We start from the raw sequence: 56,735 nt of genomic DNA on the forward strand, positions 1-56,735 counted from the left end.
GCATGAGAGCCTTGCTCTCGAACAGATCGGCGCGCTGGCTTCATTGCTGAAACGCCGGAAGATCACCCACCTTGTGCTGGCCGGTGAGATCAGACGCCGGCCGAAACTGACCGACATGCGGTTGAGCTTCGGCCTGCTTTCGCTGATACCCACACTGATGGTGGCGCTCGCCCGCGGCGACGACGGCTTGCTGAAGCTCCTGACACGCGGTCTCGAGGCTCGCGGTATCAAGGTCGTCGGCGCCCATCAGGTCGTGCCGGATCTTGTCGCTGTCGAGGGTGTGCTGACCAAGGCTGCGCCTCTGAAATCGGATCGACGTGACATCGAAGCCGCTTATGCGGCGGCGAAAGCCATCGGCGCGCTCGATATTGGTCAGGCAGCGATCGCTATTGGTGGTCGCGCCATCGCTCTGGAGGGCATCGAGGGGACTGATGGGCTGCTCCAGCGAACAAAGGAACTGCGCAGCCATGGCAGGCTTGCCGGCAGGACGCGTGGCGTCCTTGTCAAATGCGCGAAGCCTGGGCAGGAATTGCGAGCCGATCTGCCTTCGATAGGTCCGCAAACGGTCGAGGCAGCGCATTCTGCCGGACTGGTCGGCATTGCCGTCGAAGCCGGCCGCTCACTTGTTCTGGAAGGTCCTGTCGTCATTGCGCGCGCCGATGCGCTTGGCCTGTTCGTGATCGGTCTGCCTGCCATGGAGCGTGCGCATGGCCGGTGAAACCCCACTGAAGATCGCCATCGTCGCCGGAGAGGAATCCGGCGACCTGCTCGGCGCCGACGTTATCGGGGCGTTGAAGCGTGCAACCGGTCGCGATATCAGGCTTGTCGGCATTGGCGGGCGTCATTTGCAGGCGCTTGGACTGGTCCCGCTATTCGACGGAGCTGATATCGCGCTGATGGGGTTCAGCGCCATCCTGCGTGATCTGCCGCGTCTGATGCGGCGGATCAGCCAGACGGCAAGTGCTGTCGCGGCTGAAAAACCCGACTGTCTCATCACCATCGACAGCCCGGATTTTTCGCTACGTGTGGCCAGGAAGGTCCGCGCCACGGATCCGGCGATACCGATCATCCACTATGTCTGCCCAAGTGTCTGGGCGTGGCGACCGGGCAGGGCGGTGGCAATGAAGCCCTATGTTGATCATGTTCTCTGCATACTGCCTTTCGAAGTGAAGGAACTGAGCCGCCTGGGCGGCCCGCCCGGCACTTATGTGGGACATCGCCTTGCGCATGATCCAGGCGTGCTGGGTGCTGCCAAGGCGCAAAGCCTGCCGCGCGACCTGTCGGGGGATCGCGTCAAGACACTGCTTGTCCTGCCCGGCTCGCGGCGCAGCGAGGTGAGCAGGCTTATCGGTCCGTTCGGCGAGACAGTGTCGATCCTGCGTGCGCGCGGACACCGCTTGCGCCTGCTTCTGCCGACGGTGCCGCATGTCGCCGACGTGGTCAGGATCTCGGTCGCGCGCTGGGATGAAAAACCAGAGATCATCCTTGACCCCGAGCGCAAATGGCAGACCTTCGGCAAGGCGGATGCGGCGCTGATAGCATCGGGAACGGTGTCGCTGGAGTTGGCCCTGTCGGGCGTGCCGATGATCTCTTGCTACAGGCTTGATCCAGTCATGCGGATGGTCCAGGGGCTGGTCACGGTGTGGAGTGCTGCGTTGCCCAACCTGATTGCGGACCAGCCGCTCGTGCCGGAGCACTACAACCAATATGTGCGGCCGCGCTATCTGGCGCGACAGCTCGAGGCGCTGTTTTCAGACACCGCCTATCGCGCCTGGCAGAAGCAAGGCTTTGCCGAAATCACGCAGCGTATGGCGACCGACAAGCCTTCCGGTGAGACAGCGGCAGGCGTTGTGCTTCGTCACATAAAAAAAGCGCCCTGAGGGCGCCTTTTTCAGTCCAGACAGTCTCGATCACCGCTTGGCGATCGGCACGTAATCACGTTCCGGCGCACCGGTATAGAGCTGGCGCGGGCGGCCGATCTTCTGGCGCGGATCCTCGATCATCTCTTTCCACTGGGCGATCCAGCCGACGGTGCGGGCGACCGCGAACAGCACGGTGAACATGGTGGTGGGGAAGCCCAGCGCCTTCAGCGTAATGCCGGAATAGAAGTCGACGTTCGGGTAGAGCTTCTTCTCGATGAAATAGGAATCGGTCAGCGCGATCTTTTCCAGCTCCATGGCGATGTCGAGCAGCGGATCGTCCTTGATGCCGAGCTCGCCCAGAACCTCATGTGCCGTCTTCTGCATGATCTTGGCGCGCGGATCGTAGTTCTTGTAGACGCGATGGCCGAAGCCCATCAAGCGGAACGGGTCGTCCTTGTCCTTGGCGCGGGCGATGAATTCGGGGATGTGATCGACATGGCCGATCTCGCCAAGCATGTTGAGCGCCGCTTCATTGGCGCCGCCATGCGCGGGTCCCCACAGGCAGGCTATGCCGGCGGCGATGCACGCAAACGGGTTGGCGCCCGACGAGCCAGCGAGACGAACGGTCGAGGTCGAAGCATTCTGCTCGTGGTCGGCATGCAGGATGAAGATGCGCTCCATGGCGCGCGCCAGCACCGGGTTGATCTTGTATTCTTCGCACGGCACGGCAAAGCACATGTGCAGGAAGTTGGCGGCAAAGTTCAGCTCGTTCTTCGGGTAAATGAAGGGCTGGCCGATGTGGTATTTGTAGGCCATCGCCGCGATCGTCGGCATCTTGGCGATCAGCCGCATGGAGGCAACCATGCGCTGGTAGGGGTCGGAGATGTCGGTGGAGTCGTGGTAGAAGGCCGACAGCGCGCCGACCACGCCGCACATCACCGCCATCGGGTGCGCGTCGCGGCGGAAGCCGGTGAAAAAGCGCGACATCTGCTCATGCACCATGGTGTGGCGCGTCACGCGGTAATCGAAATCATCCTTCTGCGCCTTGGTCGGCAATTCACCATAGAGCAGGAGATAGCAGACCTCGAGGAAGTCGCCGTGTTCGGCCAACTGGTCGATCGGATAGCCGCGGTGCAACAGGATCCCGGCGTCTCCATCGATGAAGGTGATTTCGGATTCGCAGCTTGCCGTCGAGGTGAAGCCGGGATCGTAGGTGAAGGCGCCGGTGGTGGAGTAGAGCGAGGCGATGTCGATGACATCAGGTCCGACCGAACCGCTTCGCACCTTGAATTCATGGGTCTTGCCGGCGAATTCAAGCGTTGCCGTGGCCTCCTGGGTCTTGCCGCCCAAATCCAGTTTTTTCGCAGCTTCGGTCATTGCAAACTCCTTCTTGTTTCCTCATGCCGGCAAAGGCAAAATTCTGCAGAGCGACACGTCGAAAATCACCGCAATGCGCGTATTCGCCACCGCATTTCAGGAGGTGCGTGCCAGATTGGGCCAAGGCCTAATGTTGCACTGCGAAACCCGCCTTTCAATGCCAATCTTCTTGGGCCAGTTTGCTCCTAATCGATTTGATCTGAGATGCGCGCCAGGCTTTCGTCGCGGCCGAGCACAGCGAGCACATCGAACACGCCGGGCGAGGTGCTTTTGCCGGTCAAAGCGGCGCGCAAAGGCTGGGCCACCGCGCCGAGCTTATGGCTGCCGGCTGCTGCCACCTCGCGGATCGCCGACTCCGCCGATGCGGCGGTCCAGTCACTCGCAAGCCCGTTCAAAGCTTCGTGAGCACTGCGCAGGATCTTGCGGGCATCGTCGGTCAGCAGAAGGGCCGCCTTGTCGTCGATCGGCAGCGGTCGCGTGGCGAACAGGAAGGCTGCGCCATCGACGAGCTCGACCAGCGTCTTGGCGCGCTCCTTCAGGCCCGGAAGCGCTGCCAGCAACTGCGCCTTGGTGCTGTCGTTCAGGCGCGCTGCGATCGCCGGGCCACCTTCGAGATAGGGCAGGGTGGCGATGAAGATGTCGAACAGTTCGGCATCGCTCATGCGGCGCATATGCGCGCCGTTGATCGCCTCCAGCTTGGCGAAGTCGAAGCGCGCCGCGCCCTTGTTGACGTCGCCTATATCGAACCAGGAAATCATGTCCTTGATCGACATGATCTCGTCGTCGCCATGGCTCCAGCCAAGGCGCGCCAGATAGTTGAGCAGCGCCTCCGGAAGGTAGCCCATGGCGCGATAGGCCTCGACGCCAAGCGCGCCGTGCCGCTTCGACAGCTTGGCGCCATCGGCACCGTGGATCAGCGGGATATGCGACATGGACGGCACGTTCCAGCCCATGGCGTTGTAGATGACGGTCTGGCGGGCGGCATTGGTCAGATGATCATCGCCGCGAATGATGTGGGTGACGGCCATGTCATGATCGTCGACGACGACGGCATGCATGTAGGTCGGGTTACCGTCCGAACGCAGGATGATGAAGTCGTCGAGATCCTTGTTGGGAAAGCGCACCTCGCCCTGGACACGGTCATGGACGATGGTCTCGCCTTCGGTCGGCGCCTTGATACGGATGGCGCCCTTGGCGCCTGCGGGCGCCTCAGAGGGGTCGCGGTCACGCCAGCGGCCGTCGTAGCGGGGCGGCAACCCCTTGGCTCTGGCGGCCTCGCGCATGGCCTCCAGTTCGGCTGGCGTGGCATAGCAATAATAGGCCTTGCCCATGCGTACGAGTTCCTCGGCCACCTCGCGGTGGCGCGGCGCACGCTCGAACTGCGAGACCGGCTCGCCGTCCCAGCTCAGACCAAGCCAGGAAAGCCCGTCGAGGATGGCAGCCGTCGCGGCTTCATTGGAGCGTTCGCGGTCGGTGTCCTCGATGCGCAGCAGCATCGTGCCGCCGGTGTGCTTTGCATACAGCCAGTTGAACAGCGCCGTGCGCGCGCCGCCTATGTGCAAATAGCCGGTGGGCGAAGGGGCAAAACGGGTGACGACCTTGTCGGACATGGAACTCTCGGAAACCATCTGAAGCGGGGTGCGGTCGCGCGGACTTTCGCGCTTTGCGCGTTCATGTAGCATAGGGTGTCGAGGGCGCAAGGGGCAGACCCGATGGCTGGACGAGGCTGGGGCTCGGATCGGGGCGAGGACGCTGCCATTGGCGTCAGCGAACGGTCCCTGTTTGTGCCTCTGCCAGCCTCATTGCCGCCGCCGTCACCCCTGGTGCCGGATCCCGGCAAGGCGCCCTTGCAAACGGATGTCGCTGCCTCTGTTCCTGTTGCCGAAACCGGCAGGATCGTGCGCGTGCGCCGGCAGATCGGCCTGACATCACTGCCTCGCCTGCGCCACAGCGTGAACATGGCGGCGAGCTTGGAACTCGACCGGGGTGTAGCCTTCCTGCTGGTGCCGGTCTGCCTGGCGATCGGAGCGATTGGCTATTTTTCGCTGGCGGCGGAACCTGACTTTGCGAGACCTGTCGCGGTTGTCATTCTGACGGGGATCTGCGCGCTGGTCTCGCGTTCATGGCCAAAGACGCATCTGTGCGCCATGGCCACACTTTTGTGCGCGCTCGGCCTGCTCGCTGCAAAGGTCGAGACATGGCGGGCGGGAACGCAGATGCTCGGTTCGGAAATCTCGACGCAGGTGACCGGCCGCGTCGTTTCGCTCGACCGTATGGAGAGCGGCCGTATCCGGCTGACCATCGACGTGACCTCGACCGCCCGGCCGAAACTGCGCTATGCGCCGGAACGGGTGCGGCTTTCGGCACGCAAGATCCCGGCTGACGTGACCGCCGGCTCCCTCATCACTGGATATGCCAAGCTTTTGCCGCCGACCGGGCCGGTGCGACCGGACAGCTATGATTTCTCCTTCGACAGCTATTTTGCCGGCATCGGCGGAAGCGGGTTCTTTCTCGGCAATCCAAAGCTTGTCGTCAGCGATGATGGCGACATGCCGCTGTCAGCCCGAATATCCTCTAGCGTGGAAAATGCCCGTGAAGGCATCGCCGACCATATCAGGGCGAGCGTCGGCGGCGCCGAAGGCGAGATCGCCGCGGCGCTCATCGTCGGCGTGCGCGCCGGCATTCCCGATGACATCAATGAGGCGATGCGACGTACCGGCATCTACCACATCATCTCCATTTCGGGACTGCACATGGCGCTGGTCGCCGGCACCATCATGGGATTGCTGCGCGGCGCCTTCGCCTTGTTTCCCGACTTTTCCGCGCGTCGCCCGGTCAAGAAGTATGCCGCTGCCGCCGCACTGTTCTCGATCGCCGCCTATCTCATCATTTCTGGCGTCGTCGTTGCCGCCGAGCGCAGCTTTATCATGCTGGCGGTGATGCTGATTGCCGTGCTGTTCGATCGAGCAGCACTCACCATGCGCAATCTGGCGATCTCGGCGATCGCCGTCATCGTGGTGTCGCCGCACGAGGTTGTCGGCCCGAGCTTCCAGATGTCGTTCGCCGCGACCGCGGCGCTGGTCGGCGCCTATGCCGGCTGGTCGGATCACCGCGCGGGAAAAGCAAGACCGCCGCCGCCAAAGCGATCCATGCCCGGTTTCCTGACGCGAAAAGTCCTGCTGGCGGCAACCGGCCTTGCCATGACCTCGATCATCGCCGGAAGCGCCACGACGCTGTTTGCCATCTGGCATTTTCAGCGGGTGTCGCCGCTCAGCCTGTTCGCCAACCTGGCCATCATGCCGATCGTGTCACTGGTTGTCATGCCTTTCGCCGTGCTCAGCGCGCTGGCAATGCCATTCGGCGCTGATGGACCCTTTCTCTATGTGATGAGCAAGGGCCTGACGGCGATGATCGCCATGTCCGGATGGATTTCCGAGCGTTCGCCGGTCGATGGGGTCGGATTGATTTCGCAGCAGTCTGTCCTGCTGGTGGCGATTGCCCTGGTCATTGCGACGATGACGACGACATGGCTGCGGCTTGCGGCTCTTCCGTTCGCGATTGCCGGCCTGCTGACCGTCTCGGATACGCGCACGCCGGATGTGCTGATCTCGGAAGACGCCCGGCTGGTGGCGTTGCCGATCGGTGGCGGTGAGCTTGCCGTCAGCCGGGAACGGCCGAACGAATTCACCGTCGACAACTGGAAACGCGCGCTGACATCAGAAACCATCGTCGTTCCGGAGGTGTTCGACAACAGCGACGGGCAATTCGACGTCGCGGATGCCGTTGAGCTACCGCCGGGATCGCCGTTCTATTGCTCCTCAGGCGTTTGCGTGGCCAGGCACATGTCCGGTGCAATCATTGCCTATGTCGAGGACCGCAAGGACACCTGGAAAGCCTGCGGCTTCGCCGAGTTGATCGTCATCAATGACGCCACCGCCTATGACGCCTGTCACAACCCGCTGGTTCTCGTCATCACCAAGCGGCAACTGGCTCGCAAAGGAAGCGCCGCGATCTTCTTCGATCGCCAATCGGCGACCACGCCGGCGACGATCAGCTTCGCGGTGGACAGCCCATATCGGCCCTGGCACACGCAACGCAAATACTCTCGCGAGGCGCGGGGGCTGGCACCCTTCAAGAAACCCGAGAAGCCAGTGGCCAACCCGCAGCCGCCTCAGTAGCGGCGGATCAGGCCAACGAGCTTGCCTTGCACCTTGACCCTGTCCGGGCCGAAAATACGGGTTTCATAGGCCGGGTTGGCGGCTTCGAGCGCAATCGAGGCGCCCTTGCGGCGGAACCGCTTCAGCGTCGCTTCCTCTTCATCGACCAGCGCCACGATGATCTCACCGGGGCTTGCCGTGTCGGCATTGCGGATGATGACGGTATCGCCGTCGAAGATGCCGGCGTCGATCATCGAGTCGCCCTTAACCTCCAGCGCATAGTGCGCGCCGCCCATGATCATGTCCGGCGGCACCGAGATCGAATGCGTCTGATGCTGGATGGCATCGATCGGCACGCCGGCGGCGATGCGGCCCATCACCGGTATCGACACGGCGGAGACCGCATCGTCGTCATTGCCAGGCGAGGGCATCCGCGAAGGCGCCGGCTTGATCTGCCGGCCAAGAGCACCACCCTGACCGAGACTGCCCTGGATGACGCTTGGCGAGAACTTCTTTGCCGCGTTGAGGCCGGGCGCGATCGAGTCCGGCAACCGCAGCACTTCCAGCGCGCGTGCCCGATTGGGCAGCCGGCGAATGAAGCCGCGCTCCTCGAGCGCCGTGATCAGCCGATGGATCCCGGATTTGGAGGCAAGGTCGAGTGCCTCCTTCATCTCGTCGAAGGAGGGCGGAATGCCGCTCTCTTTCAGGCGTTCATGGATGAACATCAGCAGTTCATGTTGCTTGCGTGTCAGCATGGCGGCCCCCAGATTACCTGAAACCAGAATCGAAAAACAAACCCAGAACAAACACTATCTGTTCCAGTAGTGTTCTGCAACCGTTTAAAGTTTAATGAATTTGTTAAGGCCGCTGAAATTATTTGGCGGTTGCCAGCGGGTCGCGATCGATGGGCGCCAACCACGGCGATGCGTTGCTCATATTGAAATTATTATGGTTAATGACCTGTGGCTTATCCTCTAGCAAGGCTTGGCATTACCTGTCGATCGACATCGACAAGGGACGATAGCGACCTTCGGGGCACTCGTTTGCCGTGAACGAAACGGAGCCAAAACGCCAACTTCGGCTGGCATTTGCGGCTGGAAATTCAGTTCTCCGTCATCTGCCAGGCAGAGAGGGCAGCGACGGCGGATCGCCGGGATCGGTGCGTCAGGTAACGGCCTCCTTGACGGCGAAACGCTGGTCCTTCCATGCGCCCGTACGCAGAATGTCTTCCAGCACCTCAACCGCCAGCCACACATCCTTGTAGCCGACATAGAGGGGCGTGAAGCCGAAACGGATGGTTGATGGGGCGCGGAAGTCACCGATCACCCCGCGCTCGATCAGCGCCCGCATGATTTGATAGCCATGATCGTGAAGGAATGACACCTGGCTGCCGCGCCTGGTCGCGTCGCGGGTGGTCTCCAGCGTGAGACCGTAGGCGCCGCACTTGGCTTCGACGAGCTGGATGAACAGTTCGGTCAGCGCGACACTCTTCTTTCGCAGTTCCGCCATGTCGACGTCGTTCCAGATGGCAAGCGCACCTTTGAGCGCCCGCATCGACAGGACCGGCTGCGTGCCGCACAGAAAGCGGCGGATGCCTGTGCCGGCGACATAACCCCGTTCGAAGGCAAAGGGCCGCGCATGGCCCCACCAGCCGCTAAGTGGCTGGGTGATATCGCCGTGGTGGCGCTGCGCGGCATAGATGAAAGCCGGCGCTCCCGGACCGCCGTTGAGGTACTTGTAGGTGCAGCCGATGGCGAAATCGGCATTTGCGTGATCGAGCTCGACGGGCAGGGCGCCGGCGGTGTGGCAAAGATCCCAGACGATCAGCGCTCCGGCCGCATGAGCTTTGCGCGTCAGCGCCGCCATGTCGCGCAGTTCACCCGATTTGTAGTTGACGTGGTTGACCAGCACCACCGCGACGTTTTCGTCGATCAGCTCTTCGATGGTCGGCGCGTCGATACCCGCGAGGCGCAGCAGGACGCCATCCCGGGTCGAGGCCACGCCTTCGGCGATGTAAAGGTCTGTGGGAAAACTGTCACCCTCGGCGACGATGGCCAACCGGCCGGGCCGCATCTCCAGCGCTGCATGCAGCACCTTGTAGATGTTGGTCGACGTCGTGTCGCAGACGACGGTCTGGCCGGCCGCGGCTCCTATCAGGCGTCCAATCTGGCCACCGAGTTCGATCGGCATCTCGAACCATCCCGCCGTGTTCCAGGCTCGGATAAGATCCTGGGCCCATTCCTGGGTCGCCGCCTGCTGCAGCTCGCCGAAAACGGCATTCGACGCTGCCCCCAGTGAATTGCCGTCGAGATAGATCACCCCCTCCGGCAGAATGAAACGGTCGCGCATGGCCCGCAGCGGATCCGTGGCATCCATCGCTTCGATTGCGGCGAGATCAGGAATTCCACTCATGGTCGGTCAGTCCCCGGTTGTTAGCGAAGGGTTTTCCGCCACAGAGCGTCCCTTCGGTGAGCCTGTCCTCATTTCGATGATGTCAGAGCCGGGTGCGGACCGCCCACAGCTCCGGGAACAGCACGACCTCGAGCATTTTCTTCAGATACGAAGCACCCGACGTGCCGCCGGTGCCGCGTTTCAGGCCGATGATGCGCTCGACCGTGGTGACGTGGTTGAAGCGCCAGCGGCGGAAATAATCCTCGAAGTCGACCAGCTTCTCGGCCAGTTCGTAGAACATCCAGTAGCGCTGCGGATCGCGGTAGATGGTCTGCCAGGCGACCAGCACCTCTTCATTCTCGGTTCGCGTCTCACGCCAATCCGTGCGCCTGGCATCGGCACCGATGTCGAATCCGTTGCGCGCCAGAAGCAGCAGCGCTTCGTCGTAGAGCGATGGCTCGGCCAGGATGGCTTCCAGCTTTCCGCTCAGGTCCGGCCGGTGCTTGTGCGGCCCGAGCATGGCCAGGTTGCGGTTGCCGGCCATGAACTCGATGGCGCGATACTGCCAGGACTGGAAACCCGAGGACTGGCCGAGCGCGTCGCGGAACTCGGTGTATTCGCTGGGCGTCATCGTCCGCAGCACATCCCAGGCATTGTTCAGCTGCTCGAAGATGCGCGCGACGCGCGACAGCATCTTGAAGCTCGGCTCGAGCCGGTCGGCGCGGATCGAGCGGATCGCGGCGCCAATCTCGTGCAGAGCGAGCTTCATCCAGAGCTCGGAGGTCTGATGCTGGATGATGAACAGCATCTCGTCATGCGCCGATGACAGCGGCATCTGTGCTTCCAGCACTTTCTCAAGGTGCAGATAGTCGCTGTAGGACATGCGCTCCTTGAACGACATCTGGGCGCCTTCGGACGCCGAATTGTAGGGATCGCTCAATTGATTTTCTCCGTGCGCAGCCGGAAGCGCTGGATCTTGCCGGTCTGGGTCTTGGGCAGAGCGGCGATGAATTTTATTGACCGTGGATATTTATAAGGGGCGATCGTCGTTTTGACGTGGTCCTGCAGGCGCTTGGTGGTGAGAGCGTCAGGCGCGACGCCCTGCACCAGCACGACATGCGCCTCGACGATCTGGCCGCGCTCGGCGTCGTCTGCGCCGATGACAGCGCATTCGGCAACGTCGGGATGTGACAGCAACGCCGCCTCGACCTCGGGGCCGGCGATGTTGTAGCCGGCGCTGACGATCATATCGTCGGAGCGCGCGGCGAAATGGAAGAAGCCGTCTTCGTCCTGCGTGAAGGTGTCGCCGGTGATGTTCCAGCCGTCGCGCACGTATTCCTTCTGCCTGTCATCGGCCATGTAGCGGCAGCCGGTCGGGCCGCGCACCGCCAGCCTGCCGGTCGTGCCGCGCGGCACCTCGCGCATCTCATCATCGACGATGCGCGCCTCATAGCCGCCCACCGGCTTGCCGGTCGACGCGGGCTTCATGTCGCCAAAGCGGTTGGAGATGAAGATGTGCAGCATTTCGGTGGCGCCGATGCCGTCGAGGATCGGCTTGCCGGTCTTTTGCGTCCACTCTTCGAAAACCGGAGCGGGCAAGGTTTCGCCGGCCGAAACGGCAACGCGCAGTGACGACAAATCGGCACCTTCATCCATGGCCTTCAGCATCGCGCGGTAGGCAGTCGGTGCGGTGAAGGAGATCGTTGCTTTGTAGGTCTCGATGATATGGATCATGTTGGGTGGCGTGGCCTGCTCCAGCAGCGTCGCCGCCGCACCGAAGCGCAGGGGAAAGATTGCGAGGCCGCCGAGGCCGAATGTGAAGGCGAGCGGCGGCGAGCCGACGAAGATGTCGTCCGGCGTCACCTCCAGGATTTCGCGGGCGTAGGCGTCGGCGATTATCAGGAGGTCGCGATGGAAATGCATCGTCGCCTTCGGCACGCCTGTTGTGCCCGAGGTGAAGCCGAGCAGGGCGACATCGTCGCGGCCGGTGCTGACGGCAGTGAACGTCACCGGCTTGTCGAGGGCGACACGATCGAGTTCGGCATCATGGTTGGCGGTGCCATCGAAGCCGATGACCTGCTTGAGGAAGGCGCTGTCCTTGGCGCAGGCGGTCATCTCGTCCATCAGCCTGGTGTCGCAGAGCGCGATGCTGATCTCCGCCTTGTCGACGATCTTGGCGAGCTCGCCGGCGCGCAGCATCGGCATGGTGTTGACGACCACGGCGCCGACCTTGGTGGCAGCCAACCAGCAGGCGACCATTGCAGGGTTGTTGGCCGAGCGGATCAGCACCCGGTTGCCCGGCTTGACGCCATAATTCTCGACCAGCGCGTGGGCCAGCCTGTTCGTCCAGTCGGAGAGTTCCTTGTAGGTGCGGCGGCGGCCATTGCCGATCAGCGCAGTGTGGTCGCCGAGGCCCTTCTCGACCAGCCTGTCGGTCAGTTCGACGCCGGCGTTGAGGCTTTCGGGATAGTCGAAGCCCTCGAGCAGGATATCGGGCCATTCTTCCGGCGGCGGCAGGTGATCGCGCGTGAACGTGTCGATATGCGCTGAAGGCCCAAGCATGTCGCCGCTATCCCATCTGCTGGACGGCCAGTGCGCGAGGCGCCTGGCCGGATGTGGTTAATCTAAAGGTCCTGTTTTGAGGAGGCTTCGTGCCGCCGTCGCACCTGCTCAGGGGATGCCCCCAGAAAGAGTGCACCTTGCAGTTTGGGCAGCACAGCAGACCTCCCATTGCCGGCTGTTCGTCGGGGCAGGATCGCACCAGTCGAAATTTGTTTCAAGCCTAAAATGTTTTGTTCTGGAGCATTGACGCGCGCCACGGCGGTGGCCATTGCTAGCGGAAACGATGCCATTCCGGGGGAGGGTGCCGATGCTGGAGCGTCACATTGCCGATTGGGACAGCGCCTATGCCAACGGCGCGAACATCGCCGGCAGCGACCGCTGGCCGGCCGCGTGGGCGGAACCGGCGCAAGCATTCCGTGATGCGCTCTCGGCAGAGGGCCGGGCACGGCTCGACATCGCCTATGGCGAAGGGCCGCGCAATCGGCTCGATCTTTTCCTTCCCGAGGCCGCGCCCAAGGGGCTCGTGGTGGTCATCCATGGCGGTTACTGGCTGGAGACCGACAAGAGCTTGTGGTCGCACCTCGCCAATGGCGCGGTCGGCAGCGGCTTTGCCGTGGCGATGCCGTCCTACACGCTGTGCCCGGACATACGCATTGCCGGCATAGTCCAGGAAATCGGCACGGCGATCGGCAAAGCAGCGGCAATAGTTGGGGGACCACTGATGCTGACCGGACATTCGGCCGGCGGTCACCTAGTGACGCGGATGGTGACGACAACAACGCCGCTGGCGGCCGATGTGGCGCGGCGCATACGCCATGTCGTTTCGATTTCCGGCCTGCATGACCTGCGTCCGCTCATGCGCACCGGCATGAATGCGGCGCTGGCTATTGACGAGCACGAGGCGCTGACTGAGAGCCCGGCGCTGCTGCGGCCCATGGATGGTGCCCGCATCACCTGCTGGGCCGGTGGTGGCGAGCGCGCCGAATTCCTTCGCCAGAATGCGTTGCTTGCCAACATCTGGACCGGCCTTGGCGCCACCGCCAGCACCGTGGTTGAGCCCGACCGGCATCATTACGACATCGTCGACGGCCTCGCCGATCCAACGCATCCGCTGACACGGACCTTGATCTCGGAATAGGGAAGAGATCATTTTCTCGTCTGTTTTGAAGAGCTTGCTGGGATTCCTCAGCGCAGCATCAGAACGCTGCACGCCTCGCCCGCAGCCGATGCGGGGGCAAACGGCGCCCGCACGATCAGTCCGTTGGCGTCGGCCAACATTCTCAGCATCGAGGAATCCTGGATGCCGAACGGCGTGGCCACCAGCACGCCGTCATCTTCCCTGACCACGGCTCGGACATAGTCCTGGCGCAAATCATTGGCCGGCATTGCGGCACCCAATCGCGCCGGACGTATATCCTGGCGATAATTGCGGCCGCCGAGCCGCGCCAGCAGCGGCTTCAGGAACAGTTGCGAGCAGACCAGGCTTGCCACCGGGTTGCCAGGCAGGCCGATGCACCTGATGTCGCCGAGCCGGCCGAACATCAGCGGCTTGCCGGGCCGCATGGCGATCTTCCAGAAGCCGAGCGTCATGCCTTCGCCGGTCAGCACGTCGTGGATCAGGTCGTGATCGCCGACCGAGGCGCCACCAAGCGTCACGATGACATCCGCACCGGCCGCGACCGCTTGTCTGACCAGTGCGGCGATGGCCTCCTTGCGATCGGCGGCAATGCCGAGATCGAGCGCGCGGGCGCCGACCGAGTGTGCGGTGGCAGCGACGCCATAGGCATTGGACGAGATGATCTGGTCTGGGCCGAGATCACTGCCCGGCGGCAGCAATTCGTCGCCGGTGGCGATAATGGCGACCAGCGGCCGTTTCACCACGTTGACCTGGGGATGGTTGGCCGATGCTGCCAGCGACAGTGCCGCCGGGTCGAGCAGGCGACCTTTTTCCAGCAACATATCGCCTGTTGAAAAATCGAGCCCAATGCGGCGAATATTGCGCCATTGCGCCGTCGGCTCGGTCACTTCGATTTCACCACCGCCCAACTCGCGGACATTCTCCTGGATGACGATGGTGTCGGCGCCTTCGGGCAGCGGCGCGCCGGTGAAGATACGCACCGCTTGTGCCTTCCCGACCCTACCGGCAAAACCACGTCCAGCCGGCGCCATGCCGATCACCGATAGTTTCGATGGAACCGACGCCACGTCGGCGGCGCGCGCCGCATAGCCGTCCATGGCGGAAGCATTGAAAGGCGGTTGGGTGCGGAGTGCCACGACCGGTTCGGCCAGAACACGATCCACCGCCTCGAACAGAGGAACGCTTTCGCCGGCCAGAGGTGCCGCACCATCGAGCAGGCGTTCAAGCGCCTCCGCGATAGGAACCAGCGCCATCAGGAACTCGCCTTGTAGTCACCCGACTTGCCACCGGTCTTTTCGACCAGGCGGATGCCGGTGATGACCATGGCGCGATCTACTGCTTTGGCCATGTCATAGATGGTCAGGCAGGCTACCGAGGCTGCCGTCAACGCTTCCATCTCGACACCCGTCTTGCCGGTGACGCGCGCCAGTGCAGTGACCTTCAGGCCCGGCAAAGCATGGTCGGGTTCGATGTCGACGGAAACCTTGGTCAGCAGCAGCGGATGGCAGAGCGGGATCAGCTCATGGCTCTTTTTCGCCGCCATGATGCCGGCGATGCGCGCGGTGCCGAGCACATCGCCCTTCTTGGCGTTGCCGGCGAGGATCACCTTCAGGGTCTCGGGCCGCATCGCAACAAAGCCTTCGGCGATCGCCGTGCGCGTTGTTTCTTCCTTGTCGCCGACATCGACCATGTTGGCCTCGCCCTGCGCGCCGAGATGAGTAAGGCCTGATACCATCGTCAGATAGCCTCGGCCAAAGCCTTGCCCGTCAAAAGCAGGCGCGTCGCCGCGGTAACATCCTGTTGTCGCATCAGGCTCTCGCCGACGAGGAAGGTGTCGATGCCGGTCTTCTGCATCCTGAGACAGTCATCATGGGTGAAGATACCACTCTCGCTGACCAGCAGGCGGCCGCCCGGCACCATGGGCGCCAGCCGCTCCGACGTTTTAAGGCTGGTTTCGAATGTTCTCAGATTGCGGTTGTTGATGCCGATCAGCTGCGACGACAGCTTTACCGCGCGCAGCGTCTCGGCCTCGTCATGCACCTCGATCAGCGCATCCATGCCGAGTTCGAACGCCGTCGCCTCAAGCTCGCTGGCCAGGGCGTCATCGACGCTGGCCATGATGATCAGGATCGCATCAGCGCCCCAGGCGCGCGCCTCATAGACCTGGTAGGGATCGAACAGAAAATCCTTGCGTAGCGCCGGCAGGGCGACGGCCGCACGTGCCTTGGTCAGAAATTCTGGCGCGCCCTGGAAGGACGGTGCGTCGGTCAGCACCGAAAGACAGGCGGCGCCGCCTTTCGCATAGGCCTGCGCCAGCGCCGGCGGATCGAAATCGGCACGGATCAGACCCTTGGAGGGGCTCGCCTTCTTGATCTCGGCGATCAGCGCAAAGGCGCCGGATTTGCGCTTCGCCTCAAGTGCGGCAAGAAAGCCGCGCGGAGCGTCGGCATCTTTTGCCCGGGCCTTGATTTCGGCCAACGGCACGCATGCCTTTGCCGCCGCGATCTCGTCGCGCTTGTAGGCCTCGATCTTGCGAAGAATGTCAGACACGCTCTATCCGTTCGAAATCTCAACCAGCCTGTCGAGCACTTGCAGGGCACGGCCGCCGTCGATGGCTTGCGTGGCGAGCGCGATGCCGTCGCCAAGCGTCGTCGCCTTGCCCGCAACGACCAGTCCGGCACCGGCGTTCATCAGCACGGTGTCGCGATAGGCGCCGGCGCCGCCGCCCAGCATATCGCGCAAGGCCTTGGCGTTGTAGTCCGCATCGCCGCCGCGCAATTCATCCTTCCTATGGCGCGCCAGCCCAACCGCTTCAGGGGTGAGCGTGAAGCTGCGGATCTCGCCGCCGATCAGTTCGGCGACCTGCGTCTCGCCGGTGGTGGTGATCTCGTCATAGCCATCGCCATGGGCAACCCAGGCGTGCTCGGCACCCAGCGCCTTCAGTGTCTCGGCAACCGGCAGGATCCATTCCGGCAGGAACACACCGACCAGCTGCCGCTTGACGCCGGCCGGGTTGGAGAGCGGCCCGAGCAGGTTGAATATGGTGCGGGTGCCGAGTTCGACGCGGGTCGGGCCGACATGCTTCATCGCCGGATGGTGCGCGGGCGCGAACATGAAGCCAACGCCAGCCTCGTGGATGCAGCGGCCGATGAATTCGGGCGAGATGTCGATCTTGACGCCGAGCGCAACAAGCACGTCGGCTGCCCCAGTCAGCGACGACAGGCCGCGATTGCCGTGCTTGGCAACCGGCACTCCGCTGCCGGCAACGACGAAGGCCGATGCCGTGGAAATGTTGACGCTGTGAGAATTGTCGCCGCCGGTGCCGACGATGTCGATGGCGTCGGCGGGCGCGTCGACGTGCAGCATCTTGGCCCGCATGGTTGCAACGGCGCCTGAAATCTCGCTCACCGTCTCGCCGCGCACGCGCAGCGCCATCAGGAAGCCGCCGATCTGGCCGGGGGTCGCATCACCCGACATGATGATGTCGAAGGCCTCGCGCGCTTCATCGAAGGAAAGCGCGCTTCCTGTCGCGACCTTGGCGATATGGGTTTTCAGCGCGCTCATCTTGTCGAGGCTTGGGCAACGGCGGCCTGGTCGATGCGAACGTCGTACTGTGTCTGCAACTGCGCCACCAACTGGTCGAGCAGATCATCCGACATGCCGGAGGTGAAGGATTTCTGCGCGTCGTCCGGCACCGAACTGGCATCGGCTCCGGCGGGCTCGAACACTTCGGCGACCTTGTACAAGATCTGCCCGTCGCCGGTGGGCGAGGGGATCAGGCCGGTACCGCCTTCGCCGACTCCGAACATCGCTGCGGCGCCTTCCTTGCCGAAATCGACATCGTCAGCCTCACGCTTGACGCCGCGCTTGGTCTGCTTTTCCAGCTTCAGTTCGCTGGCGATGACGTCGAGCGTTGCACCGGCCTTGAGCCGCTTTTCCAGCTCGTCAGCCTTGGCGGCGAGCCGCTTGCTTGTTTCCGCCGCCGTCCAGTCGGCCAGGACTTTCTGACGAACCTCATCCAGCGTGCGGTCGCGAGCCGGCGTGATAGACGCCACCTCATAGAAGACGAAGCCGTTGTCGGCTGTGGTCAAGGCATCGTTTTCCGTGTTGGGTTCGGCGTCGAAGACGGCTTTGATCAGCTCCGGCGATTGCGGCAGGTCCTTGACGATGCTTGCATCTGGCCGCAATCCACTGCGATCGATGGCGTCGATGGTGACGACCTTCAGCTTCAGCTTGGCCGCAGCGTCGGCCAGCGAACTGCCGGCGGCGCGGGTATCATCGTAATTGTCGCGTACGTCCAGAAGGATGCGGCTTGCCTCGCCCAGTGCCAGATCCTTGCGGATCTGGTCGGACACCTCGGCCAGCGGCTTCACCACCTCGGGCTTGATCTCGGTGACGCGCAGCAGCACCGGACCGAAGGCGCCTTGCACGACCTGGCTGACTTCATTGGCGTTGAGCGCGAAGGCCGCGTCGGCGACGGCCTTGTCGGCGATCTTGTCCTTGGCAAGCGTGCCGAGCAACGTGTCGGCCGGCGTCTTGCCTTCCGCCGTGACCAGCTTGTCGAAAGTAGCGCCGGCCTTGAGCGAATCGAGCGCGGCCTTGGCCGCATCCGGCGTCTTGAACACGAGCTGCTCGATGGTGCGCAGTTCCGGCGTGGTGTAACGCGCCTTGTTCTTGTTGTAGTCGTCGCTGACCTGGCTGTCGGTCACGGCGGTTGTATCCATGATGTCGACGGGTTCGAGGCGGACATAGGAGAATTTGCGGTATTCGGGTGCCGCATATGTCTTCTTGTTGGCTTCGAAATAGGCTGAGAGCACGCTATCGGACGGTGCCGCGATCGGCTCGACCAGTGCCTTGGGCAGCGTCAAATAGTCGATGGTGCGGTCTTCGCCGCGATAGAGCGCGACCGCCTTGAAGAAAGTGTCCGGAGCCTTGAGGCCGTCCGAGACCGCCTCGACAATCTGCTGGCGCACCGCCACCTGGGCACGGTTCTTAAGATAATCCTCGGGCCGCATGCCAATCTGCTGCAGCATATATTCGAACGTTCTGCGGTCGAACTGGCCGCCCGGGCCCTTGAATGCTGGGTCCTCGCGCGTCAGCTCGGCCAGCCGGTCCTTGGAAAGTCCGAGGCCCAGCTTGCGGGCCTGTTCGTCGAGAACGGCACCCGACACGAGCTGCGCCAGCACTTGGTTGTCGACACCGAGCGCCTTTGCCTGTTCGTGGCTGAGACGCTGGCCGAACTGCTGCGACATGACGGCGAGCTGGCGATCATAGGCGAGACGGTATTCGTTGATCGACACTTTGGTGCCGCCAGCCGTTATGACCGAATCATGGCCGGCAAGACCGCCCATCAGCCGTCCGGAAACACCCCAGACCAAAAAGCTGAGCACCAGCAGCACCAACAGTCCCTTCGCGACCCAGGTGCCTGCCGCGCTTCTCAATATACCAAGCATTTTTACTTCCGATTTATGCGCATTTTCGCATGCGCCGAGTCTGAAACAAGCGCAATAGCGCCCTTCCGGTCCACTGTCGATTGCTTTGTGGCCTGATTTTGGTAGTGAGGGCCAGAGCCCGATATCGCCCGGAGAAGCAAACCCATGACACCAGGAATTCGCCCGCTCGTCGCCGGCAACTGGAAAATGAACGGCACCAGCGCCTCGCTCAACGAGCTCAGGATGATCGGCAACGGTTTCATGAGCGGGCTCGATGCGGAGACCGAAGCGCTGGTTTGCGTTCCCGCGACCTTGCTTGCCCATGCCGCGGAGATCCTGTCGCGCACGCCGGTGCATGCCGGCGGCGAGGATTGCCACACCAAGGAGAGCGGCGCCTACACCGGCTGCATCTCGGCGGAAATGCTCAAGGATGCCGGTGCAAGCCATGTCATCGTTGGCCATTCCGAATGCCGCGAGCAACGGGGCGAGGATGATGCCACTGTCCAGGCCAAGGCCTCCGCCGCCTGGCGCGCCGGGCTTGTGGCCATCATTTGCATCGGCGAGACGCATGAGCAGCGTGAAGCAGGCGCGACGCTGGACGTGCTGTCGCGGCAGGTCGATGGCTCGGTGCCGCCGAGCGCCACCCCGTCCAACACCATCATCGCTTATGAGCCGGTATGGGCGATCGGTACCGGCCTGACGCCGACCGCCGGCGATGTGGCCGAAGCACACGCACATATCCGCGAAAAGCTGTCGGAAAAGCTTGGCAGCGTCGCGGCGAAAGTGCGCATTCTCTATGGCGGCTCGGTCAAGCCCTCCAACGCGGTCGAACTGCTCGGCGTCAGGAATGTCGATGGCGCCCTGGTCGGCGGCGCCAGCCTGAAAGCGGCTGATTTTCTCTCCATCGCCGAGGCCTATCGCAATATCGGTTGAAGACACTCGCCCCGCCGGACAGGGCTCCGGTGCCGGAAATCGTTGCAAAGGACGGGTTGCTTCCCATATTCCGGCCACGGGCTTGGAAATGCCGTCAAAGCATTGTATTGAGCCGCCTCCAATTCACCGGTCGTGTCCGCGGCCGGGCAGGGCCTTGCCAGGATAAACTATGGAAACCGTACTGATCGTCATCCATCTCATGGTCGTGCTCGCCCTTGTCGGCGTGGTGCTGCTGCAGCGTTCCGAGGGCGGTGGCCTCGGCATCGGCGGCGGATCCGGCTTCATGACCGCGCGTGGCGCTGCCAATGCGCTGACGCGTGCGACGGCAATCCTGGCGGCTGCCTTTTTCGCCACGTCGCTGACACTGTCGATCGTTGCCCGCTACGGCGAGAAGCCGATCGACATCCTCGACCGAGTGCCGGCGACATCGGACGGTGCAGGCAAAGGCGTGCTCAACCAATTGCCCGGCACGACCACCCCGGCGCCCGCCGGCAGCACCACGCCGACGCCGCCTTCCAGCAACGACGCCGCGGCTCCGGCGACTGCCCCTGCCGCCGGCTCGACGCAGCCGGCGACCAACGGCACGGCTCCCGCCGCACCGGCGACCCCGCAGGTTCCAAACCAGTAGTCTTCGGCGCCTGAGACGCGATCTGTGGTCGTTTGAACACAGTCGCGGCAAATGCAGCAGGATCACGAAGATTCGACCGGGTGAGGTGCGGCCCCACGCTTGAGGCGGCCGCGCTTATTCGACTATAGATTGCGCGCGGCATTTCCGGCGCCCTTGGGGGGTGCTGGGCGACGCCGTGGGCAACAAGCATAGAACGATCGGATCTTCGCCATGCAGCTTCGCAGCTTCATTTTCCTGGGACTTTGCGCCGCAATCGGCATGAGTTCCCCAGCCTTCGCCGGCGTGCCGGCAAATATGGCCGCACCTTCAGTTGAGAAAACCGGCACCATCAATGTCGCCGTCAAGAGTGATGCGTCGCAATTGAAGCTTCTCAAGAAAAAGAAAAACCCGACACCGGACGACCTGGCTCAAATCAAGAAGATCGAAGCCAAGATCGTTGCCGACAAGGAGGCCGCAAAAGCCAAGGCGCTCGAGGCCAGGAAGCTGGCGATGCGCGAGGCGGCCAAGGCCAAGGCCGACGCTGAACGGCAGGCTTTCCTTGCCAAGAAGGGCAAGAGCGCGCCGGCAACCGAGGTGGCCGATGCGAAGCCGGCAAAGAAGCAGGCCGCCAAGATCATCGAGCCAATCGAACCGATCGCACCAATCCAATCAGCAGAGCCGCTTCCGGCGGAGGCGATGAACGTCGCCTTGACCGGCAACAATGGCGAGTTGCGCAGCGAGGTCATCGGCCAGAAGCAGCCGAGCAGCGGTGGTCTGTTCGCCGGTCTCTTCGGTGGGACCTCGTCCGGGTCTTCGATAAGCTATCTCCCTGAGACACGGGCTCTCGACCAGGTGCTCGCCAAGAGGGAAGCCAAGAAGCAGTTCAAGGTGAAGCCTGAATTCGTGCCGCAGGACGTGGAATTCAGCGGTTACTCGGCGGGCACGATCGTCATCGACACCAGCGCACGGCGCCTCTACCTCGTCGAATCGTCCTCCACCGCGCGGCGCTACGCAATTGCGGTCGGCCGTGAAGGCCTGCAGTTCAAGGGCACGGTTGCGGTTGGCGACAAGCAGGAATGGCCGCGCTGGATCCCGACGCTGGACATGCAGAAGCGCGAGCCGAAGCATTACGGCCAGTACAAGGACGGCATGCCCGGCGGTGGTCAGAATCCGCTCGGCGCGCGCGCCATCTATCTCTATGACGGCAAGAAGGACACGCATTTGCGTATCCACGGCACCATCGCGCCGCAGTCGATCGGAACCAGCGCCTCTAATGGCTGCTTCCGCATGATCAACGAGCACGTTATGGACCTCTATAGCCGCGTCAGGGTTGGCACCAAGGTCGTCATCATCTGACGTTTTCGTCATCCTGCCGAAAGGGCCGGCTCAGCCGGCCCTTTTGTTTTGCCTTGTTCACGATCGAGCCTGTTCGGTCGTGATCCCCGAGACAAACGGAAACCGTTTGTCCGAGACAAACCGGATTCCACTTTTCGGGATCATGGTCCAAGCGCCTTCTTGGGAAAAAAGCTTTGCGGCGGTTTTTTCTCTGGCGGAATCAATCCGGCCGCGTTAAGCGATGACTCCCATGGCGCGATATGTATTCATCACAGGCGGCGTGGTTTCCTCACTTGGAAAAGGCATTGCCGCAGCGGCCCTTGGGGCTCTCCTGCAGGCGCGAGGCTATCGCGCACGCATCAAAAAACTCGATCCCTACCTGAATGTCGATCCGGGCACGATGTCGCCGTACCAGCACGGCGAAGTCTTCGTCACCGACGATGGCGCGGAAACCGATCTTGATCTTGGCCATTACGAGCGCTTCACAGGCCGCTCCGCCAATCAGCAGGACAACATCACCACCGGCCGCATCTACAAGAACATCATAGAGCGCGAGCGGCGCGGCGATTATCTCGGCGCCACCGTGCAGGTCATTCCGCACGTCACCGACGAGATCAAGAATTTCGTCCTCAACGGCAATGACGACTATGATTTCGTGTTGTGCGAGATCGGCGGCACGGTCGGCGACATTGAGGCGATGCCGTTCCTGGAAGCTATACGCCAGCTCGGCAACGACCTTCCTCGCAACAACGCCGTCTACGTCCATCTGACGCTGATGCCCTACATCCCGACGGCGGGCGAACTGAAGACCAAGCCGACCCAGCATTCGGTCAAGGAACTGCGCGGCATCGGCATCGCGCCCGACATCCTGCTGGTCCGCGCCGACCGAGCCATCCCCAAGGAAGAGCGCAGAAAGCTGTCGCTGTTCTGCAATGTGCGCGAAAGTGCCGTGATCCAGGCGCTCGACGTGCCGCATATCTACGATGTGCCGATGGCATACCACAAGGAAGGGCTCGATTCGGAAGTGCTGGCCGCCTTCGGCATTGATCCGGCGCCGAAGCCGCGCATGGAGCCCTGGCAGGCGGTATCCAACCGCATCCACAATCCGGAAGGCGAGGTCACCATTGCAGTGGTCGGCAAATATACCGGCCTCAAGGATGCGTACAAATCGCTGATCGAGGCGCTCTCGCATGGCGGCCTGGCCAACCACGTCAAGGTCAAGCTCGATTGGATCGAATCGGAGATCTTCGAAAAGGAGGATCCAACGCCCTGGCTGGAAAAGGTGCATGGCATCCTGGTTCCCGGCGGCTTCGGCGAGCGCGGTTCCGAAGGCAAGATCCTGGCGGCGAAATTCGCGCGTGAGCGGAAAGTGCCGTATTTCGGCATCTGCTTCGGCATGCAGATGGCCTGCATCGAGGCGGCGCGGTCGCTGGCCGGTGTCGAGCATGCGTCTTCGACCGAGTTCGGTCCGACCGAGGAGCCGGTTGTCGGCCTGATGACCGAATGGCTGAAAGGCAACATGCTGGAGAAGCGCCGCGAAACCGGCGATCTCGGCGGCACGATGCGGCTCGGCGCCTATCAAGCCGAGCTCGCCAAGGGCTCCAAGATCGCCGAGATCTATGGCGACACGCAGATTTCCGAGCGCCATCGCCACCGCTACGAGGTCAATGTCGACTACAAGGAACGGCTCGAGGATTGCGGCCTGGTGTTTGCCGGCATGTCGCCCGACGGCGTACTGCCGGAAACGGTCGAGTACCCGGACCACCCCTGGTTCATCGGCGTGCAGTATCACCCGGAACTGAAAAGCCGGCCGCTCGACCCGCATCCGCTGTTCGCCAGTTTCATCGAGGCGGCGGTGGAGCAGAGCCGGCTGGTGTAGCGACCAGGCTGGCGGCAATGCAGACTTATGTCGCGCTGCTTTACAGCATCATCCTGGGCGAGGGGCGGCGGCTCGTGATGGCCGATCTCAAGGCCATGGCGGAGGATCTCGGGTTGAAGAACACGCGCACGCTGGTGGCGACGGGCAATTTGGTCTTCGAGGCGCCGGCAACTGATATCGCTGACCTTGAACAGCGGCTGGAGGCAGCCTTCGAAAAAACCTTCGGCCGCCATGTCGACATCGTCGTGCGTGGTGCCGAGGACTGGCTGAAGCTTGCCGCCGGCAATCCGTTCCCGGCCGATGCGGCTGAGGCAGGCGATCAGGTGGCCGTACGGGTGATGCGCAAGCCTGCGCCCTTGGAGGCCGTGAAGGGGCTCCAAGCCTATGCCGGCGAGGATGAAAAAGTGACTTCGGTCGGCGGCGACATCTGGGTCGTATTTTCACGCGAGAGGCCAAGCTCGCGGCTGCTTGCGGCGATGAATCACAAGCGCATGGGCACGGGCACGTCGCGCAACTGGAACACAGTGCGCAGATTGGCCGAGATGCTCGGGTAGGTTTGGGGCGGCTCTCGCCGCCCCAAATTCACCTTGTCAGGCTTTCGCGGTCCTGGCGCCGGCGCCCAAAGCGGCGGTGCGCAGCACGTAGTAGATGATGCCGGCGATCGCCACGCCGAAGAACCAGCCATAGACACCCCACCAGGACGGCAGCCAGTTGGTGAAGTTGGGCAGGATCGACGAGAAGATGGCTCCGATGCCGGCGGCGATGAAGGCGTTGACGTGCCAGCCGCCCTGGAAGCGGAACTCGCCATCTTCGCGATAAAGCGCCTCGACGTCGACCTCGCCCTTCCGGATCAGGTAGTAGTCGACCATCATAACTCCGAAGATCGGCCCCATCGTCGCGCCGATGATGTTGACGAAGGAAGCGGCACTGCCTTCCCATGGCGCGAAGGGATAGAGCAACAGGGCGATCACGGCTGCGATATAGCCGCCTTTCTTGAAGTCGATCTGCCTGGGGAAGACGTTGGAGAAGTCGAAGGCCGGCGAGACGAAGTTCGCCACTACGTTGATGCCAAGCGTTGCTACCGCAAAGGTCAGGGCTGCGAGCGCCGCCAGGAACCAGCTGTCGAATTTCGCCGAGATCTGGTCGGGATGCAGCAGCACTTCGCCATAGACGTCAAAGGCGGCAATGGTGGTGACGCCGGCGACAAGCGAAAACAGGATCAGGTTGATCGGCAGGCCCCAGATGTTGCCCTTGCGCAGCGATGCCTTGTCCGGCGCGTAACGGGCGAAATCGCAGAAATTGAGATAAAGCGCGGAAAAGTAGGTGACCCAGATCGCCGCCACCGCAAACAGTGACGTCCATGATCCCGGCGTACCCGGCACACCCGCGTCCTTGGTCTTGTCCAGCAGCACGTCCATCGGGATGTCGCTGGTGAAGGCAAATCTCCCGGATTTGACGCAGAGATAGATCGCCAGGATCAGCATCATCACCCACACCGCTGGGCCGGCCCAGTCCTGGAAGCGGCGCACGGTTTCCATGCCGTTCTGGATGATCAGCAGTTGCAGCGCCCAGATGACCACGAAGCAGATCACCTCCAGGCCGGTATGGCCGAGGAAATGCGTGTTGGCGTTGAAATCGGCGAACCATTGCGTGCGGATCAGCAGCGCCACGATCGCGCCCGAGGCGGCAGCCGTCTGTGCGCCGTACCAGAAGCAGGCGACGATGGCGCGCACCAGCGCCGGTATGTTGGCGCCCCAGATGCCGAAAGAGGCACGGGCAAGCACAGGGTAGGGCACGCCCGTCTTCACGCCGGCATAGCCGACCATGTTCATCAGTGCATAGATGATCAGCGAGCCGATGCCGATGGCGATGATGAAGTTGACGAAGCCGCCGCAGAACAGAAACAGACTGGCGGCCAGATAATAGCCCCAAAGGCTGTGAACGTCCGACGTCCAGACGTTGAAGATCGAGAATGGTCCCCAGTTTCGAACTTTGGCTGGCGCCAGATCCTCGTTGTAGAGATCAGGTGAAGCACCCTGTATCGTCATGGCAATGTTCCCCTTTTGCAGCACGCGCCCTCACGCGTTGGCCGCGTGCAGGGTAAGCCTGACGCCGGGGAACCGACAAGCAATCTATTTGCCGGCTTTGGCCTTAAAGATATTCAATGAGAACGGCGATTATCGATGCGACCCGATAGTGGGTCATCGCTGAACCCGGCACGGATGATTCGAAGTTCGACGCCGGGATTTCAGTCTGAAGCGGTGGCTGCCGACACCCTCGGTCGAGGGCCATCTAGGCGATGGCCATCACCTGCTTGTGGTCCGCGACTTCGGCGAGCAGCCAATCCTGAAACAGGCCGGTGCCTGGTTTGTTGCCGATGCTGCGACGCTGATGCAGGTAAATGCCGGCCGGATAGGTGTGGCGGGCATGGAACGGGGCGACCAGTTTGCCTTGCTGCAGAAAATCCTGCGCCATGATCGTGTCCGCAAGCGCTATTCCGGCGCCATTGATCGCTTCGCGCATGATCAAGGTGCAATCATCCAGTGTTGTGCTGGATTTTGGCGTCGTTTCCAGAACGCCTTCCTGCTCCAGCCACCGCTTCCATCTCATGGTTTCGCATTCATGGATCAGATGATGATTGACCAGATCGGCCGGCGACCGCAGCGGCACAGGTCCCTCCAGAAGCGAAGGCGCACAGACCGGCGTCAAAAGCAGCGGGATCAGCAGCGTCAAAGCCGGGCCGGCCTTGTAGACGAACTCGTCGACAATGGCCAAATCGAAGTTGGCGCGCTTGCCTGAAGTGGAGATCTCCAGATCCACCGACGGATGCAACCGGCGAAAGTTCGGCAACCGGTCCGCCAGCCAAAGGTTCAGAACGGTGGGCACGCACAAGACCCGGACACGTTGGATCTTGCCGTGGCGCGACCCCTCGGAGAGGCTGACGTCATCGGTGGCGCGCCATATGGCTTCGAACGCCTCCGAGAGGCTGCGCGCATAATAGGAGCCCCTTATGGTTGGGGTTATCTGGCGAAAACCGCGTTCGAACAGGTCCTGGCCGAGATTTCGTTCGAGCGCGCGGATGTGGCGGCTGACAGCCGAGGGTGTCAGATGCAGTTCTTCCGCCGCGTCCTGACGCTGCCGAGGCGAGCGGCGGCCTCGAAAGCGCGCATGCCATTGAGTGAGGGAAGGGCCATTGGCCGATCATGAATTGTCAGTTGAGTTTTTGTCAATCGAGATGGGCAGAATTCGCGTTTGATCGCCTGCCCCGTTAGGGGATACCCAGAAGACAAGAGCAATTAAGTCGTCTCAAGAAAGCGACTGTTTGGGGATCGGCATTGTACCACGAACGGCGGGGACCGGCTTGACCAGTCTCCATCGGGGTGAGCGAAGCGTTGCTCGCTACCCGGCCGGTATTGCCGCAATTGGAGAGAGCGCCAGCCTATGCCTCAATCGCCAGCGCCGGTCTTCGAGACCGTGGACGAGATTTCCGCCGAAGCCTCCGTCGTCGTGATTTTGCAAACTGCCCAAACAGGCTTCGGCCCGCGGGCAGTCGCCCTGGATGCCGAGATGAGCGGGATTCTCTCTCGTGCATGCTCCGACCCGGCCGCCCTGGCAGAATCCGGCGCCTGCATCGATCTTATTGCTCCGCAGGCCGTATCGACCAAGCGCGTGGTCGTCCTGGCCTTGGGCAAGGCTGAAGCCGTAACCACCCTGTCGTTGGCGCGCGCCGGCGGTCTGCTTGCCGCGCATCTGGAAGGCAAGGGGGAATGCGCGGCCACCCTGGTCCTGGACCCCATCGCCGGCGTTGAACTATCCGGCGCCGAAATCCTGGCGCGTGTCGCGCTTGGCATGCGGCTGCGCCGCTATCGTTTCGACATGCGCAACCGGCGGCAAGGAGCGGGAGCGGATCGAACCTTGCGGGTGAAACTGGTCGGGGCCCGCGGACCGGATCTGACCGCGGCGCTGACGCGGATCAATGCAATCGCCGACGGCGTCGAATATGCGCGCACCCTGGTCAACCTGCCGCCGAACCATCTCCACCCCGACAATTTCCATGATCATCTGGAGCCGCTGCGTGAAGCCGGCATAGACATCGAAATGCTCGATGCCGCGCAACTGAAAGAGCTCGGCATGAACGCGCTCCTGGCCGTTGGATCGGGCTCGGCGCGTCCGCCCCGGGTCGCTGTCCTGCGCTACAGGGGCAAGGGTGCTCCTGCCCAGCCACTCGCTTTCGTCGGCAAGGGCGTATGCTTCGATTCGGGAGGCCTCTGCATCAAGGGCGGAGCGCAGATGTTCGACATGAAAGCCGACATGGGCGGAGCGGCCGCTGTGGTCGGGCTGCTGATCGCGCTCGCCCGGCAAGGCAGCCCGGTACACGTAGTCGGTGTTCTCGGCATCGCCGAGAACATGCCATCCGGCACCGCGCTCAAACCGCGCGACATCATCACGACGGCGTCCGGACAGACCGTGGAAGTGTTCGACACGGATGCGGAAGGACGCCTGCTTCTGGCCGACTGCCTCCACTATGCCGCCACGCGCTTCAACCCTTCGGTGATCGTCGATCTGGCGACGCTGACCTATTCGGTGACGCGTGGCCTGGGGTCGATATTCGCCGGCCTGTTCAGCACCGACGATGCCATCGCGTCACAGATGATCGCGGCCGGAGAAGCGGTCGGCGAACGGTTCTGGCGGCTGCCGCTCGACCGGGCCTATGATGAGGGTCTGCAATCGCCGTTCGCGGACCTCAGGCATCATGCCAAGGACATGGAAGACGGCGATGCCCCCTATGCCGCGGCCTTCCTGCGCCACTTCACGGAAGATCGCCCGTGGGTGCATCTCGACATCGCCAGCAAGGAACTGACCGACACCGATCGGCCTCTTGGCAGGCAAGGTGCCACGGCATTTGGCGTGCAGATGCTGGAAGAGTGGGTGCAGGTCAGCCGCAATGTAAACTAGGCGCTCGTCGTCACGGACAAATACAAGATGCCTTCAACCGCACTGGGAACTGGGATGTCATCTGAGATCATCGGCATGGAAGGACGGGCCGCTTTCGGCCCCTACGAGACCTGGTATCGGGTCAGGGGCGAACTCGGTGGCAAAAAGGCGCCGGTGGTGATCCTGCATGGCGGCCCGGGCGTCGCCCACAATTATGTCGATGCCTACAAGCTTCTTGCGCGAAGGGATCGCGCCGTCATCCACTATGACCAGTTGGGCTGCGGCAATTCCACCTTGCTGCCTGAGAAAGGCGCCGATTTCTGGACACCTGGGTTGTTTATCGACGAGCTTGAAAACCTCGTCGACCACCTCGGCATTCGGGCGGGCTTCCACGTGCTCGGCCAGAGCTGGGGCGGCATGCTGGGTGCCGAATATGCCGTGACGCGGCCGCAGGGTTTGAAGTCGCTGACCATTGCCAACTCACCGGCGTCCATGAAGCTGTGGGTCGAAGAGGCCAACCGGTTGCGTGCGGATCTGCCTGCCGATGTGCAGGAGACTCTGACCCGGCACGAACAGGCCGGCACGACGGACGATGCGGCGTACCAGGCTGCGACAATGGTGTTCTACGAGCGGCATGTCTGCCGGGTCGTGCCTTTCCCGCCCGAAGTCACGGAAAGTTTCGCCCAGGTCGTGCGCAATCCGACCGTCTATCATCTGATGAATGGGCCGAACGAGTTCCATGTCATCGGGACGCTGAAGAACTGGAGCATCGTCGAGCGCCTGCCGGCCATCGATGTTCCCACACTGATCATCTCCGGACGTCACGACGAGGCCACGCCCGGGACCGTGCAGCCCTACAAGGACGGCATCAAGGGGTCTCGCTGGGAGATATTCGAGCATTCCAGCCACATGCCGCATGTCGAAGAGCAAGATGCGTGCATGCGGGTGGTGGGAGACTTCCTGGACCACAACGACAATTGAAGAAAAGGGGAATGAAAACATGAAGAAACTGCTTCTGGCGGCAACAGCCGCGGCATTGCTGGCCGGTACATGGCTGGCCCCGGCACAGGCCGAATATCTTAAGGAGCACCGAGGCGGCACCATCCGCCTGCTGGCCCGCTCCGCGGCCGGAACGCTCGATCCGCACATCAACTACACGGACCAGGGCTGGCAGATGTACCAGCCGATCTATGACGGTCTGGTGGCCTTCCGCAAGGCCGAGGGCATGGACGGCTTCACCATCGTTCCCGATCTGGCCGAGGCCCTGCCGCAGGTCAGCAATGACGGCAAGACCTTCACCTTCAAGCTGCGCAAGGGCATCAAGTTCTCCAGCGGCCAGGATCTTGGCGTGAAGGACGTCGTCGCTTCCTTCCAGCGCATCTTCAAGGTTTCCGGACCCACCTCCGGCACGTTCTATGCCGGTATCGTCGGTGCCGACAAATGCCTGGCCGACACCAAGAGCTGCACGCTGGAAGGCGGCGTTGTCGGCGACGAAGCGGCCGGCACCATCACCATCAACATCACCAAGCCGGATGCCGAGCTGCTCTACAAGCTGGCCTTGCCGCATGCCGTGGTCCTGCCGGCGGACACGCCCGCCGAAGACATGGGTTCCAAGCCCATTCCCAGCACCGGCGCGTACATGATCTCCGCCTTCGACCCCAACAAGGGCATGACGGTTTCCCGCAACCCCAACTTCAAGCAGTGGAGTGAAGAAGCCCAGCCGGACGGCTATCCGGATGTAGTCCAGTACGATTTCGGCCTGTCCGAGGAGGCAGCCGTCACCGCGATCCAGAACGGCGAAGCGGACTGGATGTTCGACGCTCTGCCGAGCGACCGCCTGGGCGAACTGGGCAGCAAGTCCATGGACCAGCTGCACATCTCACCGCTTTCCGCTTGGTGGTACGCGCCGCTGAACAACCGTCTCGCACCCTTCGACAATGAAAAAGCCCGCCAGGCCGTTGCCTATGCGATCGATCGCAACACGCTGGTTAAGCTGTTCGGCGGCAAGGTGCTGGCTTCGCCGGTCTGCCAGGTTCTGCCTCCGGACTTCCCCGGCCATGAAGACTATTGCCCCTTCACCAAGAATCCGGGCGCCAAATGGTCGGCCCCTGACCTCGACAAGGCAAAGCAGCTCGTCGAGGACTCCGGCACCAAGGGCCAGAAGGTGACCATTATCGTCGAGGACACCGCCATTTCGCGCTCCATCGGCGTCTATCTGCAGAGCGTGCTGACCAGCATCGGCTATGTCGCCGACGTCAAGCCGATCTCGTCGAACATCCAGTTCACCTACATCCAGAACACCAACAACAAGGTGCAGATGTCCGTCACCCAGTGGTACAAGGACTATCCGGCGGCTTCGGACTTCCTGAACATCCTGTTCAGCTGTGCCTCCTTCCGCGAAGGTTCGGACGCCTCGATCAACATCGCCGGCTTCTGCGACAAGGAAATCGACGCCAAGATGCAAAAGGCATTGGACCTCGGCGTCACCGACCAGAAAGCCGCCGACAAGATGTGGGCTGAAATCGACAGGCAAGTCACCGACAAGGCACCAGCCGTCGGCCTCTTCACGCCGAAGCGGCTTGACTTTGTCAGCAAGCGTCTTGGCAATTTCAAGTTCAACCGGCAGTTCAACTGGATGATCACCCAGTCCTGGGTGCAGTAACGAACCGCGGAGGGGCACGTCCGTGTCGAATGTAGCTGTCGCCGCGCCGCGCAAGACGCGAGGGCCCTGGGCCGTCGCGTTTGCGAAGCTGGCAAGGGACAGGGCTGCCATGGCGTCGCTGGCCGTGTTCCTCCTCATCGTCCTTGCCTGCCTCAGTGCGCCTCTGTATGCGAAATGGGCAGGCGTGGACCCCTTCGCCTCGACGCTCGACGCCGTCATCCAGATCGACGGCGCCGACGTTCCGGTGATGGAACAGTCGACGGAGGGGCTCGGGCTTGGCTACACACCGCTCGGTCCCACCTGGCGGCTGGGCAATTATTTCCTCGGTGCCGACAGCCAGGGGCGCGATGTCATGGCCAGGATGCTCTATGGCGGGCTCAGCTCGCTGCTGATCTCCGGAGCAGCCACTATCTTCACCCTGATCCTGGGCACGGCGGCGGGATTGATCGCCGGCTATTTCGGCGGCGTCACCGACACGGTGCTGTCGCGGTTCCTCGACATTCTATGGGCGTTCCCTATCTATCTGCTGGCGATTTCGCTCTCCATCGTCACCATCGCCCATGGCATCATGATCGGTCCGATCCAGATCGAGTCCGGCAGTCTGTGGCTGCCTGTCATCATCATCGGCATCGTCTACGTGCCCTATGTGGCCCGCCCGATCCGCGGGCAGGTTCTGGCACTGCGCAAAAGCGAGTTCGTGCTGGCCGCGATCAATCTGGGCGTACCGGGATGGCGCATCCTGTGGCGCGACATCCTGCCCAACGTCACCACCACTCTCATCGTCTTCGTGCCGCTGATGATGGCGCTGAACATGCTTACGGAATCAGCGCTTTCCTTCCTTTCGATCGGTGTGCAGCCACCCGCCGCGAGTTGGGGCACTATCATCCAGGACGGGCAGGCGCTGCTTTACACCAGGCCATTGGTGGCGCTGGTGCCGGGCCTGGCGATCGCGGTTTCCGTCATGGCGCTCAATGTCTTCGGCGACGGCCTGCGCGACGCGCTCGACCCGCGCTCCAAGGTTCGGCTGGGGCGCGACTGATGATCTACGCAATCCTGCGCCGGTTCGGCCAGATGCTGTTCGTGATGTTTGGCATCTCGGTTATCGTCTTCCTGATTTTCTTCGCAACGCCGGGTGCCGACCCGGCGGCGCGCATCGCCGGCCGCAATGCATCGCCCGAAGTGCTGGAGGCGGTACGCCACAGCTTCGGCTTCGACCGGCCGCTCTACGTGCAATATGTGACGATGATGGAAAAGATCTTCGTCACCGGCGACCTGACCTCCTTCGTCAATCGTGGCTGGAAGGTGGTGCCGGCGGTGATGGATTCGATCCCGGTCACGCTCTCGCTGGTGTTCGGAGCAGCGATCCTGTGGGTGGTCGTCTCCATCATCATTGGTATCACCGCCGCCGCCACGCGCGGCAGCTGGCTGGACAAGCTGCTTATGGCGTTAGGGTTGCTTGGCATTTCCATGCCGGTCTACTGGTTGGGCGAGGTGATGAACCTGATCACCCAGAGCCGCTACCACGACAGCTGGGCGTTCTCCTGGGTACCACCGCTCGGCTACAAGAATTTCTCCGACGATCCGAAGGGCTGGTTCCTGACCCTGGTCATCCCCTGGATCACACTTTCTATTCTTTATATCGGCATTTACGGGCGCGTGCTGCGCGCGGCAATCATCGAATCCCTGCAGGAAGACTATATCCGCACGGCCCGGGCCAAGGGGCTGTCGGAGACCCGCATCCTGCTGCGCCATGCCTTGCGCACGTCGCTCATCGCCTTCGTCACCCTGTTCGGCCTGGACTTCGGTGCGCTGGTCGGAGGCTCGGCCCTGCTGACGGAGGTGGTGTTCGGGCTGCACGGCATCGGCAAACTCACCTATGACGCGCTGCAGAATCTCGATCTGCCGATGATCATGGCAACGGTGATGTATGCTTCGATGTTCGTGGTCATCGCTAACGCGGTCGTCGATTTCGTCTACATCCTTCTCGATCCGCGCCTGAGGACATCATGATACTGTCGGTGCGCGACCTCAGAGTTTCCTTCCGCACCAATGACGGTCTGGTGCGGGCCATCGACGGCGTTTCCTTCGACCTCGAGGAGAGCGAGATCCTCGGCGTCGTCGGTGAATCCGGTTCCGGCAAGACGGTGTCGCTGCTGGCCGTCATGGGTCTCATCACCGACCCCAACGCCACCATCGAAGGGTCGATCCGCTACAAGGGCCGCGAACTCGTGGGACTGCCCGCGCGCGAACTCAGGCGGCTGCGCGGCAACGAGATCGCGATGATCTTCCAGGATCCGATGACCGCGTTGACGCCTGTCTACACGATCGGCTGGCAGATCGCCGAACAGATCCGCGCGCATCGCAGCATCAGCAAGTCCAAGGCGATGGAGCGCGTGGAGGAACTGCTGGCCGAGGTAAATTTTCCGAACCCGCACGAGGCGATGTCGCGCTACCCGCACCAACTGTCCGGAGGCATGCGTCAACGGGCGGTGATCGCAATGGCTTTGTCCTGCAATCCGGCCCTTCTGGTGGCCGACGAACCGACCACGGCGCTCGACGTCACGGTGCAGGCCGGGATTCTCGATCTGGTGCGCAAGCTGCGCGCGACGCACAAATCGGCGGTTATCTTCATCACACATGACATGGGCGTGGTCTCCGAACTCGCCGACCGGGTCATGGTCATGTATGCCGGCCGCGTGGTGGAGCGCGGCAGTCGCGCGGAGCTGTTTTCCGATCCGCGCCACCCATATACGCGTGCGCTGCTGGGTTCGATTCCGCCGCTGACCGGCAAAAAACCACGGCGCCTGCCGGCCATTCCCGGTTCGCCGCCGTCGTTGCTGCGATTGCCGCAAGGCTGTGCTTTCGGTCCGCGGTGCCCGGTTCACTACGAGCCCTGCGACGTCGGCAAACCCGACCTCGGGAGCGGCACCCATGCCGCGGCATGCTTCAGGGTGGCACAGGCATGAGCGGGCCGATGATCGACAAGAACCGCCCAATTCTCGAGACGCGTTCGCTGGGCAAGCGCTTTTCGATCGGCAGCCGTTTTTCCGCCGAAGGCAAGCGAATCGTTCATGCGGTCGACAATGTTTCCCTGACCGTGTGGCGCGGCGAGACTGTCGGACTGGTCGGCGAATCCGGATGCGGGAAGTCCACGCTGGCGCGCTGTCTGGTGAGGCTTTACGACATATCGGACGGTGAGCTTCTGTTCGAAGGCGACGACATCACCTCGAAATCGCTGTCCGAACTCAGGCCGCTGCGGCGCCGCCTGCAAATGGTTTTCCAGGATCCATCGGCGTCGCTTAATCCGCGCCGGCGCGTCGGCGACCTGGTGGCCGAGCCGCTGCGCATCCATGGCAGGCTCTCGTCGAGCGAGATCACCAAACGCGTGGCGGAACTGTTCGACCTTGTCGGCTTGCTTCCGGATCACGTCATGCGGTTTCCGCACGAATTTTCCGGCGGACAACGCCAGCGCGTCGGCATCGCGCGGGCTATTGCATTGAATCCGGACCTCGTGGTCCTGGACGAACCCGTCTCCGCACTCGACGTGTCGGTGCAGGCGCAAATCGTCAACCTGCTTGCCGATCTGCAGGAGAAACTCAACCTCACTTACATCTTCATCGCCCACGACCTGTCGGTGGTACGTCAGGTTTCAACCCGCATCGCGGTCATGTATCTCGGCTCGATCGTCGAAGAAGGGCAGGCGGAAGACGTGTTTGCAGCACCAGCCCATCCCTATAGCCAGGCGCTGATCTCGGCGGTTCCTGTCGTGGAGACGACGCCCGGTGGGACGCGCAAGCGCATCATCCTCACCGGCGACGTACCGAGCCCGCTGAACCCTCCAACCGGCTGCCGCTTCCATCCCCGATGCCCGATCGCGGCAGAGCGCTGCCGTTCGGAGCGGCCACAGTTACGGGAATACCGACCGGGTCGCAAAGTCGCCTGCCACTTCCCGACGATGTAGGCGACACTCACCACCGCACGGGTGATCGCCTTCGCCCGACAGATTTCCAAAAAGTTTCATTTTTACCTGGAACCAACTGGCTGTTGGCGCGTTTGGTGGGGTTCGATCGAGCGCATTGCGGTCGACCGGGAGGAAACGATGGATCAGTTGCATTTCTTTTCGCCCGTGCGGATTTCGCGCGGGCAGGGACACCCTGTTGAAGAAATCGATAGTGTTGCCGAAGCCATGATGTTCTTGCGGAAATGGCCGACCGGACGGCGCGGTCCGGTTTATCAGTGCGCGCTGAATTGTTGCTCGGCCGCCTTGTCGGGCCAGATGTCGGTCGAGGAAGCAAGGAAAGCGTTCACCGGCTTTGCCCGCATCACGCGCCTTCTCGACGACGACATGGTGTCGCCCGTGCCCGGCGAAGGCAAGGCAAGCGTGCACGCGCTACGGCGATAGGCTGTTGTCCTGATGCCCCTACAGGTCTCGTGCTACGGCGGCGCGAGTCTCGTCGTGCAACGCGCTCGGTTTGGCGCGTCGAAAGTTCGTCCTGCATGGCGCGCTTTCACAGCGGAGGGTCTTCGTTCATGCTTACTTCAGTCACGAGCTTGCGGCGAAGCGCCATGGTGTAGTCGTCTGGCCCCTTCGGCGTCATGACGAAGGCTTGGGAACCGCCAATGACCGATTTGGCAAAATAGGATGCCAGAGGTTCGCCGGGATTCTCATCCTCCGTCGGGATGGCGATGGCGTTGATCGTATATCCCTTGGCTATGGCGTTCGACCTGCTCGGCTGGACGGGAAGCCCGTCGTTGTTTTCGCCGTTGGAAGAGATATCGATGACTTTCTTGGCCGCCTTTCCCGGGAACTGGTCGAGCAGGAGACTGCCGATGTCGATAGCCGAGGAAACGGATGTTCCGCCACGCCCCCTGCGGATGAAGCCGGTATCGCCTTTCCTGCTGATCACCGCTGCCGCCGCTTTGGCATCTTCCAGTCCGCAGATGCTTGTCCACGGCAGCACGACGCGCGCGTGTCCGGGGCTCGACCATTCAAAATAGGCAATGCCGATGCAGCCAACGTAATTCCGGCTGATGGCGGCGATGATCTCTGGCGAGGTGAGTGCCGCGGCATGTCCCTCGCGTTGCATATCGGCGATCTTTGGATCGATCGACGACGAGAAGTCGACCGCGAACACGATGGCGACGTCAACGTTCGCGGCATGGGCAGAGACACCCCAAAACATCGAAGCTGCAAGTATTCCTGTCACTCTCGAGATTGAACTGGCCGGCGTCAGGAGACTGCCCCAGCCTGTCGTCCGCACCCGCTCGCGAGAGGATGGAGGGCCGGCGTCCTGATACACACTGCCAAACATGTCATTCTCCATCTCGACATCCGGTCGTTTTAAAAGCGGGTTCAACATGTGGAAATCTGGCGGGTGGCCTTGGTGCCCACCCCGAACAGCAGCAGATCGGCCTTGGTCCACAAGAGATAACAGCCGAGCAAGGTCAGTGGCATGGCGAGTGCCGCGAAGGACCCGCCCGACCAGACCTCAGGCAAGGCACGTCCGAGGGCCACGGTGGTCGCCAGCATTGCTGGCAACCGGCTGGCGAGCACCGCACTGCGGAACGGATCGGGCCAAGCGGCCGGCCACATCGGAATCTGCCTGCCGGGCCTGTGGAAGGTGCTGCCGAATTTGCCCAGCGCATGCAGCAGGCCGGAGGTCGCTGCAAGCAAGGGATCGCCGAGCAGCAGCAGCGCAATGCCGAGCCCAATCGCACCCAGGCCCGACAGGAAGTCGCCCAGGCGGTTGAGGGTGGGATCGGGAGCATCCGGCCTTGCCCAGGCCCGGTGATAGGCCTCGCCGCCCCAGAAGAAGACCAGGGTGGTCAGGGTCAGCGCAACAGTGCCATGGCTCCCAGCGAAATATTCGATCACCGCCATGGTGACGCTGCTTCCCTCATGCAAGCCGACCGGCGCGGTGGCAATCTGGATCGCGAGACCGACAATGAGGCCGAGCGCGTTGCCGCTGTTGTAATAGCCGCCCGGTCCCTTCATGCGGGCGCGAAGCGCCGATACCAAATGTGCGATCGGAAGAAGAAGGATTGTCCGCCCGTCCATTACTGCGCCCCCGCGACAAGTCCGACCGGGTCTGGAATACGTTTCGCATCACCGGCAAGGACCATCACATTCCTCCACTGGCCCTGAATTGTTGGGGTGACGATCGCCTGCCCAATTTGCGCCACCAGCTGCAAAGGCAGGCGCCGCGTCGAAGGGTTGAACCGAAGCGGTTCGCAAGGACGTGCGTGCCTGCGGCGCTCGGTTAGACATTGCAACGGGCAGGATCGCACCCAGAATGATGGCGGCACCCAATGCGCTCGCGGACGAGCTCCGCTCGCCGAGAAAGACCGCCGCGCCCAGCGCCCCGAAAACGCTTTCTGCACTGACGATCACGGCTGCGTGGCTGGCCGGTGTAAAGCGGAGGGCAACCGTCTGTATGCCGAAGGCAATCGCAGTGGAGAACACGCCGAGGATCGCCAGTTCCGGGCCGGCTGCGAATGCGGCGGCCAACGACAGATTGCCTTGCATTGCGCCGAGTGGCAGGGCAAAGGCTGCGGCGCCGAAGAACTGTGTCGCGGCTGCGGTGAACGGCCTCGCATGCACCTGCATGTGCCGGCCCAGCTCGACTGCCCAGAGCGCATAGCAGGCGGCCGACAGGACCGCGGTGAGATCGCCACTGCTGAACCCGGCAATCCCATCCGACAACAGCAGTGCTCCAACAACGGTCAGCCCGGCTAAGAGCGTGAGACTCGCTGTCGGACGTTCGCCTGCGAGAAACCAGGCGGCCAGCGGTGTCATTACCGTTGCCGTGCTGACCAGGAAGCTCGCATTGGTGACGGAGGCACTGAGATAGCAAAGCTGCTGGAGCGTGATGGAGATGGCAAACAGCGCGCCCACCTTGGCCAAGCTGGAAAAATAGTCCAGCCTGATCGGAAGCCGCCTCTCCATCAAGACAAAGGGGAGCACAAGCAGCCCACCGATCAGGCAGCGCAGACCCACCGCGCTCAGCGCGTCGAGATGTACAAGCACCATCTTTTGCGAGACATTGCCGAAGCCCCACAAAGCGGCTGCAAATAGCAGCAGCAAATTGGCTCTTGTCCTGGACACGCGCCCCCCTCGAACCAAGCCTTTCGTTGACTTGATCACCTTAATTTAGCAAAGCCTAAATAGCCTGCCGTTACGGCAGCGCTTGAGCGCCAAGGCCAACTGTTGCGAAGCGTTAGTTTTGAGTTAGGATTTCGTCAGGCTGGGACAGCAAAATGCAAAGTGAGGACAGCGGCGCTGCAAATAGAATCTCACTCTTCGGCGGTTTCCGGATTGAAAATGAAACGGCCGGTCCGCTTCGGCTGACCGGGAAACGAGGGTCAGCAATCATCGCTTATCTGGCCCGGTGTCCGGGCATGGCGGCGACGCGGGAGAGGCTGGCTGACCTCCTGTGGAGCGACAGCGACGGCGAACATTCGCGCAACAGCCTTCGGCAAGCCCTCAGTGTCCTGCGCCAAGATCTGGCGCGAGAGGGGGTGGACCTCGTCCATTCCAGCGGGGAGTTGATCGCGCTGAGGCCAGAGGCGGTTCAAGTCGACGTGGAGAAGTTCGAAACGGGTCTCTCGGCCCGTTCCGCTCAGGACCTCGCGAAGGCCTTGGCGAACTACACCGGGCCCTTCCTCGACGGGCTTTATCTGGGAAGCAATGCGTTCGATGACTGGATCACATCGGAACGCGACAGGCTACTCGGCCGCGCGCTTGAGTCCTTCGAAAAACTGGCCCGTCTCGTCGACCCCGATGCCGGGCTGATCCTGGCCGATCGTATTCTGGCCATGGAACCGACACGGGAAGAATCCTATCGACTCAAGATGGAATTGCTGCTCACATGTGGCCAACGCGACAAGGCAATCAGGACATACGAAGCTTGCAGAAGCATGCTGAAGAAGGAGTTCGGCGTCGAAGCCGGCCCTGAAACGCGGGCGCTTTGGCAATCTCTGTTGCTTGCCGCCGACGACGCCTCAAATGTGCAGTCGACAAGTGGTGTTCCGGCCAGCCAGCGCCTTGGGCGTCCGTCCATCAGCGTTGCCGACTTCGTCAATCTGACCGGAAAGCAAGGCGACGACTTTTTCGCCAAGGGACTTGTCCAGGACATCACGACGGCTCTCTCCGAAGTGGCCGACTATGTCGTGCTCGCCGCGCTTCCGCCCGAGAAGAGCGGTCCAGGCGAAGAAGCCAAGACGACAGGGATACTCCGGGCGCGATATATGCTCAGCGGCAGCGTCCAGAGATCCGGCAATGGGTTGAGGGTGAATGTCCAACTCGTAGATGCCGCCGGCGGCCACCACGTCTGGGCCCAGAAGTTCGACGGCCACTCCGAGAACGCGCTCGAATTCCAGGACAGGATCGCACAGTCTGTTGTTCTTGCCGTGATCCTCGAACTTCAACTGACCAACTGGAAGGTTCGAGACAAAAGCCCGCCGGGTACCCCTGAAGTGCGCAGGCTGGTGAACGAAGCCCTCATGAAATATTTTGAGATGACTCGGGACTCGCTTTTGGTCGGGATAGACCTTGCCGAGAAGGCTTTCTCGATAGGTCCCGACAATGCCCGTGCAAAGCGGACGCTCTCGATCGTAATATCCATGGGCGTGGCGTTTGGCGCGCTGCCTCGGGAGCGTGGGGTGATCGAGCGTGCGGTCGAGCTTGCGGAAGCCGCGGTGCGGGCGGTGCCGGACGATGAAATTGCCCGATGTATCTTGTCGTTCGCTCTCGAAAGTTGCGGTCGTATCGACGAAGCGATCGCCGAATGCCGTCACGCGATCAGCCTCAACCCAAGCTACCCGACTGGCCACGGCGATATTTCGATGCTCTTTGCATTGCGCGGACAGGTCGACGAAGCGGTGCGCGAGGCCAACGAAGCAATCCGGCTCGGAAGGCACGATGTCATCGACTTCTGGCGCCACCACGGCCTGGTTGTGGCGCTCTTCGCTGGCGGAGACAACCAGCGGGCGCTCGAAGCCGCCCGCAAAGTGGTCAGGACAAAGCCGGGCTTCGTTCGCGGCGCCCTTTATTGGGCCGCGACCGCGTCGGCCACCGGAAACAACGAAGAAGCGTCCCGGGCCATCCACCATTGCCTGTCACAACTTCCGCATCTCAATCTGAGCAATGTCTGCCCTGGCTTTGTGCCGCGCTATGTGAAGGATCATCACCATTCCCGGTTCCTTGAGATGCTGTCGAGGGCTGGCCTTCCCAGTTCCTAGCCACATCATTGACGCAGACACCGTTATACGAAGCTGGAGGGTTCCGTCCTCCGCCCAGGCATCGAAAGCAGATAACGCTTTGGCAATTCCGGCCGGGTCGACCTATACGCTACCCTGCGATTGAGGTATTCGGCGCCGCACGCCGTCGCGGCGGCCAGGTCATCCGCCGATTTGCGGCGGTGGCCTATCATGGCACATGATAGAGTCCGTGCGACGCGATTCAACCTATTGAAGTTATGAACATGCAAGATTATCAAAGGTTTAGGATAGCCATAGCCCCTATGATGGATGGGGCGGATAAATAAGTAATATCAGATAGTTGCGGGATGTCGTGTGCAAAAATCGCACACGGAAGTTCTGCTTCTCTTCTTTTTTCGTTCCCACGACACAGCCGCCGACAGTCCTATTTGGATGCGCTTTTGGCGAGGATATTGGCCGCTTCATCGCGGAGGTTCGCTGCGGTATCCGGGGCCGCAACGTCCGGATGAGGCCTCCAATTTCCCTGGGGTTCTTGGAAGCTTTTCGAACTTTCTGGATCGCGCCGCAGCCCGAGTTGCAGTTGCTTGTGGACAAGGTGAGTCAGTAGTTTCGACTTTCGGGTAAGGGGCGTCGACCTCTGGCACAGGTGCCTTGCTGATAGCGCTCGTCAGCACGAGCGCTCAAGTATTCCCAACGACAGCTCCCATGCAGGCAGCGGCATACGTCAAAACAACGCTTAAAGCGTGTCGTCTGAATCCCTTTCGACGTGACGCTCGGCTCTGCCGCCCCATTCCTCGGGCGCGGCATTGGCGATCGTTTGCGAGAAGGTCCAGGCGTGGCCGGCGAGATCGCGGCAGGAATATTGCCGTTCGCCATAGGGGTAGCTCGTCGGCTCGGTCAGCGCCATGGCGCCACTACGCATCGCGCGGCGGTGGTGCGCATCGACATCCTCGACACGCACCATCACCGAGAATCCCTCGTCGCCGGGCGACGGCGCGGATCCGCGCCTCTTCAGGGTCGTGACCACGACGGCCCCGTCGCCGAAGCCGAGCTGCGCGCGATGATTTCCGATCGTCAGCCGCAATTCGAATCCGAAGGCCTCGCAAAGCCAACGGCTGGCCGCTTCCACGTCTGGGTAGGCAAGCACCGGTATGACCGTATTGGCAGGCATAGAGCGGTTCTGCATGGGCGAGCCTCCTTCCGGCGTCGATGACGGCAGCGCCGAGTTTCAATTATAGGGCGACCGGCATTGCTGCCGCGGGCCGTCATAGGGTTGGTAGCTGTTATCCCAGGCGCGGTAGGAGCGGTAGTTGTCAAAGCACCAGCGCACATGGGCGGCCGCCAGGCGCGCCGCGGGGGGCGGGGGTGGCGCGACCGTGGCGGCCGCCACGCCGGCCGCGAAGGCGGCGGCCGGGAACCAGTAGCCATTGTAGTAGCGATAGCCGGGCCGCATGCGCCAATAACCCCGGTAACCATTGTAGTAATAGGCGCCGCCGACGACGTAGAAGCCGCGCCGGTACCAGACCGGCGTCGCCTGGCTGGTCACGGATGCCTGGCCCGGGGCGGGCACGATCGGAACGGCCTCGGCCGGCGAGGCCAGCATCGATGCGCCGAGCACCAGGCCGCAAAAGGCCGTCGCTATCCATTTCATCGTCTCTCTCCTGTGTTGTGTGTCACCTGGAACTACGGGGGATCACGGGCGCTTCAGCGCCCTCAGTTCGGAAATCGAAAGCGCGCCGTCGCCATCGGTGTCCGCCTGCAGCAGCCGGTCGGGAATGGCGGCCGTGAATTCGTCGCGCGAGATTTTGCCGTCGCCGTTGCGGTCCATGCGGCCCGCCTCGGCCTGCAGGCCGGTGAAGCGCGCGGCCTGAATGTCGCGCTTCGCCTTCACCTGCGCCACGGCCGCCTGCACCTCCTCGGGGTCGAGCACGCCGTTGTGGTTGGCGTCCAGCCGATCGAACATCCGCGCCCGCGCAGCCTGGATCTCGCTGAATTCGAGCTTTCTGTCGCCATTGGTGTCGATGCGCCGAAACGCCTCCCGCGCGCCCGTGTCGGCGGCGAAGGCGCTGCAGCCGCACAAAACCAGCCCGGTAAGGGCGATCACGATCTTGGTCATCTGGGTCTCCGCTGAAATCGACGACCCGCCGCGGATCGTTCTTGCAGCGTCTCCTACGCAGGAGTTCGGCCGCTCCTACGCGCCGCCCACGAATTTTAGGCACAGCGATGCCGCGCCGCAGATACCGGCGAAAAAATCCTGCTGCAGGGCGTAGGAGCACGGGCCGGGCTGCGTATTGGCCGACAGTCGCCCTCCCGCGACGTAACAGTCGAAAGGACCAAGCATGAAACGCTCAGCAATCCTTGCGGCCCTGCTTCTCGGGCTCGCTCCGGTCTGCGCCGCCGCGGCGCAGGACATGCCCGGCCTGCGCATCCTTCAGCGCCTCGACACCGATGGCGACGGTGTGATTTCTAAGGATGAGATCCTCGCCGCCCGCGAACGCCTGTTCAAAAGGCTCGACCGCAATGGCGACGGCGTCATCGACGAGAAGGAGATGGAGACCGCTCGCCAAGCCATCGAGGACCGCGCCCAGGCGGCCGAGGCCCGGCTCGGCAGCCGCTGGCAGCGCATGGACAAGGACGGCGACGGCAAGGTCACCGAGAACGAGTTCCAGGCAAGCACGCCGCTCTTCGATCTCGCCGACCGCAATGGCGACAGCAGGCTCTCCGCTGACGAGATCGCGGCGATCCGCAAGATCATGGCTGCTCGCGCCAATTGACCAACCTCCCCGTCAGAAAGGAAATGACATGCTTTCAAGACTCAAACTTCCGCTGTTCTGCCTCGGCGCAATGGTCGTCTGGTCGGCCGCGTCCCCTGCCTCGGCCGAGGAATGGACGCGCAAGACCGTGCATGGCGGCGAACTGAGCCGCAGCGTCGACAAGGATGGCAACGTCTACACCGGCTCGACCACGCGGACCGGACCGAACGGCGGCACCTACACCTCGAATTCAACCTGCAAGGCCGGCGTTGTTGACCGCTGCTCCAGGAGCTATTCTGCCACCGGACCGAACGGCAAGACCGTTTCGGGTCAGCGTTACAGCGCGGCCGGACCGTTTCGCGGCCGTTCTGTCGGCAGCTTCACCGGCCCGAACGGCAACACGGTTCACGGCTTTCGCCGTTGGCGCCGCTAACATCTGGTGGTGGACTTGACGTCGGAATTCGTTCTTCTCCCGGGCCGGATCGTCGCGGACTTCTCCCTCGCCGCCGGCGGCTCGTCGACCGGTGCCCGCCGTGCGGGATGAAGCCGCCGATGGCGACGAGCAGCTCCTGGCCCGCATCGCCGCCGGCAGCCAGGCGGCTTTGTCCGCGCTCATGGCCCGTCACGGCCGTGGGCTGCGGACATTCGCCACGCGCTATCTCGGTCATGCGGCCGATGCCGAGGACGTGGTGCAGGAGGTGTTCGTGACCGTCTGGAAGCAGGCCGCGCGCTTCGACCCCGGCCGGGCTCGCGCCTCGACCTGGCTCTACCGGATCACGGCCAATCGCTGCATCGACCAGCGCCGGCGCCGCGCGCTGCGCAACTTCTTCGGCCTGGACGACATCTCCGAGGAGCCGGCAGCGCCGGAAGCAAATGCCGAGACCGCAACCGCGGCAAGGCAGGAACTGGCAATCGTGCGGGACGGTCTGTCGGGCCTGCCAGAGCGCCAGCGCATGGCGCTGCTGCTGAGGGCTGTGGGCGAGCTTGACATCGCGGCGATAGCCCAGGTGATGGGCGCCAGCGCGGGCTCGGTCGAACAGTTGCTCGTGCGCGGGCGCCGCGCGCTCAGGGATCATTTGGCAGATGCGGCCGGGGGCCGCGAAAGGAAGTCCTCATGACACGCGAGGAATTCGAGAACAACTGGCGCCGCTTCGGCGACAACATCGATGCTTGGCCGGCGCCCTTAAGAGGGCCCGCCCTGGCATTCATGGCGCTTGGCGGTGATGCCGGCGCCGATGCAGTGCTCGACACGCTCGTTCGACAGGCCTCGCTGGTCGAGGGCGACGACCGCGCCTTGGCGCGCAAGGTGATGGCGCGCATCGATCGCGGAGCCGCGCGACCGCCCCGGCTGCCGCGTTTCCTCGTCGCGCCGGCCGGCATCGCCGGTTGCGCCGCGGCCTTGCTTGTCACCGCGACAATCGCCGGTTACCAGGTTGCGCGGCTTCAGGACCAGTCGCAGGATTCCGAGCTTCTTGCGCTCGCCGCAGGCGCAAGGCTTCCCGACGGCGGACCGCCGATCGCCGGCGATGCGGGCGAGGGGGACGCGCTATGAACGGTCGCTCGTGGATATGGGCTGCGGTGCTGGTCGTGCTTGCCCTTTCGCTCGCGCTCAACTTCTTCTTCATCGGCTATGCCTCGCACGGCCTGCGCCAGGCGGCCGTCGGGCGCGGGCTGCTGGCGGAGGTCGCGGGCGCCTACTCGCCGGAGGTGCGCAAGGAGTTCCGCTCGGTCATGCGTGACAACCGCGCCCGGACATTCGAAGCCCTGCGGCAACTGCGCGCGGCGCGCTCCGACCTGGCTGCGGCAGAGAAGGCGCAGCCTTTCGACGAGGCGGCGGTCAGGCAGGCGATGGCCGCGGTGCGCGCCGCCACCACAAATCTCCAGGCAACGGTGCAGGACTACCTGCTTGCCGCCATCAAGAACGTCAACGCGAAGTCAACGGGAGGACGGTGAGCCGTCGCCCCACTCGCGGCACAATTGCCGTGACCTACTTCCGTGTCGGAACCATGATGGCAACCAAATGCGGCACGACCGGCTTGTCCTGATATTGCTCTGGCGCGAGCTGGTCGCCGGCCTGCGCGCGACGCGGCGCCGCGATCTGGCCTGGATTGCGCTCGGCGGCGGTGGGCTCTCGGCCTATGCGGTCGCCGATATTGTGGTTGCGCTTCATGCAGCGGCGCCGAAATTGCGGGATGGCCAGCTCCTGTGGACCCTTGGCCTGCCGCTTACCCTGGCCGTGCTCGGGGCGCTCACAGGCAACGCGGTCGCTAGGCTTTGCCTTGAACGCGCTTTCGCGCCCTTCCTCAAGGCGCTGCCGCTTGCGCCCGGACAGCGCCGCCACATGGCCGGCAGGGCGACGCTGGCGATCTTCGCACCGCTGGACATTCTGGTTGCCGTTTTGGTCGGCTTCGCCTGCGCCATCATTGGAAAGCCGTTGCCGGCGGTCTGGGGGCTGGGTGCGGCGATCCAGTTTGCCCTGGGCTTTGGCACAGTGGCCCTTTGGCGTCTGCGACGGCCACTTCTTCTCCTCAATGAGGCGGAAAGCCAAGCGGCGCTGGTTGGAAGGCCCTGGCTGCGCCGCCTCGACCGGGCGCGACCGCGCTGGCTTTCGAGCTGGGCCTGGAAACTGCCGGTCGGCCATTTGCGGCCGTCGTGGAAGCTCGCCGCGGCCGGCCTGTTGCTTGCAGCTGCCGCCATCCTTGGCGCATGGGCGAGCCTGGCCGGCCACAGGGCCGGGCCGGCCGCAGTCGCGGGCCTGGCGGGCGGCATTCTCGTCTTCATGCTCAGCCTGCGCTGCCAGCCGCTCGGCTCGCCGGTGCTGCGCACGGCGCCCATCGGCTTTACCCGCGTGTGGCTGCGGCTAGTCCAACTGCCCTTGCAATTGTCGCTCGCCTTCTTCCTGCTGCCGGCCGGCGCGGCGCTCGCGGCCGAGCCGTCTGCCTGGACGGTGCCGGTGGCGAGCGGGGTCTGGCTGCTGGTGCTGAACGGCGCTTATGCAGTGTTCGGCGCCTATTTCCTCAACGCGCCCTTCGTCGCCATGCTGAGCTTCGCCGGTGCGCTCGCCTATGCCAGCTACGAGACGCTCGAATATGGCCGCACCGTGCTGATCGGCCTGGCGGTGCTGGTGATTTTCCTGTGGCACCGAACCCGACAGAGGTATCGCAATGGCTGAAGTCCTCACCGTCGAAGCGCTCAGCGCCGGCTATCGCGGTCGCGTCGTGGTGCGCGGCATCGATCTCTCGCTGCGTCGCGGCGATATAGTCGGCCTGCTCGGCGCCAATGGCTCGGGCAAGTCGACGCTCATCAGGGCGATTACCGGCCAGATCCCGTTGCTTGGCGGCAGCGTGGCGATCGACGGCGTCGACCTGGCCGCCGCGCCGGAGCGCGCCAAAGCCGGCTTCGGCCTCGCCATCGAGCCGCACGAACTGCCGGCATCGCTTTCAGGGCGCCAATATATGGAGCTCGTCGCCTCGATCCGCGGCTGCGCGCCAAACGATCTGCCGAGTGCCGATCTGCCGGGCGCCGACCTTCTGGAGCGGCTTGAGCTCGGGCGCTGGATCGACCGTCCGATCGCGGAATATTCGCTCGGCACGCGCGCCAAGATCGCGACCCTCGCGGCACTTCTCGGCCGGCCGCCGCTGCTGATTTTCGACGAGACGCTGAACGGCCTCGATCCAGTTGCCGCCTTCGAGGTGAAGCGCGTCATCGCCGCGCTCTGCGCGAGCGGCCGTCACGCCGTCATCGTCTCGACCCACGTGGGGGAGGCGGTGCCCGCACTCTGCAATCGCGCGGTCCTGACGGCCGACGGACGCCTAAGCCGGAGCTGGGATGCGGCCGAGCTGGCCGAAGCGGGCAGGGTGCCCGGCGCTTTCGAGGAAAGCGTGATGCACGCGTTGCGTATACGAACCGCTGCCTGATGTCGCGGACCGAACCGCTCCGCCCCATTGTGTATGTTTCTGAACCCAAAGCCGCCTGACTGGAAGGGCTCGGAAAGGCGACCTTCGGTGGGATCGATCGTCACCATGCTGAACAAGGGGCTCAAGGCACAACTTGCCGAAGGCCAGATGAAAGAAGCGGACCTTTATCTGATGATCGGCGCCAGCGGTACGACCGCCAAGGAATCCATCCTGTTTGGCGGTGCTCCCGCGCTGTGCGACTCAGCCGGCGTTCCCTGGACCGCGGCCTATGTCGACTCACGCGGTGAACCTACCGTGGATTTGCGGTCGAACATCGCCGCTGAAGCGCGCGCCAAGATCGTTTACGAACGCCTCATCAACATCACCGATGATCCGGGCATCAAGGACGCGCTCGGCTTCCTGATGACACGCGAGATCGCTCATCAAAAGTCGTTTGAGAAAGCACTCTACGCCATCGAAAACAATTTCCCGTCAGGCAAGCTCCCGGGGATCGAGAAGTACGCCAGCATGTACGTCAACACCTCTCAAGTTGAGGGCGATACCAATGGTCCATGGAATTCCGGCGAAGAGTGGGATCGGATCGATGACCTTGAAGAGGTGATGCCCCTCGACGGCGGAGACGGCTTGGCAACCGTCAAAACGGGCGCCAGAGACATGAAGGTGATGGCCAAGATGGCCGAGCGTACTCTTTCTGATCCGGCGTCCGATCCGATCACAGGCGCTGCTTTAGGTGCGGGTCCGGGAGCTGGCCGAACCAAGAACGCGGATTTTGGCGGCGCGGCAAGCATTCAGGAGGCCCCGGCCGTGGCAGAGGCTGCTGTCAAACGAGCACGTAAGCATTAGTTTAGAGCTGACATCATTGCGGGGCAACTATGTTCGGGTCAGGAAGCTAACGACGAAAGCAGGGCATCCGACTGGCAGCAGCGGACTGGCCGGAGTGCTCGCTATTTGCTGAAAGTGGTGATGCACATAGGGCCAACCGCTGCACCACGATCAGAGTCGGAACATGCGGGGCAGTCGGAGTAGGTCCGTGCCCCCGGTTGCGAGAAGTTGCATTGTCGCAATCGGAGCCTCGGCGGTGGCCACGACGCGCTGAAGAAACTTGTCCGGGACATTTCGCCGGACATTTCGGCGGCCCTCCTACCGAACAGCACGTCGGCCTCACGAGTTACATCGGCGACATTCTCGGTCGCGCTGCCAGCATGCCCGTAGTGGATGCCGCCAGCGGAGGTTGTGCCCAACCATAGTGCCTAATGTGATTAGGTGTCGTGCCAGCAGAGCCTATGACGGTGACCGTGCCGACCGGAACTGGTCGTAAGGAAGGACCCAGACGACGCACCTCGCTGCTCGCACGAGCGATGACCAGTCAGCGCCCATGGCGGCGACAAGGTCACGAGCACCTTCATCGGACTTCCAGTGTGGTCTACAAGCTTCCGTACCAGCAATTGGAATGCTAATTCTATAATTGTCACAGGTCGGACCCTTCCGAAAAGCAGCCACGACGGTAGCATGCGAAAAGGGTTTCCGCATTTGCACATGTTAGACACTATCATTGATGTCTCACGTACCGCAGAATGTCTGTTTGACGCGTTCATCCGGGCGTGGCGGGTCAGCATAGCGTTCCATTACCTCTTGCTCATCGAAAGGCCGGCTGACAACCGTCAGAATCTCCTCGAATGGTGTGAAGTCGCCGCCCAGAGCCGCCTGGATCATCGCCTCCATGCGATGGTTGCGAGGGATGAATTTGGGATTGACGGCATGCATGGCCGCCCGGCGCGTGTCTGTTTCGGCTGTTTCACTGGCGATCCGCTCGCGCCACCGCACCGACCACGCATCGAATGCGCCTGGATCCCTGAACAGCTGCCGCGCCGTGCCGTGACCTTCCGAGGCGTCGAGGTCGTCGCCCAGGCGTCGGAAGCCGAGCGTAAAGTCGGCTTCGCCGCGAGCTAGCACATCGAGAAAATCAGCCGCGAGCTGCAAGTCGCCTTCCGCCTCGGTCAGCAATCCGAGTTTTCTGCGGAAGCCGCGCTGCAACACAGTCTCATAGGAGGACTGGAAAGACCCAAGCACCTCTTCTGCTTCAGAGACGGCTTCATTCTCATCCGTGCTCATGAGCGGCAGCAGCGTCTCGGCAAGGCGCGCAAGGTTCCATGTGGCGATGCGAGGCTGGTTGGCATAGGCATAGCGGCCGACGCGGTCGATCGAACTGAACACCGTGCCGGGGTCATAGGCGTCCATGAAGGCGCATGGGCCATAGTCGATGGTCTCGCCCGAGATCGCCATGTTGTCGGTGTTCATGACGCCGTGGATGAAGCCGACCAGCATCCAGCGCGCCACCAGATCCGCTTGTGCTGTGACCACGGCGTCCAGCAATGCGCGGTACCGCCGTGCTTGCCCTAACAAGTGTGGGAAGTGACGCTCAATGGCATAGTCGGCGAGGATCTTAAGCCCCTCGGTGTCGTGGCGCGCGGCGAAATATTGGAAGGTGCCGATCCGGATATGGCTTGCCGCCACTCGTGTCAGCACGGCGCCGGGCAGCCGGACCTCGCGATAGACGGGGTCGCCGGTGAGCACCGCCGCCAGGCTTCGCGTCGTCGGAATGCCAAGCGCCGCCATCGCTTCGCTGACCACATACTCACGTAGGACAGGACCCAGTGCGGCGCGGCCGTCACCGTTGCGCGAGAACCGCGTCGGCCCCGATCCCTTCAGCTGGATGTCACGGCGGATGCCGTTGATGTCCACCACTTCGCCAAGCAGCAGAGCGCGCCCGTCGCCGAGCTGAGGCACGAAGTTTCCGAACTGGTGGCCCGCATAGGCAAGGGCGATTGCTTGCGAGCCTTCCGGAAATCTGTTGCCGGCCAGCATCTGCACTCCATCGGGGCCGGTAAGCTGGTCGGCGTCGAGCCCCAGTTCGTCGGCGAGAGCCCGGTTGAGCCGGATCAGCCGGGGTTCCGAAACCGGCTTCGGATCTGTTCGCGCGAAGAAGCGCTCCGGCAATTGCGCGTAGCTGTTGCTGAGAGCGGAAAGTCTCGAGTGAATGGCTCCGGGTTGTTCAGCGGTCGCAGGTGAAGTCATGACAAGCCGGCTCTCAAGAACAGGGGCCCCAACAGCTCCCATTCGAGGAGCCTGTGTTCGCATTTTCATATAGGGACCCAACGTCACTGGTACCATCCGGATCCATAATCATCTGCATCCGGTGGCAACGCGTCTCTCGGGGGACGATGGTGGACCCAGTTAACCCGTTCCTCGGCGATCAGCTTGGCGCTACGCGGTACCAGGCTGTGGCCGTGGCTGCTCTCGATGGCGACGCTTTTGCATGCTTGATACTCCCCTGGCCGGCTCCGCAGGTCATAGGCTTGCAGGAATGCCTCGCTGCTGGCTGGGGCGACTGCTCGCTCCGGCGGCATCGGTCCAGGCGAGGCATCCGGCAATGACAGGCGTTGTGCCCACGACCAGGGCGCCGCGCGCGTGCAGGGTCACCAACCCGCGCCATGAGACCCTATCGACCGCCCAGATGGTGCCGCTGGCATCGACCCACCTGAGGTCGGTGTCGGCGGCTTGAACCGCCTGCATCATCGCAGCCGGTTCCATCCCAGCTCGAAAGACGATGACGGAAGTGGCGGCACCGTTGAAGAGCGGGCCGGCGCCCGCAGTCAGTCCTGCAAGCAGGACGATGCTGGTCAGAGCCGCCGAGGCACCGCGTGCCGGTCCACCGCGGGTTGGCAGCACCAGCACCAACAGCAGCGGCACGATTCCAAAGATGACCAGCCACGCAATATCCCACGCGAGCGGCATGTCGCTGTTCATCTTGATCCGATGCAGGCCGAGCAGCCAATGGAACACAATGGCGTCTACCAGATGCCAGACGCCGAACCCGGTCAAGGCGAGCCGAAGGATCTCGGTTGTCGTTCCGGCCCGCCCGCCTGCTGCTCTCGCCACCACCAACAGCATCGTGCCGGCAACGGCCAACACGTACATGAACAGGTGGAAGAGGCCGTCGACCATGATCTGGAAGCGCAGGTCGGAACCCAGGTCGGCGAGGCCCGAGAGAAGATGATGCCATTGCAAAATCTGGTGCAGGACGATGCCGTCGAAGAAACCGCCCAGCGCGAAGCCGAGCAGCAGCCAGCCACCTCGCGTGCTTGGATCGAGTTTCGCATTGATAGCGTCCATATCAGCACCACCGTCTCCAAGGTGTGGGCCGTCGAGAAGGCGCCGACATGTCCAGCGCGGGGCCATGGACACCATGACGCGCCTCGATCCAGAAGGCGGATATCAGCCCACCAACCACCGTGGTCAGAACCAGTGTCGCAGCGATTATCGCCAGCATGGACCTCGATCCTCCGCCGCGCAGGGGCATGCCGCCGCCCAGCCAAACCATCGCTTCCGTTGATTGTTCCCGACCGTTGGTTCTGGGGAGGGAACATTCAACGGCCAGCACGGTTCGGATGGCCTATCAGGGGACGGCTCAAGCGGAGACGGTCATGAGCGAATGACGGCGGCATCAGGGCCGAACAGCCGCGACCACAAGCCGAGGGGCATCACCCGCTGGCTGTTTTCGACAAACCACAAGGAGATCGGCACGCTCTACCTGATCTTCGCCTTCATCGCGGGGGTCATCGGCATGCTCTTGTCGGTGGGCATGCGAATTGAACTGCAGCAACCCGGGATCCAGATTTCCCTGGGTTGGCATCGATGATCTACGGCTACCAAGGCGACGCAGCCATAGATGCCGGCAAGCAACTTTACAACGTGTTCACCACGGCGCACGCGCTGATCATGATCTTCTTCACCGTCATGCCCGCCCTGATCGGTGGGTTCGCCAATTGGATGGTTCCGATCATGATCGGCGCCCCGGACATGGCTTTCCCACGCATGAACAACATCTCGTTCTGGCTGCTGCCGCCTGCGTTGATGCTGCTTCTATTGTCGATCTTCATGCCCAGTGTCCCCGGCGGCTACGGTCCCGGGACCGGCTGGTTCCTCTATCCGCCCCTTTCGACCTCCGGCCATCCCGGTCCTTCCGTCGATCTGGTCATTCTTTCTCTGCACATCGCGGGAGCCTCTTCGATATTAGGTGCGATCAATTTCATCACGACGATCTTCAATATGCGCGCGCCAGGGATGACGTTGCATAAAATGCCTCTCTTCGTGTGGTCGATCCTCATCACCGGATTCCTGCTGCTGGCCCTGCCTGTCCTGGCAGGGGCCATTACAATGCTCCTGACCGATAGAAATTTTGGCACCACATTCTTCGCGCCGGACGGTGGCGGCGATCCTATCCTGTACCAGCATCTATTTTGGTTTTTCGGCCATCCGGAAGTCTACATCATGATCTTGCCGGCCTTCGGCATCGTCAGCCAGGTGATCTCGACATTTTCGCGAAAGCCGATCTTCGGCTATCTGGGGATGGTCTACGCGATCGTGGCGATCGGGGCGATCGGTTTCGTCGTTTGGGCCCACCATATGTACACCAGCGGAATAGGGCTGGATACGCAGCGCTACTTCACCTTCGCCACGATGGTGATCGCAGTGCCGACCGGGATCAAGGTGTTCTCCTGGATCGCAACCATGTGGGGCGGTTCCCTTAGCCTGCGAACCCCGATGCTGTGGGCGCTCGGCTTCATATTCTTGTTCACTGTCGGAGGCGTGACCGGCGTACAGCTTGCGAACGCCAGCCTCGACCGCCAATTGCACGACACCTACTATGTCGTCGCACACTTCCACTACATTCTTTCGTTGGGTGCCATCTTCGGCATCTTCGCGGGCTGGTATTACTGGTTCCCGAAGATGACAGGATATTTGTACAATCCGGTTTTTGGCTGGGATCCATTTCTGGACGACCTTCATCGGTGTGAACCTCGTTTTCTTTCCTCACCACTTTCTTGGAATGGCCGGCATGCCACGTCGCTATATCGACTATCGCGACGCTTTTGCCGGATGGAACATGGTCTCCTCCTTTGGATCGTATCTGTCGGCCGCGAGTGTCCTGATTTTCCTTACCGGCATCGTGGAGGCTTTCCACCTGCGAAGGGCCGCCGGCATGAACCCTTGGGGCCGGGAGCCACCACATTGAAATGGGAGTTGACCTCTCCGCCGCCTTTCCATCAATGGGACCGGCTGCCCAAAATAGAATGAAGACGGCTCGCCGCGCGCGACAGATAACGGACGGCGCTGAGTTGGAACCGCGTCGCGCTGGTCGTGAATCACCTATCGGAAGCTGATCACCAGCACGGCGAAAAAGCTGGCGAGGGCTACTGCCCAGCAAAACAACCAGTTGGCGATCAGCAGGACCGATTTCAGCCCGGTGGTGTGGCAATAGTCTTCGATGATCGATTGCATGCCCAGCCGCATGTGGACGCAGTTCGCCAGAATGAAGGCGACGAGGGCGGGTGCGACATAGATCGATCCGACCACGCGGATCACGACATCTCGAGGCTCTCCGATCAGCCTTATAACGACCGCGACGATGTAAATGACGAGGATTAAAAGTGCAGCAGATGTCAGTCGTTCCAGTATGAACGTTTCGGTTCCGTGTTTCGACGACCCAAGGCCCCGCACTCGAGCTAACGGAGTTCTGATCGAGCGTCGGTCAGTCATCTTACTTCCCCAAACTCACTTGGTTCCGTTGCCCGTAACTCAAGCTGTTGCTGTCCAATGGTCGGGCTCGCGTCACGGATGGATAGTGCGCAAGCACGTTCTCCAGTTTTGCAAGGCGAGCTTTTTGGGCGGTTAGCTCGTATCCTGAACGCCATCGAACCTTGTTCGGTATGCCAGCTGTCCACAGCTCCTTTTCAAGGAGCGAGATGCTGAGGCGGACGGCGTCGATCTCTAGGACCAGCGCGGTCATCACCAATTTCCGACTCTGCATGGCTTTAGTTCCGGTGGGCAAGGGTGGCGCCAAACACAGTGCATTTGGAAATGTTCCCCGGTGGGCGTCTGGCGTTGAAAATTTAAACGCCTCGATGCCGTCCTCAAAACGGTCGCCACAAGCGGCACTCGGCACCTGGAATCCCTGCGCAGTCCGGTAGGCGAACGCCACCTTGGTCGGGTCTCGCCTCCAATGGGCCGCGGCGTGCCGGGCGATGCTTATGAACAAGCAGGCGTGGGGCAAAGAGATTTGCATCACAGACGCCGGGAACTGATCGATCATCAAGAAGTTTGCGGGATTGGTCAGGAGAACGGACTATGTCGGACAACGAAATTCATCAAGACGCCTCGCGTTTTCGCACCAGCATCTGTGTCGTGAACGCTCGCGTGTTCCGCGGACCTCAACTCTACAGCATGACATCAATGGTCCGGATCCGGATCGACCTCGACAACGCCGCTGCCGATGACCTTGAACATCTCGCTCTTCACCACGATCGCCCTGTCTTCATCAATGCCGATGCCAGGACCCGTGGGTTCTGCGACACCGCTCCGATGACATGGCCCGGAGCGCTGCCGTCCAGTCCCTGGGGGCGATGCAGCCGGCGTGCATTCCAACATCGCGGAAGGTGAACTGATGCCCGCCCTTTCCATCCATGATTTTGAGGGTCACGTGCTGAGCTCCTGCGATGCTCGATCTCACGATGCAACGCCCCGTCGGGGCTCCATGAGACTTCGACACCTTGGCGGCAAAGATACGGGGGATTAGGCGACGCCCGATGGGTGCGCAACCGCGCGCGCTCAACGGTGGGCCACCGAGCAGATCAAGGCAGGAGTTCAGTATGTTTTCAAACCGGATAAAGCTCGCCACGCTGTTTGCGGCTGCCGGCCTGTCGCTGGCGGCATACAATAACGCACGCGCCAGGAAGGCCTTGGCTCCCCGTTCGACGGGACGCACTCTGACGGTCGATGGGGTGGACCTGAGGATCATCGAGAAAGGCAGCGGGCCTCCTTTGCTCCTGTTACATGGCAATGGCTCGGTTGCGGAAGATTTTGCGATCAGCGGCGTGCTCGACCTTGCGAGTGCCAAGCATCGGGTCCTCGCCTTCGACCGGCCTGGCTTCGGCGGAAGCTCGCGACCGGCTCGAAAACGATGGTCGGCGTGCGAGCAGGCCGATCTCTTCCACGAGGCAGCCCTCATACTAGGCATTCAAAAATACCTCGTGCTCGGACATTCCTGGGGCGCTTGGATCGCGCTGGAGATGGCCCGCAGGCACGCTCCCTCGGTCGCCGGCTTAGTCCTCGTCTCTGGATATTACTATCCCTCACCGAGGCTGGATCTTGCTCTTGCAGCACTGCCGGCCGTACCGCTGATGGGCTCGGCATTTCTTCACACCTTGCTGCCGCTCGCAGTAAGGCTCGGCTGGCCGTCGGCCATGCGAAAGATATTCCGGCCCGGGCCGATCTCGAACGTTTTTTCGGTGAGCACAAAGGAGGTCGCCAGCCGCCCCTCTCAGCTGCGCTCAATCTGTGTGGAGACAGCCCTGATGCTCGGCGCGGCGCTGTTTACTAAGCCTTGCTATCGGAACATCGACGTGCCGACCGGAATCGTCGCTGGATCAGGGGACGGGCTGTTCGACGCTCGGCGTGAGGCGGAACGCTTGCATGCCGAAATTTCAGGATCACTGATAGAAATAATCCCGAATTCCGGGCACATGGCTCACCACAGTGACCCGCAGGCGGTGATCGGAATGATCGACAAGGTCACCTGTACGCCTCGTCCACCAAAAGAGGGAGGCAGCACCTATTAAGCCCAACTCGACCTACGGCATTGCCGTGAGGCGCTTACCCGCGCGCTCGTGCACGAAGGCGGCCATCCCAATGATAGGACCGGACAGCCCCACCTTCCGTGGCGTTGCAGCTATTCAGAGGGATCGACAGTTCCACGTATTTGCGACGCCGCTTGGGCTTCGAAAAAGCTGACCGACTTATGCGACGTCGCCCAGACGCAAATTCCGTAGGCAATCCCGAAGGAGATCAACACGGCGGGCAAGATGGGTAAGCGGTGCATGGATCGGCTGGGCCTCTTTGTTGCAGACCCGCCCACAACCTCCTGCAACCCGATCGGTTCGGCATAAAATATTTGCCCTGTCGGCATGGTTTACGAATGGTTTCGCAGGCCGTCACGGATGCTTGCCACTGTTTGTCTTCTGGCGGAGACGAAGAAAGCCCGCTGCCGGAGGAGGTGGCAGCGGGCTCGATTTTCGAATGTGGCGCGGGAGGAGGTGCGCCTCATTCAGCGCCGGCATCGCATCTGGGAGGAGTAGATGGCCGACAATCAAAATCTACCCGCTGCCGAGCGATTTCTGCAATCGTGGAACGTGCATAGCTGCTGTGCAGATTTGCCTGTGCCGACACACGTGTAGCAACAGGCCTCCGAATTGGGCAATTTTGTAAGGCTCAGCAATCGGGGGAAGGCCGGTCCCGATCCTGGAGGCGACACTAAGGCCATTACGCAGAGGAAAAGGACGTGTTCGACAAGATCGCCGCCCGGCCCCGGAAAAACTTTTGCCAGCGGGTCGGAACCCTACTGCTGCTGCTCCGGCATTTCAGTATTTTCCTGAGGGTCTTTTTTCACTCCCGGGCTGGGTGACGTATCCGCTGGCGCATTACCGCCCTGGTTTTGCTCAGGAGCACGCTTGAAGGGTG

Annotated in this window: 52 protein-coding genes and 2 pseudogenes (2 of these 54 cut by a window edge); 29 read left to right on the forward strand and 25 right to left on the reverse strand. The window is 62.5% G+C overall.

All coding sequences use genetic code 11. The features are described from left to right. Together LB558_RS20610 and lpxB are read left to right on the forward strand one after the other, a co-directional pair. Positions 1 to 718 carry the 3' portion of an LpxI family protein gene (locus LB558_RS20610; RefSeq protein ID WP_224699209.1) on the forward strand. Its footprint begins 179 nt before the window's first position, so the window shows 718 of its 897 coding nt (coding positions 180–897); the start codon falls outside the window, past its left edge; its stop codon occupies positions 716 to 718. Then, positions 708 to 1,880 carry a lipid-A-disaccharide synthase gene (gene lpxB, locus LB558_RS20615; RefSeq protein ID WP_224699210.1) on the forward strand — a complete coding sequence of 391 codons (1,173 nt, stop codon included), beginning with the start codon at positions 708 to 710 and terminating at the stop codon, positions 1,878 to 1,880. Before LB558_RS20610 ends, lpxB begins: the two co-directional genes overlap by 11 nt. A 30-nt stretch (positions 1,881 to 1,910) precedes the next feature. On the opposite strand, the gene gltA is transcribed toward lpxB, so the two are convergent. Together gltA and gltX are read right to left on the reverse strand one after the other, a co-directional pair. Then, positions 1,911 to 3,239, reverse strand: coding sequence for a citrate synthase (gene gltA, locus LB558_RS20620; RefSeq protein WP_109669032.1), 1,329 nt, complete (start codon positions 3,237 to 3,239; stop codon positions 1,911 to 1,913). A gap of 185 nt (positions 3,240 to 3,424) precedes the next feature. Then, positions 3,425 to 4,849, reverse strand: a complete 1,425-nt coding sequence (gltX, locus tag LB558_RS20625; protein ID WP_224699211.1) for a glutamate--tRNA ligase — start codon at positions 4,847 to 4,849, stop codon at positions 3,425 to 3,427. 102 nt (positions 4,850 to 4,951) lie between these two features. Here gltX and LB558_RS20630 point away from each other — a divergent pair, with 102 nt between their 5' ends. Continuing rightward, positions 4,952 to 7,417, forward strand: a complete 2,466-nt coding sequence (locus LB558_RS20630; RefSeq protein WP_224699212.1) for a ComEC/Rec2 family competence protein — start codon at positions 4,952 to 4,954, stop codon at positions 7,415 to 7,417. On the opposite strand, the gene lexA is transcribed toward LB558_RS20630, so the two are convergent. The 4 genes from lexA to LB558_RS20650 all read right to left on the reverse strand — a co-directional run bounded on the left by lexA (position 7,411) and on the right by LB558_RS20650 (position 12,349). Then, positions 7,411 to 8,151, reverse strand: coding sequence for a transcriptional repressor LexA (gene lexA / locus LB558_RS20635; RefSeq protein ID WP_224699213.1), 741 nt, complete (start codon positions 8,149 to 8,151; stop codon positions 7,411 to 7,413). The genes LB558_RS20630 and lexA overlap by 7 nt on opposite strands. A 409-nt stretch (positions 8,152 to 8,560) precedes the next feature. Continuing rightward, a complete protein-coding gene (gene kynU, locus LB558_RS20640; RefSeq protein ID WP_224699214.1) occupies positions 8,561 to 9,808 on the reverse strand; it encodes a kynureninase in 1,248 nt (415 codons plus the stop codon). Between the two features lie 82 nt (positions 9,809 to 9,890). Beyond that, complete coding sequence (gene kynA, locus LB558_RS20645) at positions 9,891 to 10,727, reverse strand: tryptophan 2,3-dioxygenase (protein WP_263495331.1); 837 nt, start codon at positions 10,725 to 10,727, stop codon at positions 9,891 to 9,893. After that, the gene (locus tag LB558_RS20650; RefSeq protein ID WP_224699215.1) at positions 10,724 to 12,349 is read right to left on the reverse strand and encodes an AMP-binding protein; all 1,626 of its coding nucleotides are present in this window, start codon (positions 12,347 to 12,349) and stop codon (positions 10,724 to 10,726) included. Before LB558_RS20650 ends, kynA begins: the two co-directional genes overlap by 4 nt. A 307-nt stretch (positions 12,350 to 12,656) precedes the next feature. Here LB558_RS20650 and LB558_RS20655 point away from each other — a divergent pair, with 307 nt between their 5' ends. Beyond that, positions 12,657 to 13,487, forward strand: a complete 831-nt coding sequence (locus LB558_RS20655) for an alpha/beta hydrolase (RefSeq protein WP_224699216.1) — start codon at positions 12,657 to 12,659, stop codon at positions 13,485 to 13,487. A 47-nt stretch (positions 13,488 to 13,534) separates the two neighbouring features. On the opposite strand, the gene glp is transcribed toward LB558_RS20655, so the two are convergent. The 5 genes from glp to LB558_RS20680 are packed head-to-tail and all read right to left on the reverse strand — an operon-like array spanning position 13,535 to position 18,940. Further along, the gene (gene glp / locus LB558_RS20660) at positions 13,535 to 14,740 is read right to left on the reverse strand and encodes a gephyrin-like molybdotransferase Glp (protein ID WP_224699217.1); all 1,206 of its coding nucleotides are present in this window, start codon (positions 14,738 to 14,740) and stop codon (positions 13,535 to 13,537) included. Continuing rightward, positions 14,740 to 15,222: a cyclic pyranopterin monophosphate synthase MoaC gene (gene moaC / locus LB558_RS20665; RefSeq protein WP_224699218.1), complete on the reverse strand. Its 483-nt coding sequence runs from the start codon at positions 15,220 to 15,222 to the stop codon at positions 14,740 to 14,742. The genes glp and moaC overlap by 1 nt, the downstream gene beginning before the upstream one ends. Positions 15,223 to 15,224: 2 nt before the next feature. Next, complete coding sequence (gene trpC / locus LB558_RS20670) at positions 15,225 to 16,037, reverse strand: indole-3-glycerol phosphate synthase TrpC (protein ID WP_224699219.1); 813 nt, start codon at positions 16,035 to 16,037, stop codon at positions 15,225 to 15,227. 3 nt (positions 16,038 to 16,040) lie between these two features. Beyond that, complete coding sequence (gene trpD / locus LB558_RS20675; RefSeq protein ID WP_224699220.1) at positions 16,041 to 17,051, reverse strand: anthranilate phosphoribosyltransferase; 1,011 nt, start codon at positions 17,049 to 17,051, stop codon at positions 16,041 to 16,043. Beyond that, positions 17,048 to 18,940, reverse strand: a complete 1,893-nt coding sequence (locus tag LB558_RS20680; RefSeq protein WP_224699221.1) for a SurA N-terminal domain-containing protein — start codon at positions 18,938 to 18,940, stop codon at positions 17,048 to 17,050. The genes trpD and LB558_RS20680 overlap by 4 nt, the downstream gene beginning before the upstream one ends. Positions 18,941 to 19,084: 144 nt before the next feature. Between LB558_RS20680 and tpiA the strand changes: the two genes are divergently transcribed. The 5 genes from tpiA to LB558_RS20705 all read left to right on the forward strand — a co-directional run bounded on the left by tpiA (position 19,085) and on the right by LB558_RS20705 (position 24,227). Next, positions 19,085 to 19,852, forward strand: a complete 768-nt coding sequence (gene tpiA / locus LB558_RS20685) for a triose-phosphate isomerase (RefSeq protein ID WP_224699222.1) — start codon at positions 19,085 to 19,087, stop codon at positions 19,850 to 19,852. Positions 19,853 to 20,021: 169 nt separating this feature from the next. After that, positions 20,022 to 20,480, forward strand: coding sequence for a preprotein translocase subunit SecG (gene secG / locus LB558_RS20690; RefSeq protein ID WP_224699223.1), 459 nt, complete (start codon positions 20,022 to 20,024; stop codon positions 20,478 to 20,480). A 210-nt stretch (positions 20,481 to 20,690) separates the two neighbouring features. Beyond that, positions 20,691 to 21,815 (forward strand): L,D-transpeptidase, encoded by a 1,125-nt coding sequence (locus LB558_RS20695; RefSeq protein WP_224699224.1) that lies wholly within the window; start codon positions 20,691 to 20,693, stop codon positions 21,813 to 21,815. A gap of 220 nt (positions 21,816 to 22,035) precedes the next feature. Then, the gene (locus LB558_RS20700; protein ID WP_013531733.1) at positions 22,036 to 23,673 is read left to right on the forward strand and encodes a CTP synthase; all 1,638 of its coding nucleotides are present in this window, start codon (positions 22,036 to 22,038) and stop codon (positions 23,671 to 23,673) included. A 17-nt stretch (positions 23,674 to 23,690) separates the two neighbouring features. Then, complete coding sequence (locus tag LB558_RS20705; RefSeq protein ID WP_224699225.1) at positions 23,691 to 24,227, forward strand: DUF1697 domain-containing protein; 537 nt, start codon at positions 23,691 to 23,693, stop codon at positions 24,225 to 24,227. A 36-nt stretch (positions 24,228 to 24,263) separates the two neighbouring features. On the opposite strand, the gene LB558_RS20710 is transcribed toward LB558_RS20705, so the two are convergent. The 3 genes and pseudogenes from LB558_RS20710 to LB558_RS33225 form a co-directional block, all read right to left on the reverse strand. After that, a complete protein-coding gene (locus LB558_RS20710; RefSeq protein WP_224699226.1) occupies positions 24,264 to 25,721 on the reverse strand; it encodes an NCS1 family nucleobase:cation symporter-1 in 1,458 nt (485 codons plus the stop codon). Positions 25,722 to 25,965: 244 nt separating this feature from the next. Next, positions 25,966 to 26,559, reverse strand: coding sequence for a LysR substrate-binding domain-containing protein (locus tag LB558_RS20715; RefSeq protein WP_318011654.1), 594 nt, complete (start codon positions 26,557 to 26,559; stop codon positions 25,966 to 25,968). Positions 26,560 to 26,736: 177 nt separating this feature from the next. Next, a pseudogene (locus tag LB558_RS33225) lies at positions 26,737 to 26,787 on the reverse strand (hypothetical protein); the annotation flags it as partial. A 327-nt stretch (positions 26,788 to 27,114) separates the two neighbouring features. Here LB558_RS33225 and LB558_RS20720 point away from each other — a divergent pair. From LB558_RS20720 to LB558_RS20755, 8 genes are read left to right on the forward strand one after another with little or no spacing between them, the layout of a single operon-like run. Continuing rightward, positions 27,115 to 28,629 carry a leucyl aminopeptidase gene (locus LB558_RS20720; protein WP_224699227.1) on the forward strand — a complete coding sequence of 505 codons (1,515 nt, stop codon included), beginning with the start codon at positions 27,115 to 27,117 and terminating at the stop codon, positions 28,627 to 28,629. Between the two features lie 54 nt (positions 28,630 to 28,683). Continuing rightward, a complete protein-coding gene (locus LB558_RS20725) occupies positions 28,684 to 29,589 on the forward strand; it encodes a proline iminopeptidase-family hydrolase (protein ID WP_224699228.1) in 906 nt (301 codons plus the stop codon). Positions 29,590 to 29,608: 19 nt separating this feature from the next. Continuing rightward, the gene (locus LB558_RS20730) at positions 29,609 to 31,270 is read left to right on the forward strand and encodes an ABC transporter substrate-binding protein (protein WP_024503325.1); all 1,662 of its coding nucleotides are present in this window, start codon (positions 29,609 to 29,611) and stop codon (positions 31,268 to 31,270) included. Between the two features lie 22 nt (positions 31,271 to 31,292). Continuing rightward, positions 31,293 to 32,309 carry an ABC transporter permease gene (locus LB558_RS20735; protein ID WP_224699229.1) on the forward strand — a complete coding sequence of 339 codons (1,017 nt, stop codon included), beginning with the start codon at positions 31,293 to 31,295 and terminating at the stop codon, positions 32,307 to 32,309. Next, the gene (locus tag LB558_RS20740; RefSeq protein ID WP_224699230.1) at positions 32,309 to 33,280 is read left to right on the forward strand and encodes an ABC transporter permease; all 972 of its coding nucleotides are present in this window, start codon (positions 32,309 to 32,311) and stop codon (positions 33,278 to 33,280) included. Before LB558_RS20735 ends, LB558_RS20740 begins: the two co-directional genes overlap by 1 nt. Beyond that, on the forward strand, positions 33,277 to 34,236 hold the full coding sequence (locus LB558_RS20745; RefSeq protein WP_224699231.1) for an ABC transporter ATP-binding protein: 960 nt from the start codon (positions 33,277 to 33,279) through the stop codon (positions 34,234 to 34,236). Before LB558_RS20740 ends, LB558_RS20745 begins: the two co-directional genes overlap by 4 nt. A gap of 8 nt (positions 34,237 to 34,244) precedes the next feature. After that, positions 34,245 to 35,231 (forward strand): ABC transporter ATP-binding protein, encoded by a 987-nt coding sequence (locus LB558_RS20750; protein ID WP_412033486.1) that lies wholly within the window; start codon positions 34,245 to 34,247, stop codon positions 35,229 to 35,231. A gap of 21 nt (positions 35,232 to 35,252) precedes the next feature. Further along, on the forward strand, positions 35,253 to 35,672 hold the full coding sequence (locus LB558_RS20755; protein ID WP_224699233.1) for a DUF982 domain-containing protein: 420 nt from the start codon (positions 35,253 to 35,255) through the stop codon (positions 35,670 to 35,672). A gap of 106 nt (positions 35,673 to 35,778) precedes the next feature. Here the strand turns inward: LB558_RS20755 and LB558_RS20760 are convergent, their stop codons facing one another. The 3 genes from LB558_RS20760 to LB558_RS20770 all read right to left on the reverse strand — a co-directional run bounded on the left by LB558_RS20760 (position 35,779) and on the right by LB558_RS20770 (position 38,375). Continuing rightward, the gene (locus LB558_RS20760; protein ID WP_224699286.1) at positions 35,779 to 36,582 is read right to left on the reverse strand and encodes a DUF1194 domain-containing protein; all 804 of its coding nucleotides are present in this window, start codon (positions 36,580 to 36,582) and stop codon (positions 35,779 to 35,781) included. A gap of 41 nt (positions 36,583 to 36,623) precedes the next feature. After that, complete coding sequence (locus LB558_RS20765; RefSeq protein ID WP_224699234.1) at positions 36,624 to 37,289, reverse strand: hypothetical protein; 666 nt, start codon at positions 37,287 to 37,289, stop codon at positions 36,624 to 36,626. 87 nt (positions 37,290 to 37,376) lie between these two features. Next, the gene (locus LB558_RS20770; RefSeq protein WP_224699235.1) at positions 37,377 to 38,375 is read right to left on the reverse strand and encodes a DMT family transporter; all 999 of its coding nucleotides are present in this window, start codon (positions 38,373 to 38,375) and stop codon (positions 37,377 to 37,379) included. 152 nt (positions 38,376 to 38,527) lie between these two features. On the opposite strand from LB558_RS20770, the gene LB558_RS20775 reads away from it, so the two are divergent. Continuing rightward, the gene (locus LB558_RS20775) at positions 38,528 to 40,510 is read left to right on the forward strand and encodes a BTAD domain-containing putative transcriptional regulator (RefSeq protein ID WP_224699236.1); all 1,983 of its coding nucleotides are present in this window, start codon (positions 38,528 to 38,530) and stop codon (positions 40,508 to 40,510) included. Between the two features lie 715 nt (positions 40,511 to 41,225). Here LB558_RS20775 and LB558_RS20780 read toward each other — a convergent pair. Genes LB558_RS20780 through LB558_RS20790 form a run of 3 tightly spaced genes read right to left on the reverse strand, consistent with a single transcriptional unit; the run spans position 41,226 to position 42,605 of the window. Further along, positions 41,226 to 41,675 carry a VOC family protein gene (locus tag LB558_RS20780; protein ID WP_224699237.1) on the reverse strand — a complete coding sequence of 150 codons (450 nt, stop codon included), beginning with the start codon at positions 41,673 to 41,675 and terminating at the stop codon, positions 41,226 to 41,228. 42 nt (positions 41,676 to 41,717) lie between these two features. Beyond that, positions 41,718 to 42,140: a BA14K family protein gene (locus LB558_RS20785; protein ID WP_224699238.1), complete on the reverse strand. Its 423-nt coding sequence runs from the start codon at positions 42,138 to 42,140 to the stop codon at positions 41,718 to 41,720. Positions 42,141 to 42,182: 42 nt separating this feature from the next. Continuing rightward, the gene (locus tag LB558_RS20790; protein ID WP_224699239.1) at positions 42,183 to 42,605 is read right to left on the reverse strand and encodes an EF-hand domain-containing protein; all 423 of its coding nucleotides are present in this window, start codon (positions 42,603 to 42,605) and stop codon (positions 42,183 to 42,185) included. Between the two features lie 223 nt (positions 42,606 to 42,828). On the opposite strand from LB558_RS20790, the gene LB558_RS20795 reads away from it, so the two are divergent. The 8 genes from LB558_RS20795 (at position 42,829) to LB558_RS20830 (ending at position 48,002) form a co-directional block, all read left to right on the forward strand. Continuing rightward, positions 42,829 to 43,263 (forward strand): EF-hand domain-containing protein, encoded by a 435-nt coding sequence (locus LB558_RS20795; RefSeq protein WP_224699240.1) that lies wholly within the window; start codon positions 42,829 to 42,831, stop codon positions 43,261 to 43,263. A gap of 28 nt (positions 43,264 to 43,291) precedes the next feature. Continuing rightward, complete coding sequence (locus LB558_RS20800) at positions 43,292 to 43,675, forward strand: hypothetical protein (RefSeq protein ID WP_224699241.1); 384 nt, start codon at positions 43,292 to 43,294, stop codon at positions 43,673 to 43,675. 100 nt (positions 43,676 to 43,775) lie between these two features. Then, positions 43,776 to 44,360: an RNA polymerase sigma factor gene (locus tag LB558_RS20805; protein ID WP_224699242.1), complete on the forward strand. Its 585-nt coding sequence runs from the start codon at positions 43,776 to 43,778 to the stop codon at positions 44,358 to 44,360. Next, entirely contained in the window at positions 44,357 to 44,794 is a 438-nt protein-coding gene (locus LB558_RS20810) for a hypothetical protein (protein WP_224699243.1), read from the forward strand. Before LB558_RS20805 ends, LB558_RS20810 begins: the two co-directional genes overlap by 4 nt. Beyond that, positions 44,791 to 45,195 carry a periplasmic heavy metal sensor gene (locus LB558_RS20815; protein WP_224699244.1) on the forward strand — a complete coding sequence of 135 codons (405 nt, stop codon included), beginning with the start codon at positions 44,791 to 44,793 and terminating at the stop codon, positions 45,193 to 45,195. The genes LB558_RS20810 and LB558_RS20815 overlap by 4 nt, the downstream gene beginning before the upstream one ends. 67 nt (positions 45,196 to 45,262) lie before the next feature. Continuing rightward, on the forward strand, positions 45,263 to 46,414 hold the full coding sequence (locus tag LB558_RS20820; RefSeq protein ID WP_224699245.1) for a hypothetical protein: 1,152 nt from the start codon (positions 45,263 to 45,265) through the stop codon (positions 46,412 to 46,414). Further along, a complete protein-coding gene (locus tag LB558_RS20825) occupies positions 46,407 to 47,159 on the forward strand; it encodes an ABC transporter ATP-binding protein (protein WP_224699246.1) in 753 nt (250 codons plus the stop codon). Before LB558_RS20820 ends, LB558_RS20825 begins: the two co-directional genes overlap by 8 nt. 87 nt (positions 47,160 to 47,246) lie before the next feature. Further along, a complete protein-coding gene (locus LB558_RS20830) occupies positions 47,247 to 48,002 on the forward strand; it encodes a manganese catalase family protein (protein WP_224699247.1) in 756 nt (251 codons plus the stop codon). Between the two features lie 717 nt (positions 48,003 to 48,719). On the opposite strand, the gene LB558_RS20835 is transcribed toward LB558_RS20830, so the two are convergent. Continuing rightward, positions 48,720 to 50,234, reverse strand: a complete 1,515-nt coding sequence (locus LB558_RS20835) for a protein adenylyltransferase SelO (RefSeq protein WP_224699248.1) — start codon at positions 50,232 to 50,234, stop codon at positions 48,720 to 48,722. A gap of 273 nt (positions 50,235 to 50,507) precedes the next feature. Continuing rightward, complete coding sequence (locus LB558_RS20840) at positions 50,508 to 51,407, reverse strand: DUF2243 domain-containing protein (protein ID WP_224699249.1); 900 nt, start codon at positions 51,405 to 51,407, stop codon at positions 50,508 to 50,510. A 244-nt stretch (positions 51,408 to 51,651) separates the two neighbouring features. On the opposite strand from LB558_RS20840, the pseudogene ctaD reads away from it, so the two are divergent. Continuing rightward, positions 51,652 to 53,297: pseudogene (gene ctaD, locus LB558_RS20845) on the forward strand (cytochrome c oxidase subunit I). A gap of 72 nt (positions 53,298 to 53,369) precedes the next feature. On the opposite strand, the gene sdhD reads toward ctaD, so the two are convergent. Beyond that, positions 53,370 to 53,759: a succinate dehydrogenase, hydrophobic membrane anchor protein gene (gene sdhD, locus LB558_RS20850; protein ID WP_224699250.1), complete on the reverse strand. Its 390-nt coding sequence runs from the start codon at positions 53,757 to 53,759 to the stop codon at positions 53,370 to 53,372. Position 53,760: 1 nt separating this feature from the next. Further along, positions 53,761 to 54,312 (reverse strand): hypothetical protein, encoded by a 552-nt coding sequence (locus LB558_RS20855; protein WP_224699251.1) that lies wholly within the window; start codon positions 54,310 to 54,312, stop codon positions 53,761 to 53,763. A 35-nt stretch (positions 54,313 to 54,347) separates the two neighbouring features. Between LB558_RS20855 and LB558_RS20860 the strand changes: the two genes are divergently transcribed. Then, positions 54,348 to 54,659, forward strand: coding sequence for a hypothetical protein (locus tag LB558_RS20860; RefSeq protein ID WP_224699252.1), 312 nt, complete (start codon positions 54,348 to 54,350; stop codon positions 54,657 to 54,659). 209 nt (positions 54,660 to 54,868) lie between these two features. Further along, complete coding sequence (locus LB558_RS20865; RefSeq protein WP_224699253.1) at positions 54,869 to 55,837, forward strand: alpha/beta fold hydrolase; 969 nt, start codon at positions 54,869 to 54,871, stop codon at positions 55,835 to 55,837. Between the two features lie 776 nt (positions 55,838 to 56,613). Here the strand turns inward: LB558_RS20865 and LB558_RS20870 are convergent. Further along, a protein-coding gene (locus tag LB558_RS20870; RefSeq protein ID WP_224699254.1) for a hypothetical protein crosses the window boundary here: on the reverse strand, positions 56,614 to 56,735 show its end. It continues 145 nt past the right edge of the window; only the last 122 of its 267 coding nucleotides appear in the window; the start codon falls outside the window, past its right edge; the stop codon is at positions 56,614 to 56,616.

Source organism: Mesorhizobium sp. CO1-1-8, from assembly GCF_020164875.1.
In the GTDB taxonomy this organism is placed as follows: domain Bacteria; phylum Pseudomonadota; class Alphaproteobacteria; order Rhizobiales; family Rhizobiaceae; genus Mesorhizobium.

What these genes read in the sequence shown, in the direction of transcription:
- lpxB (WP_224699210.1), top strand. Translation starts at nt 708, where the DNA reads ATGGCCGGTGAAACCCCACTGAAGATCGCCATCGTCGCCGGAGAGGAA.
- gltA (WP_109669032.1), bottom strand. Translation starts at nt 3,239, where the DNA reads ATGACCGAAGCTGCGAAAAAACTGGATTTGGGCGGCAAGACCCAGGAG.
- gltX (WP_224699211.1), bottom strand. Translation starts at nt 4,849, where the DNA reads ATGTCCGACAAGGTCGTCACCCGTTTTGCCCCTTCGCCCACCGGCTAT.
- LB558_RS20630 (WP_224699212.1), top strand. Translation starts at nt 4,952, where the DNA reads ATGGCTGGACGAGGCTGGGGCTCGGATCGGGGCGAGGACGCTGCCATT.
- lexA (WP_224699213.1), bottom strand. Translation starts at nt 8,151, where the DNA reads ATGCTGACACGCAAGCAACATGAACTGCTGATGTTCATCCATGAACGC.
- kynU (WP_224699214.1), bottom strand. Translation starts at nt 9,808, where the DNA reads ATGAGTGGAATTCCTGATCTCGCCGCAATCGAAGCGATGGATGCCACG.
- LB558_RS20650 (WP_224699215.1), bottom strand. Translation starts at nt 12,349, where the DNA reads ATGCTTGGGCCTTCAGCGCATATCGACACGTTCACGCGCGATCACCTG.
- LB558_RS20655 (WP_224699216.1), top strand. Translation starts at nt 12,657, where the DNA reads ATGCTGGAGCGTCACATTGCCGATTGGGACAGCGCCTATGCCAACGGC.
- glp (WP_224699217.1), bottom strand. Translation starts at nt 14,740, where the DNA reads ATGGCGCTGGTTCCTATCGCGGAGGCGCTTGAACGCCTGCTCGATGGT.
- moaC (WP_224699218.1), bottom strand. Translation starts at nt 15,222, where the DNA reads ATGGTATCAGGCCTTACTCATCTCGGCGCGCAGGGCGAGGCCAACATG.
- trpD (WP_224699220.1), bottom strand. Translation starts at nt 17,051, where the DNA reads ATGAGCGCGCTGAAAACCCATATCGCCAAGGTCGCGACAGGAAGCGCG.
- LB558_RS20680 (WP_224699221.1), bottom strand. Translation starts at nt 18,940, where the DNA reads ATGCTTGGTATATTGAGAAGCGCGGCAGGCACCTGGGTCGCGAAGGGA.
- tpiA (WP_224699222.1), top strand. Translation starts at nt 19,085, where the DNA reads ATGACACCAGGAATTCGCCCGCTCGTCGCCGGCAACTGGAAAATGAAC.
- secG (WP_224699223.1), top strand. Translation starts at nt 20,022, where the DNA reads ATGGAAACCGTACTGATCGTCATCCATCTCATGGTCGTGCTCGCCCTT.
- LB558_RS20695 (WP_224699224.1), top strand. Translation starts at nt 20,691, where the DNA reads ATGCAGCTTCGCAGCTTCATTTTCCTGGGACTTTGCGCCGCAATCGGC.
- LB558_RS20700 (WP_013531733.1), top strand. Translation starts at nt 22,036, where the DNA reads ATGACTCCCATGGCGCGATATGTATTCATCACAGGCGGCGTGGTTTCC.
- LB558_RS20705 (WP_224699225.1), top strand. Translation starts at nt 23,691, where the DNA reads ATGCAGACTTATGTCGCGCTGCTTTACAGCATCATCCTGGGCGAGGGG.
- LB558_RS20710 (WP_224699226.1), bottom strand. Translation starts at nt 25,721, where the DNA reads ATGACGATACAGGGTGCTTCACCTGATCTCTACAACGAGGATCTGGCG.
- LB558_RS20720 (WP_224699227.1), top strand. Translation starts at nt 27,115, where the DNA reads ATGCCTCAATCGCCAGCGCCGGTCTTCGAGACCGTGGACGAGATTTCC.
- LB558_RS20725 (WP_224699228.1), top strand. Translation starts at nt 28,684, where the DNA reads ATGTCATCTGAGATCATCGGCATGGAAGGACGGGCCGCTTTCGGCCCC.
- LB558_RS20730 (WP_024503325.1), top strand. Translation starts at nt 29,609, where the DNA reads ATGAAGAAACTGCTTCTGGCGGCAACAGCCGCGGCATTGCTGGCCGGT.
- LB558_RS20740 (WP_224699230.1), top strand. Translation starts at nt 32,309, where the DNA reads ATGATCTACGCAATCCTGCGCCGGTTCGGCCAGATGCTGTTCGTGATG.
- LB558_RS20745 (WP_224699231.1), top strand. Translation starts at nt 33,277, where the DNA reads ATGATACTGTCGGTGCGCGACCTCAGAGTTTCCTTCCGCACCAATGAC.
- LB558_RS20750 (WP_412033486.1), top strand. Translation starts at nt 34,245, where the DNA reads ATGATCGACAAGAACCGCCCAATTCTCGAGACGCGTTCGCTGGGCAAG.
- LB558_RS20760 (WP_224699286.1), bottom strand. Translation starts at nt 36,582, where the DNA reads ATGTTTGGCAGTGTGTATCAGGACGCCGGCCCTCCATCCTCTCGCGAG.
- LB558_RS20775 (WP_224699236.1), top strand. Translation starts at nt 38,528, where the DNA reads ATGCAAAGTGAGGACAGCGGCGCTGCAAATAGAATCTCACTCTTCGGC.
- LB558_RS20780 (WP_224699237.1), bottom strand. Translation starts at nt 41,675, where the DNA reads ATGCAGAACCGCTCTATGCCTGCCAATACGGTCATACCGGTGCTTGCC.
- LB558_RS20785 (WP_224699238.1), bottom strand. Translation starts at nt 42,140, where the DNA reads ATGAAATGGATAGCGACGGCCTTTTGCGGCCTGGTGCTCGGCGCATCG.
- LB558_RS20790 (WP_224699239.1), bottom strand. Translation starts at nt 42,605, where the DNA reads ATGACCAAGATCGTGATCGCCCTTACCGGGCTGGTTTTGTGCGGCTGC.
- LB558_RS20795 (WP_224699240.1), top strand. Translation starts at nt 42,829, where the DNA reads ATGAAACGCTCAGCAATCCTTGCGGCCCTGCTTCTCGGGCTCGCTCCG.
- LB558_RS20800 (WP_224699241.1), top strand. Translation starts at nt 43,292, where the DNA reads ATGCTTTCAAGACTCAAACTTCCGCTGTTCTGCCTCGGCGCAATGGTC.
- LB558_RS20810 (WP_224699243.1), top strand. Translation starts at nt 44,357, where the DNA reads ATGACACGCGAGGAATTCGAGAACAACTGGCGCCGCTTCGGCGACAAC.
- LB558_RS20815 (WP_224699244.1), top strand. Translation starts at nt 44,791, where the DNA reads ATGAACGGTCGCTCGTGGATATGGGCTGCGGTGCTGGTCGTGCTTGCC.
- LB558_RS20820 (WP_224699245.1), top strand. Translation starts at nt 45,263, where the DNA reads ATGCGGCACGACCGGCTTGTCCTGATATTGCTCTGGCGCGAGCTGGTC.
- LB558_RS20825 (WP_224699246.1), top strand. Translation starts at nt 46,407, where the DNA reads ATGGCTGAAGTCCTCACCGTCGAAGCGCTCAGCGCCGGCTATCGCGGT.
- LB558_RS20835 (WP_224699248.1), bottom strand. Translation starts at nt 50,234, where the DNA reads ATGACTTCACCTGCGACCGCTGAACAACCCGGAGCCATTCACTCGAGA.
- LB558_RS20840 (WP_224699249.1), bottom strand. Translation starts at nt 51,407, where the DNA reads ATGGTGTCCATGGCCCCGCGCTGGACATGTCGGCGCCTTCTCGACGGC.
- sdhD (WP_224699250.1), bottom strand. Translation starts at nt 53,759, where the DNA reads ATGACTGACCGACGCTCGATCAGAACTCCGTTAGCTCGAGTGCGGGGC.
- LB558_RS20855 (WP_224699251.1), bottom strand. Translation starts at nt 54,312, where the DNA reads ATGATCGATCAGTTCCCGGCGTCTGTGATGCAAATCTCTTTGCCCCAC.
- LB558_RS20860 (WP_224699252.1), top strand. Translation starts at nt 54,348, where the DNA reads ATGTCGGACAACGAAATTCATCAAGACGCCTCGCGTTTTCGCACCAGC.
- LB558_RS20865 (WP_224699253.1), top strand. Translation starts at nt 54,869, where the DNA reads ATGTTTTCAAACCGGATAAAGCTCGCCACGCTGTTTGCGGCTGCCGGC.